The sequence below is a fragment of the Methylibium petroleiphilum PM1 genome, assembly GCF_000015725.1.
Classification (GTDB): Bacteria; Pseudomonadota; Gammaproteobacteria; order Burkholderiales; family Burkholderiaceae_C; genus Methylibium; species Methylibium petroleiphilum.
The window spans coordinates 3912818-3969912 of record NC_008825.1; the positions used below are offsets into that span (position 1 = coordinate 3912818).

At 71.0% G+C, this 57095-nt stretch carries 45 protein-coding genes and 2 pseudogenes (2 of these 47 running past the window's edge); 30 read left to right on the forward strand and 17 right to left on the reverse strand.

From position 1 onward, the window contains the following. Positions 1–376 carry the start of a metallophosphoesterase gene (locus tag MPE_RS18700; protein ID WP_011831274.1) on the reverse strand. Its footprint begins 404 nt before the window's first position, so only the first 376 of its 780 coding nucleotides appear in the window; the start codon lies at positions 374–376; its stop codon lies off the left edge, out of view. Between the two features lie 50 nt (positions 377–426). Then, positions 427–1191 carry a YecA/YgfB family protein gene (locus tag MPE_RS18705; RefSeq protein WP_011831275.1) on the reverse strand — a complete coding sequence of 255 codons (765 nt, stop codon included), beginning with the start codon at positions 1189–1191 and terminating at the stop codon, positions 427–429. A gap of 142 nt (positions 1192–1333) precedes the next feature. Here MPE_RS18705 and MPE_RS18710 point away from each other — a divergent pair, with 142 nt between their 5' ends. Both MPE_RS18710 and MPE_RS18715 read left to right on the forward strand, forming a co-directional pair. Next, on the forward strand, positions 1334–1588 hold the full coding sequence (locus tag MPE_RS18710; RefSeq protein ID WP_036230955.1) for a hypothetical protein: 255 nt from the start codon (positions 1334–1336) through the stop codon (positions 1586–1588). Positions 1589–1706: 118 nt separating this feature from the next. Continuing rightward, positions 1707–1919 (forward strand): hypothetical protein, encoded by a 213-nt coding sequence (locus MPE_RS18715; protein ID WP_011831277.1) that lies wholly within the window; start codon positions 1707–1709, stop codon positions 1917–1919. Between the two features lie 77 nt (positions 1920–1996). Here MPE_RS18715 and MPE_RS18720 read toward each other — a convergent pair whose 3' ends face one another. Next, positions 1997–3874: a phosphoenolpyruvate carboxykinase (GTP) gene (locus tag MPE_RS18720; protein ID WP_011831278.1), complete on the reverse strand. Its 1878-nt coding sequence runs from the start codon at positions 3872–3874 to the stop codon at positions 1997–1999. Between the two features lie 339 nt (positions 3875–4213). On the opposite strand from MPE_RS18720, the gene MPE_RS22910 reads away from it, so the two are divergent. After that, positions 4214–5047, forward strand: coding sequence for a substrate-binding domain-containing protein (locus MPE_RS22910; protein WP_011831279.1), 834 nt, complete (start codon positions 4214–4216; stop codon positions 5045–5047). Here MPE_RS22910 and MPE_RS18730 read toward each other — a convergent pair whose 3' ends face one another. After that, positions 5048–6133: a substrate-binding domain-containing protein gene (locus MPE_RS18730; RefSeq protein WP_011831280.1), complete on the reverse strand. Its 1086-nt coding sequence runs from the start codon at positions 6131–6133 to the stop codon at positions 5048–5050. It abuts the gene before it with no gap. 175 nt (positions 6134–6308) lie between these two features. Between MPE_RS18730 and MPE_RS18735 the strand changes: the two genes are divergently transcribed. The 18 genes and pseudogenes from MPE_RS18735 (at position 6309) to MPE_RS18820 (ending at position 27275) form a co-directional block, all read left to right on the forward strand. Then, complete coding sequence (locus tag MPE_RS18735; RefSeq protein ID WP_011831281.1) at positions 6309–6794, forward strand: formate dehydrogenase subunit gamma; 486 nt, start codon at positions 6309–6311, stop codon at positions 6792–6794. After that, on the forward strand, positions 6791–8353 hold the full coding sequence (locus MPE_RS18740) for a formate dehydrogenase beta subunit (protein WP_011831282.1): 1563 nt from the start codon (positions 6791–6793) through the stop codon (positions 8351–8353). Before MPE_RS18735 ends, MPE_RS18740 begins: the two co-directional genes overlap by 4 nt. Positions 8354–8363: 10 nt before the next feature. Continuing rightward, positions 8364–11297 carry a formate dehydrogenase subunit alpha gene (gene fdhF / locus MPE_RS18745; protein ID WP_011831283.1) on the forward strand — a complete coding sequence of 978 codons (2934 nt, stop codon included), beginning with the start codon at positions 8364–8366 and terminating at the stop codon, positions 11295–11297. A gap of 146 nt (positions 11298–11443) precedes the next feature. Next, positions 11444–12051: pseudogene (locus MPE_RS18750) on the forward strand (formate dehydrogenase accessory sulfurtransferase FdhD). Next, positions 12041–12265, forward strand: coding sequence for a formate dehydrogenase subunit delta (locus MPE_RS18755; protein ID WP_011831285.1), 225 nt, complete (start codon positions 12041–12043; stop codon positions 12263–12265). The pseudogene MPE_RS18750 and the gene MPE_RS18755 overlap by 11 nt, the downstream one beginning before the upstream one ends. A 54-nt stretch (positions 12266–12319) precedes the next feature. Beyond that, positions 12320–13114: a molybdate ABC transporter substrate-binding protein gene (gene modA, locus MPE_RS18760; RefSeq protein WP_011831286.1), complete on the forward strand. Its 795-nt coding sequence runs from the start codon at positions 12320–12322 to the stop codon at positions 13112–13114. A gap of 80 nt (positions 13115–13194) precedes the next feature. Further along, positions 13195–13881, forward strand: coding sequence for a molybdate ABC transporter permease subunit (gene modB / locus MPE_RS18765; RefSeq protein ID WP_011831287.1), 687 nt, complete (start codon positions 13195–13197; stop codon positions 13879–13881). Beyond that, on the forward strand, positions 13878–15008 hold the full coding sequence (gene modC, locus MPE_RS18770; protein WP_011831288.1) for a molybdenum ABC transporter ATP-binding protein: 1131 nt from the start codon (positions 13878–13880) through the stop codon (positions 15006–15008). The genes modB and modC overlap by 4 nt, the downstream gene beginning before the upstream one ends. Next, the gene (locus MPE_RS18775) at positions 15005–15598 is read left to right on the forward strand and encodes an MOSC domain-containing protein (RefSeq protein WP_011831289.1); all 594 of its coding nucleotides are present in this window, start codon (positions 15005–15007) and stop codon (positions 15596–15598) included. Before modC ends, MPE_RS18775 begins: the two co-directional genes overlap by 4 nt. A gap of 40 nt (positions 15599–15638) precedes the next feature. Further along, the gene (locus tag MPE_RS18780; protein ID WP_011831290.1) at positions 15639–16481 is read left to right on the forward strand and encodes a 23S rRNA (adenine(2030)-N(6))-methyltransferase RlmJ; all 843 of its coding nucleotides are present in this window, start codon (positions 15639–15641) and stop codon (positions 16479–16481) included. A gap of 197 nt (positions 16482–16678) precedes the next feature. Further along, the gene (locus MPE_RS18785) at positions 16679–17395 is read left to right on the forward strand and encodes an energy transducer TonB (RefSeq protein WP_011831291.1); all 717 of its coding nucleotides are present in this window, start codon (positions 16679–16681) and stop codon (positions 17393–17395) included. Further along, positions 17392–18162 (forward strand): MotA/TolQ/ExbB proton channel family protein, encoded by a 771-nt coding sequence (locus MPE_RS18790; protein ID WP_148210983.1) that lies wholly within the window; start codon positions 17392–17394, stop codon positions 18160–18162. Before MPE_RS18785 ends, MPE_RS18790 begins: the two co-directional genes overlap by 4 nt. A 38-nt stretch (positions 18163–18200) precedes the next feature. Then, positions 18201–18620, forward strand: coding sequence for an ExbD/TolR family protein (locus MPE_RS18795; protein WP_011831293.1), 420 nt, complete (start codon positions 18201–18203; stop codon positions 18618–18620). 213 nt (positions 18621–18833) lie between these two features. Beyond that, on the forward strand, positions 18834–20543 hold the full coding sequence (locus MPE_RS18800; RefSeq protein WP_011831294.1) for an efflux RND transporter periplasmic adaptor subunit: 1710 nt from the start codon (positions 18834–18836) through the stop codon (positions 20541–20543). Then, entirely contained in the window at positions 20543–22528 is a 1986-nt protein-coding gene (locus MPE_RS18805) for a MacB family efflux pump subunit (protein ID WP_011831295.1), read from the forward strand. Before MPE_RS18800 ends, MPE_RS18805 begins: the two co-directional genes overlap by 1 nt. A gap of 26 nt (positions 22529–22554) precedes the next feature. Further along, on the forward strand, positions 22555–23967 hold the full coding sequence (locus tag MPE_RS18810; protein WP_041930313.1) for an efflux transporter outer membrane subunit: 1413 nt from the start codon (positions 22555–22557) through the stop codon (positions 23965–23967). 239 nt (positions 23968–24206) lie between these two features. Next, a complete protein-coding gene (locus MPE_RS18815; protein WP_011831297.1) occupies positions 24207–26504 on the forward strand; it encodes a catecholate siderophore receptor Fiu in 2298 nt (765 codons plus the stop codon). A gap of 90 nt (positions 26505–26594) precedes the next feature. Then, complete coding sequence (locus MPE_RS18820) at positions 26595–27275, forward strand: Fe2+-dependent dioxygenase (RefSeq protein ID WP_041929763.1); 681 nt, start codon at positions 26595–26597, stop codon at positions 27273–27275. Positions 27276–27314: 39 nt separating this feature from the next. On the opposite strand, the gene MPE_RS18825 is transcribed toward MPE_RS18820, so the two are convergent. From MPE_RS18825 to MPE_RS18845, 5 genes are read right to left on the reverse strand one after another with little or no spacing between them, the layout of a single operon-like run. Then, on the reverse strand, positions 27315–28715 hold the full coding sequence (locus tag MPE_RS18825; protein WP_011831299.1) for a sulfite reductase subunit alpha: 1401 nt from the start codon (positions 28713–28715) through the stop codon (positions 27315–27317). Next, positions 28712–29749 (reverse strand): FAD:protein FMN transferase, encoded by a 1038-nt coding sequence (locus MPE_RS18830; RefSeq protein ID WP_011831300.1) that lies wholly within the window; start codon positions 29747–29749, stop codon positions 28712–28714. Before MPE_RS18830 ends, MPE_RS18825 begins: the two co-directional genes overlap by 4 nt. Before the next feature lie 31 nt (positions 29750–29780). Then, positions 29781–30596: a DUF4198 domain-containing protein gene (locus MPE_RS18835; protein WP_011831301.1), complete on the reverse strand. Its 816-nt coding sequence runs from the start codon at positions 30594–30596 to the stop codon at positions 29781–29783. A 38-nt stretch (positions 30597–30634) separates the two neighbouring features. Further along, positions 30635–31150, reverse strand: a complete 516-nt coding sequence (locus MPE_RS18840) for a DUF2271 domain-containing protein (protein ID WP_011831302.1) — start codon at positions 31148–31150, stop codon at positions 30635–30637. A gap of 16 nt (positions 31151–31166) precedes the next feature. Then, positions 31167–31796: a PepSY-associated TM helix domain-containing protein gene (locus tag MPE_RS18845; protein ID WP_011831303.1), complete on the reverse strand. Its 630-nt coding sequence runs from the start codon at positions 31794–31796 to the stop codon at positions 31167–31169. A 235-nt stretch (positions 31797–32031) separates the two neighbouring features. Here MPE_RS18845 and MPE_RS18850 point away from each other — a divergent pair, with 235 nt between their 5' ends. Both MPE_RS18850 and MPE_RS18855 read left to right on the forward strand, forming a co-directional pair. Then, complete coding sequence (locus tag MPE_RS18850; protein ID WP_011831304.1) at positions 32032–34218, forward strand: TonB-dependent siderophore receptor; 2187 nt, start codon at positions 32032–32034, stop codon at positions 34216–34218. Positions 34219–34294: 76 nt separating this feature from the next. Next, positions 34295–36193 carry an MFS transporter gene (locus MPE_RS18855; RefSeq protein WP_011831305.1) on the forward strand — a complete coding sequence of 633 codons (1899 nt, stop codon included), beginning with the start codon at positions 34295–34297 and terminating at the stop codon, positions 36191–36193. A 10-nt stretch (positions 36194–36203) separates the two neighbouring features. Here MPE_RS18855 and tgt read toward each other — a convergent pair whose 3' ends face one another. Beyond that, positions 36204–37331 (reverse strand): tRNA guanosine(34) transglycosylase Tgt, encoded by a 1128-nt coding sequence (gene tgt / locus MPE_RS18860; protein ID WP_011831306.1) that lies wholly within the window; start codon positions 37329–37331, stop codon positions 36204–36206. A 44-nt stretch (positions 37332–37375) separates the two neighbouring features. Between tgt and MPE_RS22915 the strand changes: the two genes are divergently transcribed. After that, the gene (locus MPE_RS22915) at positions 37376–38083 is read left to right on the forward strand and encodes a potassium channel family protein (RefSeq protein ID WP_011831307.1); all 708 of its coding nucleotides are present in this window, start codon (positions 37376–37378) and stop codon (positions 38081–38083) included. A 16-nt stretch (positions 38084–38099) separates the two neighbouring features. Here the strand turns inward: MPE_RS22915 and MPE_RS18870 are convergent, their stop codons facing one another. Together MPE_RS18870 and queA are read right to left on the reverse strand one after the other, a co-directional pair. Beyond that, the gene (locus MPE_RS18870) at positions 38100–38429 is read right to left on the reverse strand and encodes a c-type cytochrome (RefSeq protein WP_049820844.1); all 330 of its coding nucleotides are present in this window, start codon (positions 38427–38429) and stop codon (positions 38100–38102) included. Positions 38430–38650: 221 nt separating this feature from the next. Further along, positions 38651–39718 (reverse strand): tRNA preQ1(34) S-adenosylmethionine ribosyltransferase-isomerase QueA, encoded by a 1068-nt coding sequence (queA, locus tag MPE_RS18875; RefSeq protein ID WP_011831309.1) that lies wholly within the window; start codon positions 39716–39718, stop codon positions 38651–38653. Positions 39719–39767: 49 nt separating this feature from the next. On the opposite strand from queA, the gene recG reads away from it, so the two are divergent. After that, positions 39768–41831, forward strand: a complete 2064-nt coding sequence (gene recG, locus MPE_RS18880; protein WP_041929765.1) for an ATP-dependent DNA helicase RecG — start codon at positions 39768–39770, stop codon at positions 41829–41831. A gap of 3 nt (positions 41832–41834) precedes the next feature. Here the strand turns inward: recG and MPE_RS18885 are convergent, their stop codons facing one another. After that, complete coding sequence (locus tag MPE_RS18885; protein WP_011831311.1) at positions 41835–44588, reverse strand: transporter substrate-binding domain-containing protein; 2754 nt, start codon at positions 44586–44588, stop codon at positions 41835–41837. 134 nt (positions 44589–44722) lie between these two features. Between MPE_RS18885 and MPE_RS18890 the strand changes: the two genes are divergently transcribed. The 3 genes from MPE_RS18890 (at position 44723) to MPE_RS18900 (ending at position 48443) form a co-directional block, all read left to right on the forward strand. Further along, the gene (locus MPE_RS18890; protein WP_011831312.1) at positions 44723–45646 is read left to right on the forward strand and encodes a hydrogen peroxide-inducible genes activator; all 924 of its coding nucleotides are present in this window, start codon (positions 44723–44725) and stop codon (positions 45644–45646) included. A gap of 102 nt (positions 45647–45748) precedes the next feature. Next, positions 45749–47896, forward strand: a complete 2148-nt coding sequence (katG, locus tag MPE_RS18895; protein WP_011831313.1) for a catalase/peroxidase HPI — start codon at positions 45749–45751, stop codon at positions 47894–47896. A 49-nt stretch (positions 47897–47945) separates the two neighbouring features. Beyond that, positions 47946–48443 carry a Dps family protein gene (locus MPE_RS18900; protein ID WP_011831314.1) on the forward strand — a complete coding sequence of 166 codons (498 nt, stop codon included), beginning with the start codon at positions 47946–47948 and terminating at the stop codon, positions 48441–48443. 15 nt (positions 48444–48458) lie between these two features. On the opposite strand, the gene MPE_RS18905 is transcribed toward MPE_RS18900, so the two are convergent. Then, the gene (locus MPE_RS18905) at positions 48459–50066 is read right to left on the reverse strand and encodes a phospholipase D family protein (RefSeq protein WP_083768019.1); all 1608 of its coding nucleotides are present in this window, start codon (positions 50064–50066) and stop codon (positions 48459–48461) included. Between the two features lie 59 nt (positions 50067–50125). On the opposite strand from MPE_RS18905, the gene ubiA reads away from it, so the two are divergent. Together ubiA and MPE_RS24065 are read left to right on the forward strand one after the other, a co-directional pair. Continuing rightward, positions 50126–51049, forward strand: a complete 924-nt coding sequence (gene ubiA / locus MPE_RS18910) for a 4-hydroxybenzoate octaprenyltransferase (RefSeq protein ID WP_011831316.1) — start codon at positions 50126–50128, stop codon at positions 51047–51049. A 136-nt stretch (positions 51050–51185) separates the two neighbouring features. Further along, positions 51186–51890: a hypothetical protein gene (locus MPE_RS24065; RefSeq protein WP_011831317.1), complete on the forward strand. Its 705-nt coding sequence runs from the start codon at positions 51186–51188 to the stop codon at positions 51888–51890. Positions 51891–51958: 68 nt separating this feature from the next. Here the strand turns inward: MPE_RS24065 and MPE_RS18915 are convergent, their stop codons facing one another. The 3 genes and pseudogenes from MPE_RS18915 to MPE_RS24880 form a co-directional block, all read right to left on the reverse strand. Continuing rightward, the gene (locus MPE_RS18915) at positions 51959–53260 is read right to left on the reverse strand and encodes a Glu/Leu/Phe/Val family dehydrogenase (RefSeq protein ID WP_011831318.1); all 1302 of its coding nucleotides are present in this window, start codon (positions 53258–53260) and stop codon (positions 51959–51961) included. 190 nt (positions 53261–53450) lie between these two features. Beyond that, positions 53451–54272: a pyrroline-5-carboxylate reductase gene (gene proC / locus MPE_RS18920; RefSeq protein WP_011831319.1), complete on the reverse strand. Its 822-nt coding sequence runs from the start codon at positions 54270–54272 to the stop codon at positions 53451–53453. Positions 54273–54344: 72 nt separating this feature from the next. Next, positions 54345–57095, reverse strand: a pseudogene (locus tag MPE_RS24880) (L-glutamate gamma-semialdehyde dehydrogenase); it runs 305 nt beyond the window's last position.

A 57095-nucleotide genomic window follows, 5' to 3' on the forward strand; every position in this document is an offset into this window, starting at 1 on the left:
AGCCGGCTGCCCGCATCGCCCGCTCGCGACCCGCGGCACCGAACAGGTCGAAGTCGCACCAGCGGGTCGTCGCCACGAATCGGATGCGACGACCTGCCTTGTCGGTGCGGAGGTGCTGCTCGCGCTCCAGCAGCGTGATGCCGAGCGAAGCGCAGCGCTCGCGCAGCGCCGGCCAGGCACTGCGCAGCTCGCGCCGGTCGAACTCGTGGTTCCCGGCGACAAACAGCACCGGTACCGGCCAGCGCGCGAAGCGCTCCAGCCCGTCCCAGCGGCTGTCGATATCGCCCGCCAGCACCAGCAGTTCGGCATCCCCGGACGGTTCGGGCGTGTAGGCCTCGGTCTCGAGATGCAGATCCGACAGCAGTTGCAGTCGCACGGGCCGGGCCCTTCAACGCGCCCGGCCGCGGCCAGGATGCCGCCGCCGGCTCAGGCGTCGCGGCCGTGGCACTGCTTGAACTTCCTGCCGCTGCCGCAGGGGCAAGGGTCGTTGCGGCCGACCTTGGGGCCGGCTCGCCGCACGGTCTCGACCTTGAGTCGCTCGCCACGGGCCAGATCGGCCAGCGCCACCACGTTGGACACCAGATCCTCGATCGCCTCGTCCATGCCGCGCAGCGGGTGCTCGTCGTCGAGCGCCTTCTTGAATGCCGCGTCGTCGCCGGTCTGCTCGGGCAAGTGGCGGCGCACGCAGGCGAGCAGGTCCGGCAGGTCGGCGTGCTTGAGCGATTCGAGCGCGTCGAACTGGTTCAGCGCGTGCTCGAAGCCGATCGCCCACGGCGCAAAGGCGGGCCCGATGGCCGCGGCGCCCTCGAGCGGGTGGCCCTGCTCATCGTCGGGCTGCATCACCAGCGGGTCGAACCACGCGTCTTCGCGCAACTGTCGCTCCAGCACCGCGTAATGGCGCATCACCAGCGCGAGCAGGCGTTCGTGCTTCGCGGCATGCCAGCCGGCGGTGTCCGGCGTGAGCTCGACGCCGGCGTCGGGCTGGTCGGGATCACCGAAGTTCCAGTCGAACACCGGCGGCAGCCAGCGCGCCGGGTCGATCAGTTCGGGCTGGGCGATCACGCCGCACAGGTAGCCGTCGAGCATCACGGCGTCCAGCGGTTCGAGCGGTTCGGGGATCGCGGCCAGCAGATCGTCGAGCTCGGTGATCTCCGGGTCGGTCAGGGGCGCGGAATGGGCGGAGGCAGACATGGCGTCCATTGTCCTATGCCGGCCGGATGCCACGCTTTTTCGCGGTGCGTCGGCGGAGACGACCTTGTCGAGCACACGGACTAAGGGTTTTCCCTAGAATTGTGTCATTGGCTTCGGCCGAACGAACAGAAAGGTTCATCTCATGAGCACCATCAGCATTCAGGCCGTGGCCCCTCGCAAGGCCCCCCGTGGCGCCGAACCCCTGGCCCGCGCGGTCGCAGCCGCTTGGCAATGGGCCGCCGGTCGCTTGGCGAAGCGCCGGCAAGCTCACGATCCCCGGCAAGACCTGCCGCAACTGTGGGCGCTCGCTGACAAATACCAGAGCATCGATCCCGGCCTGGCCGCCGACCTGCGCGGCGCCGCGCGGCGCTGGGAACGCGAGACGCAGCGCTCCTGAGCGCCGCCATGCGGGCGACCGCTCGCCCGCATGCCGCAATGGCATTCGTAAATCGAGGGTTAACCCTTAATATCTACAGCATCGGCGGCGCAGTCCGTCATTCACCTCGAGGATTCTCGTGAACATCTATCAAGTGCTCGGCACCGCGATCGCCGAGTCGGTCGGGTCGGTCGGCACCGCCTTTCAGATCTTCGGCGGCGACACGCCGCGGCCCACGGCGGGCAGCGCCCCGGCGGCGTGGCTCGACCAGTTCAGCGAGGTCTCGCTGGACCAGCGCGCGGCCCGTCGCACGGTCGACGCGCTGTACCGCGGCGCCACCGTGCGGCTCTGAGCCGCGGTCGCGCCCCACGAACAAGGCCGCCCTCGGGCGGCCTTTCACTGAGCGCCGGCGACCCGGCCCCGGACCGTTCAGCCGGCCAGCCGCTGCTCGATGCGGGCCTTGGTGGCCGGAAGCTCGGGCGGCAGGTGGTGGGCAAGCTGGGCGAACAGCTCCGCATGCAGCTCCAGCTCCTGCTGCCACGCGGCCCGGTCGACGCCGATCACGCTGCCGAACTGCGCCGGCGTGAAGTCCAGACCCTGCCACGCCAGATCCTCATAGCGCGGGCTGACCCCGAAGACGTTCTCGCTGCCCTGCGCACTGCCCTGCACTCGCTCGAGCATCCACTTCAGCACACGCATGTTCTCGCCGTAGCCCGGCCAGACGAACTTGCCGTCGGCGCCCTTGCGGAACCAGTTGACGCAGTAGATCTTCGGCAGCTTGGCGCCGGCGTCCTGTAGCTTGCGGCCGAGCGTCAGCCAATGCTGGAAGTAGTCGCTCATGTTGTAGCCCATGAAGGGCAGCATGGCGAACGGATCGCGGCGCACAACGCCCTGCTGGCCGGCGGCTGCGGCGGTGGTCTCGGAACCCATGGTCGCGGCCATGTAGACGCCCTCGACCCAGTCGCGCGCCTCGGTCACCAGCGGCACGGTGGTCGAGCGGCGGCCGCCGAAGATGAAGGCGTCGATCCCCACGCCGGCCGGGTTGTCCCAGTTCTCGTCGAGCACCGGGTTGTTGATGGCGGCCACGGTGAAGCGTGCATTGGGGTGCGCTGCCTTCGCGCCGGTTTCCTTGGCCAGCGCCGGCGTCCAGTCCTTGCCCTGCCAGTCCACCAGGTGGGCGGGCGCGGAGGCGGTCATGCCCTCCCACCAGACGTCGCCGTCGTCGGTCAGCGCCACGTTCGTGAAGATCACGTCGCGCTGCAGTGAGGCCATGCAGTTGGGGTTGGTCTGGTCGTTGGTGCCTGGCGCCACGCCGAAGTAGCCCGCCTCGGGGTTGATCGCGTAGAGGCGGCCGTCGGCGCCCGGCTTGATCCAGGCGATGTCGTCGCCGATGGTCGTCACCTCCCAGCCCTCGAAGCCGGCGGGCGGGATCAGCATCGCGAAATTGGTCTTGCCGCAGGCGCTGGGGAAGGCGGCGGCCACGTGGAATTTCTGCCCCTGCGGGTTCTTCACGCCCAGCACCAGCATGTGCTCGGCGAGCCAGCCCTGGTCACGGCCCATCGTCGAGGCGATGCGCAGCGCGAAGCACTTCTTGCCCAGCAGTGCATTGCCGCCGTAGCCCGAGCCGTAGCTCCAGATCTCGCGCGTCTCGGGGTAGTGGACGATGTACTTGGTCTTGTTGCATGGCCAGGCCACGTCCTTCTGGCCGGGGACCAGCGGCGCGCCGACGGTGTGCATGCACGGCACGAAGTCGCCGTCGCTGCCCAGCACCTCCAGCACCGGCTTGCCCATGCGCGTCATCATCTTCATGTTGACGGCGACGTAGGGCGAGTCGGACAGCTCGACGCCGATGTGCGCGATCGGTGAGCCCAGCGGTCCCATCGAGAACGGCACGACATACATCGTGCGGCCACGCATGCAGCCGGCAAACAGAGCGGGCGTGCCGTCGGCCCGGCCGGTCTGCAACAGAGCGCGCATCTCTTCGGGCGCGGTCCAGTTGTTGGTGGGGCCGGCGTCTTCCTTCTTCTCGGAGCAGATGAACGTGCGGTCCTCGACGCGCGCCACGTCGCTCGGATCGCTCCAGGCCAGGTAGCTGTTCGGCCGCTTGGCCTCGTTGAGCTTGCGGAAGGTACCCGCCTCGACGAGCTGGCCGCACAGGCGGTCGTACTCGGCCTGCGAGCCGTCGCACCAGTGGATCGCCGCGGGCTGGGCCAGCGCAACCATCTCGGCCACCCAGGAGATCAGGCGGGCGTTCTTTACATGGGCAGGCGCTTCGACGCGAAGCCCTTGCATGGCGGGGTGATTCATCGTTTCTCCGGGAAGGAATGGATCTCGTCAGTGCCTGCAAAACGGCAGGAGGGGCGGGCACTGGCGGCATCGATCCCACCCTGGTCGGGACTGCTCTGGAGATGCCTGAAAGAAAGTGTAGGGGTGTGACTTCGGCGTGACAGGATGGTGATATGCACTTTGTGCATGACCACATGCGTGGCCTTTCTCTGCGCCTCGACCCGGCCCTCGAAGTGCGCGCCGAACGCGTCTGCCCCGCGGTGTCAGCCAAAGGCTGAACCGATCTTGCCGGCGGCGGCGCCCGCCGGCACCCCCTGTCCACGGCGGCTCCCCCCTTAACATGGGGTGATGCAAGCCCCCGTGTTCGATCGACGACGACGCCGCGCTCTGGGCGCCCTGGCCGTGGCGCTGGTCGGGCCCGCCTGGGCCCAGCGCGGCCTGGATCGCCGGATCACCGTGGGGGTCGAGGCCGACCTGCAGGCCTCCGGCCTCGCCGCGCGCTTGCGCACCGCCATCGCCCGCGACACGGGGCTGGCGATCGACTGGCGACCCGGCCCCAGCGGCCTGCTGCTGCCGCAGCTCGAACGAGGAGAACTGGACGCCGCGTTGACGCAGGCGCCCGAACTCGAACGGGCGTTGGAGCGGCAGAACCTGGTGCACGACCGCCGTCCGATCGCCTTGGGCGACTTCGTGCTGGTCGGACCTGCGCCGCTGAAGGCCACGAAGAAGAGTGCCGCCCGTGGCGACCCGGCCGGCATCGCCGGCGAACGCGACGCCGCCACCGCTCTCGGCCGCATCGTCGCGGCCGGCGAGCGAGGCGAGGCCGTCTTCGTGACCCCGGGCGAGCCGAGCGGCGCCCGTGCGCTGGAGCAGACCCTGTGGAAGGCGGCCGGCCCGCAGCCGGTCGGCCCCTGGTTGCGCGCCGCCGGACCCGGACCCACCGCCGTGCTGACCCTGGCGCGCGACACCGGCGGCTACGCCTTCGTCGAGCGCGGCCTGTGGTCGGCGCTGGGCGCCGGCAGCGGGCTGGCGGTACTGGTCGAAGGCGACCCGCGCCTGCAGGTGAGCTACCACGTGATGCGCTCGTTCCGCGTCAACCACCCCGGCGGCAAGCTGCTGGTGAACTGGCTCGCCGGCCCGAACGGCCGACGTGTCGTGGCCGGCTTCGGGCGCGGTTACCGCCGGCCGGCCTGATCACGGTCGCCGACGTTTCGGCCCCTTGAGCAGCGCGTCGACCTCGACGACCGCGCCGATGCCCTGCCCGTCGTAGCCCGGCAGCTGGTCGACCGCTGCACGGAACGCCTCGCTGCGGAGCAACAGCAGCATCTGCCCGAGCCGCGGCCCCTGCAGCGCCTGCGCGTCGCACAGCAGCAGGTAGCGCTCCGTCTCGAGCGGAATGAACTCCAGTCCGAAGCGCCGGGCCGGCGGCTCCACGCCGAAGCCGACGTCGGCCATGCCACTGGCCACGTAGGCCGCGACGGCGGCGTGCGTGTACTCGACGCGCTCGTAACCGTCGATGCGCCGGGCGTCGACCCCGTCGCGCTGCAGCATCAGGTCGAGCAGGAAGCGCGTCCCGGAGGCCGGCTGCCGGTTGATGAAGCGCACGCCGGGCCGCACCAGATCGGCCGGCGTGTAGAGCTTCCTGGGGTTGCCCGGCGCGACCATCAGCCCCTGCTTGCGCGTGGCCACGTGCACCACCGCCTGCTCGCGCGGCTTGAACCAGCGCGCGTAATGGGCCAGTGCCACCGGCGCGAAGGCGCCGAGCGGCATGTGGAAGCCCGCCACGTCGCAACTGCCGGCAGCCAGCGACGCCACGGCCTCCTGGCTCCCGCAGTACTTCAGTTCGACCGGCACCTGGTCGGCGCGCAGGAACTCGTCGAGCTTCTCGATCGCGAAGCCGTGGCTGGCGTGGATGCGCAGCATCGCCCCCTCCGGGCTGACCACCCGGCCCAGTTCGACTTCCAGTTCGGAGGCCAGCGTGTGCAGCATCGGCGACAGCCTCGCGGCGATGCGGCGGTCCGCCCACAGCAGCTTCTCGGCCAGCAGGGTGAGCTTCGAGCCCTGGCCACGCTCAGTGCGGATCAACGCCTGCCCGAGCGCGGCTTCGGCCTCGCGCAGCTGCTGCCAGGCATGGCGGTAGGAGCCACCGTTGACCTCGCAGGCACGCAGCAGGCTGCCGTGCTCATGCACCTGGCCGAGCAACTGGATGAGCCGTGGCGGCAGCTCGGGCTGGCCTGTGCGGCGGATGCTCCATTGCGGCTGGATCGAGACTTCGAGCATGGCGATCTTTCGGCGCTTCAGCGCATATGTGCTCGGCCTGACGGCTCATATTGAACCGCAGGAACTCCCACCATACAGTGAAGCACGCTCTCGAATCCATATGCCGGAGACAACATATGACAGCCTCCCCCAAAGCTTCCTGCAACGCTCGCCCGGCCGTTCGGGCGGCCGCGCGATGAGCACGTCGCTGGCGGCTGTGCGCGCCGTCCTCGCGCGCCGGGCCGACGAGCCGGGCGCGCTGCTGCCGATCCTGCACGAGGTGCAGGACCAGCTGGGCTGCATCCCGGCCGACGCGGTGCCCGAGATCGCCGGCGCGTTGAACCTGTCGCGCGCCGAGGTGCATGGCGTCATCACCTACTACCACCACTTCCGCGGCGAGCCGGCCGGCCGCCATGTGATCCAGGTGTGCCGCGCCGAGGCCTGCCAGGCCCTGGGCGCCGAGGCGCTGCTGACGCACGCCGAGCGCCGTCTCGTTTGCCGCAGCCACGCGAGCAGCAGCGATGGCCGCTACACGCTCGAGCCGGTGTTCTGCCTGGGGCTCTGCGCGTCATCGCCGGCGATCGTGATCGACGAGCGCCTGCACGCGCGCATCAGCCCGGCCGCGTTCGATCGCCTGATCGGCGCGCTGGAAAACGAAGACGCCGAGGAGGCCGCGCGATGAGCACCGCCATCACCGTGCGCGTCCCGCGCGATTCGGCCGCGCTCGCGGTCGGCGCCGATGCGGTGGCCGCCACGCTGCAGGCCGAGTGCGCGCGGCGTGGCCTGGCGTTGAACCTGGTGCGCAACGGCTCGCGCGGGCTGTTCTGGCTGGAGCCGCTGGTCGAGGTGAGCACGTCCGCCGGCCGCGTGGCCTACGGCCCGGTGACGCCCGAGGACGTGCCGGGGCTCCTGGACGCCGGCCTGCTGCAGGGCGCACCGCACGCACTGGGCCACGGGCCGACCGAGCAGATCCCCTACCTCGCGAAGCAGGAGCGCCTGTGCTTCGCCCGCATGGGCCTCACCGATCCGCTGTCGCTCGCCGACTACGAGGCGCACGAAGGCTGGGCCGGCCTGCGCCGCGCGCTGGCAATGCCCGACGCGGCGGTGGTCGACGAGGTGCTGCAGTCCGGCCTGCGCGGACGCGGCGGCGCCGCTTTCCCGACCGGCATCAAGTGGAAGACGGTGATGAACACGCCGTCGGCGCAGAAGTACATCGTCTGCAATGCCGACGAGGGCGACTCGGGCACCTATTCCGACCGCATGACGATGGAGGGCGATCCGTACATGCTGATCGAGGGCATGACGATCGCCGCGCTGGCCGTCGGCGCGACCCGGGGCTACGTCTACGTGCGCTCCGAGTACCCGCACGCGATCGCCACGCTGAACGACGCGATCGCCCGCGCCGAGGCGGCCGGCTTCCTGGGCAGCGACGTGCTGGGTTCGGGCCGCGCCTTCCACCTGCAGGTGCGCAAGGCCGCCGGCGCCTACGTGTGCGGCGAGGAGACGGCGCTGCTCGAAAGCCTGGAGGGCAAGCGCGGCATCGTGCGCGCGAAGCCGCCGCTGCCGGCCATCGAAGGCCTGTTCGGCCAGCCCACCGTCATCAACAACGTGATCAGCTTCGCGTCGGTGCCTCTGATCCTGGCGCGCGGCGCGGCGCACTACCGCGATTACGGCGTCGGCCGCTCGATGGGCACGCTGCCGATCCAGCTGGCCGGCAACGTGAAGCGCGGCGGCCTGGTCGAGAAGGCCTTCGGCGTGACGCTGCGCGAGCTGCTGTACGACTTCGGCGGCGGCACCGCCTCGGGCCGGCCGATCAAGGCAGTGCAGGTCGGCGGGCCGCTCGGCACCTATGTGCCCGAGTCGAAGTGGGACGTGCCGCTCGACTACGAGGCCTATGCCGCCTTCGGTGGCGTGGTCGGCCACGGCGGCATCGTGGTGCACGACGACACGGCCGACATGGCGAAGCTGGCGCGCTACGCGATGGAGTTCTGCGCGATCGAGTCCTGCGGCAAGTGCACGCCCTGCCGCATCGGCTCGACACGCGGCGTGGAGGTCATCGATCGCATCACCGCCAACGTGAACCGGCCGGCGCAGGTGAAATTGTTGCGCGACCTGTGCGACACGATGCTCGCCGGCAGCCTGTGCGCGATGGGCGGCATGACGCCCTACCCGGTGCTGTCGGCGCTCGACCACTACCCCGAAGACTTCGGCCTCGCGACACCCGACCGCGCGGCCGCTTGAGGAGCTCACCATGCTCGACCCCCACGCCGAGATCGACTACGGCACCCCGGCCAGCGCGTCGACGCAGGCCGTCACGCTCGAGATCGACGGCCAGGCCGTCACCGTGCCGGCCGGCACCTCGCTGATGCGCGCGGCGATCGACGCCGGCGTGCAGGTGCCCAAGCTGTGCGCGACCGACAGCCTGGAGCCCTTCGGCTCGTGCCGCCTGTGCCTGGTCGAGATCGAGGGCCGCCGCGGCTACCCGGCCTCGTGCACCACGCCGGCCGAGGCCGGCATGAAGGTGCGCACGCAGAGCCCGAAGCTGCAGGAGCTGCGCAAGGGGGTGATGGAGCTCTACATCTCCGACCACCCGCTCGACTGCCTGACCTGCGCCGCCAACGGCGACTGCGAGCTGCAGGACATGGCCGGCGTGACCGGCCTGCGCGAGGTCCGCTACGGCGTCGGTGACCAGTACGGCGGCGCCCACCACCTGAAGAGCGCGAAGGACGAGTCGAACCCGTACTTCACCTACGACCCGAGCAAGTGCATCGTCTGCAACCGCTGCGTGCGCGCCTGCGAGGAGACCCAGGGCACCTTCGCGCTGACGATCAGTGGCCGCGGCTTCGAGTCGCGCGTGTCGGCGGGCCAGGACCAGCCCTTCATGGAAAGCGAGTGCGTCAGCTGCGGCGCCTGCGTGCAGGCCTGCCCGACCGCCACGCTGCAGGAGAAGTCGGTCATCTGGCTGGGCCAGGCCGAGCACAGCGTCACCACCACCTGTGCCTACTGCGGCGTCGGCTGCGGCTTCAAGGCCGAGATGAAGGGCAACGAGGTCGTGCGCATGGTGCCGTGGAAGAACGGCCAGGCCAACGAAGGCCACTCCTGCGTCAAGGGCCGCTTCGCCTGGGGCTACGCGACCCACAAGGACCGCATTACCACGCCGATGATCCGCAAGCGCATCACCGACCCGTGGCAGGAGGTGAGCTGGGACGAGGCGATCGGCTATGCCGCCAGCGAGTTCAAGCGCATCCAGGCGAAGTACGGGCGCGACGCGATCGGCGGCATCGTCTCCTCGCGCTGCACCAACGAGGAAGGCTATCTGGTGCAGAAGCTGGTACGCGCGGCCTTCGGCAACAACAACGTCGACACCTGCGCGCGCGTGTGCCACTCACCGACCGGCTATGGCCTGAAGCAGACGCTGGGCGAATCGGCCGGCACGCAGACCTTCAAGTCGGTGGAGAAGTCGGACGTGATCATGGTCATCGGTGCCAACCCGACCGACGGCCACCCGGTGTTCGCCTCGCGCATGAAGAAGCGACTGCGCGAAGGCGCGAAGCTGATCGTCGTCGACCCGCGCAGGATCGACCTGGTGAAGTCGCCGCACGTGAAGGCCGACCACCATCTTCAGCTGCGTCCGGGCACCAACGTCGCGGTGATCACCGCGCTGGCGCACGTGATCGTCACCGAGGGCTTGCTCGACGAGGCTTACATCGCCGAACGCTGCGAGGACAAGGCCTTCCGCGAGTGGCGCGAGTTCGTGTCGCGCGATGCCAACTCCCCTGAGGCGACCGCCGTCGTCACCGGCGTGCCGGCCACCGAGCTGCGCGCCGCCGCCCGACTGTTCACCACCGGCAGATCCGACGGCACGGCTGCCACGCTGCAGGCCCGCGGGGCGCGGCCCAACGCCGCCATCTACTACGGCCTGGGCGTGACCGAGCACAGCCAGGGTTCGACGATGGTGATGGGCATCGCCAACCTCGCGATGGCCACCGGCAACGTCGGCCGCGAGGGGGTGGGCGTGAACCCGCTGCGCGGCCAGAACAACGTGCAGGGTTCGTGCGACATCGGCTCCTTCCCGCACGAGTTGCCGGGCTACCGCCACGTGTCGGACAGCAGCACGCGGGCGCTGTTCGAGAACGCCTGGAACGTCGAGCTGCAGCCCGAACCCGGCCTGCGCATCCCCAACATGTTCGACGCCGCGCTGTCGGGCAGCTTCATGGGCCTGTACTGCGAGGGCGAGGACATCGTGCAGTCCGACCCGGACACGCAGCACGTCGCGCATGCGTTGTCCTCCATGGAATGCATCGTCGTGCAGGACCTGTTCCTGAACGAGACCGCGAAGTACGCGCACGTCTTCCTGCCGGGCTCGTCCTTCCTGGAGAAGGACGGCACCTTCACCAACGCCGAGCGCCGCATCTCGCGCGTGCGCAAGGTGATGCCGCCCAAGGCAGGCCTCGCCGACTGGGAGGTGACGGTGAAGCTGTCGAACGCGCTCGGCTACCCGATGGACTACACCCACCCCGAGCAGATCATGGCCGAGATCGCCGCGCTGACGCCCACCTTCTCCGGCGTCAGCTACGAGAAGCTCGACCGTCTGGGCAGCATCCAGTGGCCGTGCAACGATGAGGCCCCCGAGGGCACGCCGACGATGCACATCGACCGCTTCGTGCGCGGCAAGGGCAAGTTCTTCATCACGCAGTACGTCGCCTCCGACGAGAAGGTCACGCGCCGGTTCCCGCTGCTGCTGACGACAGGGCGCATCCTGTCGCAGTACAACGTCGGCGCGCAGACGCGCCGCACCGAGAACAACCAGTGGCACAGCGAGGACCGGCTGGAGCTGCACCCGCACGACGCCGAGGAGCGCGGCATCCGGGACGGCGACTGGGTCGGCATCGAGAGCCGCTCGGGCCAGACCGTGCTGCGCGCGCAGGTCAGCGACCGCATGCAGGCCGGCGTGGTCTACACGACCTTCCACTTCCCCGAGTCGGGCGCCAACGTCATCACCACCGACAGCTCCGACTGGGCCACCAACTGCCCCGAGTACAAGGTGACCGCGGTGCAGGTGCTGCCGGTGATGCAGCCTTCGGGCTGGCAGAAGGCCTACAGCCGCTTCACCGAGGTGCAGGAGCGCCTGCTCGCCGAACGGCACAAGGCCGAGCCGGCCCTCGCCGGCGCGAAGAAGCCATGAGGATGGCCGACGGCCCGCTGCACGCCGGCGGCGCCCAGCGGCGGACGGTCGCGGGCGTGCGCGGCGGCGCCGCCTTCGACGGACCCGACTGGGTGGCCGAAGAGCGGCCGGTGGCACTCGAGTTCAACGGCGTCGCGCAGGCGGTGATGCTGGCGACGCCGCTGGACCTGGAGGACTTCGCCCTCGGCTTCGCCTTGAGCGAGGGCCTGCTCGACGCGCCCGGCGAGCTGCACGGCCTGGAGGCGGTCGAGTCGCCCGAGGGCATCACCTTGAAGCTGCAGATCGCCGCGCGCTGCATGGCACGCCTGAAGGCAAGGCGCCGCGCGCTGGCCGGTCGCACCGGCTGCGGCCTGTGCGGCATCGAGAGCCTGGCCCAGCTGGAACGGCCGCTGGCGCCGCTGCCGCCTGGTGCGGCGACGACGGCGCGGTGCGCCTGCTGCGCGAGGACGTCGGCCGCCACAACGCGCTCGACAAGCTGATCGGCGCGATGGCGCGGACCGGCACGCTGGCCGCCGGCGACGCCGGCACCGAGGGCTTCTTCGCGGTCACCAGCCGCGCCAGCTACGAGATGCTGCACAAGACCGCCGCGGCGCGCGTGCGGCTGCTGGTCGCCGTGTCGGCGGCCACCACGATGGCCGTCGACCTGGCCGGGCGACTGGGCGTGGGCCTGGCCGGCTTCGCGCGCGGCCGCGACCTGGTGGTCTATGCCGGGGCCGAACGGATCGACATGACGGAGCGCGACGATGGACGCTGACAACCTGGTGCGCATGGCCAACCGCATCGGCCAGTTCTTCGAGGCGATGCCCGACGCGGCCGAGGCCGCGCAGCAGGTGGCCGAGCACCTGAAGAAGTTCTGGGACCCGCGCATGCGGCGCGCGCTGCTGGCGCACGTCGACCGCAACGGCAGCGCCGGGCTCAACGCGATGGTCGAGGCGGCCCTCACCCGGCACCGCGCAGTGCTCGACTGAGGCGCCCTCCGCGACCAGACTCGCGTCCTCCACCACTCGCCCGAAACCCTGCCCATGATGTCCCCGCTGCGCCGCCGCCTGAGCACCACCCTCGCCACCGCCCTGGCCGCCTGGCTGCTCGCAGGCCCCCCCGCCGCCCGCGCGGCCGACGACGAGGTGGTGGTGTTCGCCGCCGCCAGCCTGACCGACGTGCTGCAGGCGATCGCACGGCAGGGCGGCTTCACCGGCGTCCGGTTCTCGTTCGCGTCGAGTTCCACGCTGGCCCGGCAGATCGAGCAGGGCGCCACCGCGCAGATCTTCGTCAGTGCCGACGAACCCTGGATGGACGCCGTCGGCAAGGCCGGCCGACTTCTGCCCGGCACGCGGCGCGACTGGGTCGGCAACCGGCTCGCGCTGGTGGCGCCGGGCAGCGCCGAGCCGACGGCCCCGCCGGAGACGGCCGAGGCCGTGAGCCGGCTGCTGCGCGCCGCCCTGGCCACCCCCGACAGCCGCATCGCCACCGGCGATCCGGCGCACGTGCCGGTCGGCAAGTATGCGCAGGCCGCGCTCGGCACGCTCGGCCTGTGGGCCGAGGCCGGGCCACGGCTCGCGCGCGCCGACAACGTGCGCTCCGCGCTCGCCTTCGTGGAGCGCGGCGAGGCGCCGCTCGGCATCACCTACCGGACCGACGCGCTGGCCTCGCGCAAGGTGCAGGTCGTGGCGCTGTTCCCGGCCGACAGCCATCCGCCGATCCGCTACCCCGCCGCGCTGCTGACCGGTGCCGGGCCGGCCGCTCACCGCTTCTACGAACACCTGTTCGGCGCCGAGGCGGGTGCCTTGCTGAAGGCCGCCGGCTTCTCGGCGCCCTGATCGCGCCGCGGCGCCCACCGGTCTGGCACAGTCGGGACCCGTTCCGACCGCCACCGCCCGCCCGCGCGGGCGAGACCCCCTTGACCCCGCTCGAACTCCAGGCCCTGTGGCTCAGCCTGCAGGTCGCAGCCACCGCGACCGCGCTGACGCTGCCCGTCGCGCTGCTGCTCGCGCTCGCGCTGGCGCGCGGCCGCTGGCCCGGCAAGGCGCTGCTGGAGGCCGCGGTGAACCTGCCGCTGGTGCTGCCGCCTGTGGTGATCGGCTATGCGCTGCTGCTGGGCTTCGGCCGCCAGGGCCCGCTGGGCCGCTGGCTGCACGAATGGCTCGGCGTCAGCTTCGTGTTCAGCTTCCGCGGCGCGGTGCTGGCCGCCGCGGTGATGGCGCTGCCGCTGATGGTGCGCGCGGTGCGGCAGGCGCTGGAGGCCGTCGACCGCGGTCTGGAGGACGCCGCGCGCACGCTCGGCGCCTCGCGGCTCGATGCCTTCGCGAGCGTGACGCTGCCGCTGGCCGCGCCCGGCCTGCTGTCGGGCGCGGTGCTGGGTTTCGCGGCCTCGCTCGGCGAGTTCGGCGCGACCATCACCTTCGTCTCCAACGTGCCGGGGCAGACCCAGACACTGCCGCTGGCGATCTACAGCGCGCTGCAGAGCGCCGACGGCGAGGCTGCCGCGCTGCGGCTGGTCGCGTGCTCGGTGCTGCTGGCGCTCGCCGCGCTGGCGCTGGCGCAGTGGAGCCACCGGCGCGTGGCCGGCTGGCTGGGGCAGCGATGAGCCTGCTGATCGACGTGAGCGTCGCTCGCGGCGACACCGGCGTGACGGCGCGCATCGACGTGCCGCCGCAGGGCATCACGGCGCTGATCGGCCGCAGCGGTGCCGGTAAGAGCACGCTGCTGCAGGCGGCCGCAGGTCTGCTGCGGCCGGTGACCGGCCGCGTCGCGATCGACGGCAGCACGCTGTTCGATGCCGCGTCCGGCACCGACCTGGCGCCCGGGGCGCGGCGACTGGGCGTCGTGTTCCAGGACGGTCGACTGTTTCCGCACCGCGACGTGCGCGCCAACCTGCTCTACGGCGCCAAGCGCGCGCCGGCCTCCGCCGCAGGGCCCGCGCTCGACGAGGTGGTGGCGCTGCTGGGCCTCGCGCCGCTGCTGGCGCGCCGGCCGCACCAGCTTTCGGGCGGGGAACGGCAGCGCGTCGCGCTCGGTCGCGCGCTGCTGGGCAAGCCACGCGCGCTGCTGATGGACGAGCCGCTGGCCTCGCTCGACCCGCCGCGCCGCCAGGAGCTGCTGGGCTACCTGGCCGCGCTGCCGGCACGGCTGAACCTGCCCATCCTCTACGTCACCCACCAGATGGACGAGGTGATGCGCCTGGCCGACCGCGTGGTGCTGCTGGCCGACGGCCGGGTGGCGGCCGAGGGCCCGGCGCTGGAGCTGTTGTCCGACCTGACACTGGGCCCGCTGGTCGGTCGCTTCGAGGCCGGCAGCGTGCTGGCCGGCAGCGTGGCCGAGCAGCTGGGCGACTGGCAGCTCACCACGGTGATGGTCGCCGGCCAGCGGGTGACGGTGCCGCAGGTGGCCGCCGCACCCGGCGCCGCGGTGCGGCTGCGCATCCGCGCGCGCGATGTGGCGCTGCAGCGCGAGGTGCTGGCGTCGAGCGCGAGCAACCAGCTCGCCGGCACGGTACTGCGCGTGATCGAGCGCGAGGCGCCGTATGCCGCGGTGGAGCTGGCGCTCGGCCCGGGCGGCGCGCCGGGCGAGCGCCTGTGGGCGCTCGTGACGCAACGCTCGGTGCAGGCCCTGGCGGTGGCGCCGGGTCAGCCGATGGTGGCCAGCTTCAAGGCGGTGGCGGTCGAAGGGCGCGCCGCCGCCGTCCATACCGAAACGGAGTCCTCGTCCTCATGAGCAACGCGCTGCGGGTCCTGAGCGTCAACGTCGCCGAGGCGCGCCCGCTGGACGTCGGCGAGAACCGCCGCGTCCAGAGCGCGATCGGCAAGCGCGGCGTGAGCGGCGCGGTGGCGGTGGGCCGGCTCGGGCTCGCCGGCGACGAACAGGCCGACCCCACGGTGCACGGCGGCCTCGACAAGGCCATCTACGCCTACCCCAGCGAGCACTACGCGTTCTGGCAGACGGTGCGCGCGCAGGCCCGCGTGGCGCCATGGGACGAGGCGCTGCCGCACGGCTTCATGGGCGAGAACCTCACGCTCGCCGGCCTGCGGGAAGGCCAGCTGTGGATCGGCGACGTGCTGCGCTTCCCGCACTGCGTGCTGGCGGTCGCCGCGCCACGCCAGCCCTGCTACAAGTTCAACGCGGTGATGGGCTTCAACCAGGCCTCCAAGCTGATGCTGCAGTCGGGCTACTGCGGCGTCTACCTCGCAGTGCGCGAGCCGGGCACGATCGCCGCCGGCGAGACGGGCGAGCTGCAGCCGGGCCCGCGAGAGGTCGGCATTCCCGAGCTGTTCCGCGCGGTGATGGGCAGGCACCGCCGCGACTGACGCGCGAGGGCCGCGTTGCCCGGCGCGCGACAATCACCGCATGCTCGCCTACCGACACGCCTTCCATGCGGGCAACCATGCCGACGTCCTCAAGCACACCGTGCTGTGCGCAGTGCTGCGCCACATGGCGCAGAAGGACAAGCCCTACCGGCTGATCGACACCCACGCCGGCGCTGGCGGCTACTCGCTGGGCACGCCCGAGGCGCTGAAGAAGGGCGAGTTCGAGCACGGCATCGCGCGCCTGATGGACCGCAGCGACCTGCCGCCCATGGTGGCCGACTACGTGCAAGTGGTGCGCGACTTCAATCCCGATGGGGGCCTGGGCCGCTACCCCGGCTCGCCCGAGTTCGAACGACGGCTGCTGCGCCCGCAGGACGAGCTGCGCCTGTTCGAACTGCACCCGGCCGACCTGCGCACGCTCGCCGCCCACCATGCCGACCGGCCGCACACCGAGGTCCACCACGAGGACGGCTTCACCGGGCTGCGGGCCCAGCTGCCGCCGCCCTCGCGCCGCGCGGTGGTGCTGATCGACCCGTCCTACGAGCTGAAGGCCGACTACGCCCGGCTCGTCGCGACCGTGCGCGAGGCGCTGCAGCGCTTTGCGGAAGCCGTGATCCTGGTCTGGTACCCGCAGGTCAGCCGGATCGAGGCCGCGCAACTGCCCAAGCGGCTGCAGAACCTGGCGCCCAAGGGCTGGCTGCATGCCCGGCTCACCGTGCAGCCGCTCGACGTGCAGGGCTTCGGCCTGGCCGGCAGCGGCATGGTGGTGATCAACCCGCCCTGGACGCTGCACGCCCAGTTGCGCGACACGCTGCCCTATCTGGCCCAGGCACTGGCGCAGGTCGACACGCCGAGCCACCTGCTCGAACAGCGCGCGGCCTGAGCGCGCCGTCGCGCACTCGGTGCGCTCCTCGCTGCCGGACAGGACCGGCGCAGCCGATGCCGTTGAAGTCGCTTGAATAATGCGAATGATTCGCATTAAAATGGCTCGTTCCGGCTTCGGCCGTCCCGCCGAGCCCTCGGCGCACCGGCTCTGACCGAGGCGCCCTCTCGCCGGTCCTGCGGACCCCAAGACTTCTCATGAGCTCTGGTTTGCCTCCCCTGCCGAACGGCGTCGCGCCCCCACCGCTGCCCACCGCCTCGTCGGAAGGCCTGATGCCGGGCGCGCGGCGCGGGCTGGTGCTGGGCGTGCTGGCGGCGCACGTTGCCGGCGGCTGGGGCCTGCTGCAGATCGACTCGGTGCGCGAAGCGGTGCAGGCCGCCGCGCCGATCATGGTCGACCTGATCGCGCCGCCGGCCCCGCCGGTGCCGATCCCGCCGCCTCCGCCCCCGCCGCCACGGCCGCTCCTGAAGAAGCCGCCGCCGCCCGCGCCGATCCTCGTCAGCGAACCGGCGCCGACACCGGAACCGCCGGTGTTCGTCGCGCCCCCGCCGCCCCCCGAGCCCCCCGTCATCGTGGCGGTCGAGCCGCCGCCGGCGCCTCCCGCACCACCGGCCCCGCCGCCGCAGCCGCGCACCGTGGCGATCACACAGGTCGAGTACCTGACGCCGCCGAACCTGGTCTACCCGACCGCTTCCAAGCGGCTCAACGAATCGGGCCGCGTGCACGTGCGCGTGCTGGTCGACGACCAAGGCCTGCCGCGCCAGATGCTCCTGCAGCGCTCGTCCGGCTTCTCCCGCCTCGACGACGCCGCACTCGCCACCGTGAAGGCAACGCGCTTCAAGCCCTACACCGAGAACGGCGTGGCCCAGCCCTTCTGGGTCGTGATGCCCCTGGTCTTTGAAATGGAGAGATGACCGTGACCGATGTGAACACTTCGATGGGCTTCGCCCACTTCATCGCGCAGAGCGATTTCGTCGGCAAGTCGCTGCTGGCCGTGCTGGTGGTGATGTCGGCCATCTCGTGGACCCTGATCGTCGTCAAGGGCCTCGGCCAGCTGCTGCGCACGCGGCGCAGCGAGAAGTTCCTGCTCTTCTTCTGGAACGCACGCTCGCTCGACGAGGTGGGCGCCGAGATCGGCACCCATGGCGTGCAGGAGCCGTTCGCGCACCTGACCGCCCACGCGATCAACGCGCAGGCCCACCATGCCCGCTACGGCGCGGCCAAGCTGGAGGAGGCGGGCACCGCGCAGGACTTCGTCACCCGCACCATCAAGAAGGTGCTCGACGAGGAGACCACGCGGCTCGAGAACGGCCTGACCTGGCTCGCGACGATCGGCGCCACCGCGCCCTTCGTCGGCCTGTTCGGCACGGTCTGGGGCGTGTACCACGCGCTGGTGGCGATCGGCATGAGCGGCTCGGGCACGCTCGACAAGGTGGCCGGCCCGGTGGGCGAGGCGCTGATCATGACCGGCATCGGCCTCGCGGTCGCGATCCCCGCGGTGATGGCCTACAACGCCATCACGCGCAGCAACCGCGTGCTCAACGCCAAGCTCGACGCCTTCGCCTTCGAGCTGATGACCTTCCTGTCGATGGGTTCGCCGCTGGCCGACGCCGCGAAGAGCGGCAGCGACAACGTGCGCACGATGCCGGGCAAGCTGACCCCGGCCGCGCGCGGCGCCTGAGCCCTTCCCTTCACCCTTCACGCAGGAGCCAGCCCACCATGGCCTTCGCCAGCTTCGACCGCAAATCCTCGTCCGCTCCGGTGTCCGAGATCAACATGGTGCCGCTGATCGACGTGATGCTGGTGCTGCTGGTGATCTTCATCGTCACCGCCCCGCTGCTCACCCATGCGGTCAAGCTCGACCTGCCGAAGGCGAGCAGCCAGGTCAACGAGCTCAAGCCCGACAAGATCGAGTTCGCGATCGACGGCGCCGGCGTCCGCTTCTGGAACGGCGAGACGGTGACACGCGAAGAGGCCGCGCAGCGCTTCGCCGACGCCGGACAGAAGCAGCCGCAACCCGAGGTGCATCTGCGCGCCGACCAGGCGGTGGCCTACCGCTACGTCGCCGAGACCCTGGCCGACGCCTCGAAGGCGGGCCTGAGCAAGGTCGGCTTCGTCAGCGAGCCCGACGCGCGCTGACCGCGGCCACGCCGCCTGCCGGACGACGAAGGCCGCCGCGTGCGGCCTTCGTCACATCGGGCCCGTGACACCGGCGCGGCCCGCCCGGGCTTTACAAAGCCGCCACAATCGCGCCCCATTGCTTAACCGTGCGGCCCGCAGACTGGCGACTCCTTCGCCGCCAGCCCACACCGACCGCCGCACCCGCACCCCAGGACCCCGGCTCCGTTTCCCATGACCGCACCTCCCGACACCGCATCGCGCCCGCGTTGGCGCCGCCTTCTCGCCCATCGTGCCCTGTGGGCCGTGATCGCGCTGCTGCTGATCGTCGGCGGCGGCTACGCGGCCTGGCGCCTGTTCTATGGCCAGCCCAACCTGCGCGAGCAGTACCAGTTCGCGACGGTGCAGCGCGCCGACATCCAGGACCTGGTGACCGCGACCGGCACCGTGCAGCCGCGCGACTACGTCGACGTCGGCGCACAGGTGTCCGGGCAGTTGAAGCGGCTGCACGTCGAGGTCGGCTCGATCGTCAAGGCCGGCGACCTGCTGGCCGAGATCGACCCGACGGTGCTGACCGCCACCGTCGATGCGCGCCGCGCCGGCCTGCGCAACCAGCGCGCGACGCTGGCCGAGCGTGAATCGCAGTACGCGCTGGCGCAGCTGCTGCTCACCCGCCAGCGCAACCTGATGAAGGACGACGCGACGACCACCGAGTCACTGCAGCAGGCCGAGGCCACCGCCAAGGCCGCCAAGGCGCAGATCGACGCCATCAAGGCGTCGATCGAGCAGACCGAGTCGACGCTCCGGGCCGACGAGGCCAACCTCAACTACGCCAAGATCTACGCCCCGCTGGCCGGCACCGTGGTCAGCGTCACCGCGCGCCAGGGCCAGACCCTGAACGCCAACCAGTCGGCGCCGACCATCCTGCGCATCGCCGACCTGTCGACGATGACGGTGCAGACCCAGGTGTCGGAAGCCGACGTCAGCAAGCTGCGCCAGGACATGACGGTCTACTTCACGACCCTGGGCAGCCAGGGCCGGCGCTGGTACGGCACGCTGCGCAAGGTGGAGCCGACGCCGACCGTGACCAACAACGTGGTGCTCTACAACGCGCTGTTCGACGTGCCCAACAACAACCAGGCACTGATGACGAACATGACCGCGCAGGTCTTCTTCATCGCGGCCGAGGCCAAGGATGCGCTGGTCGTGCCGGTCGCGGCGATCGGCAGCACCGGCAGCGGACGCACCGGCGGGGGCCGCCGCGAGCGCGGCGAGCCCGAGCGCGCCGCATCGGCACCGGCCGAGGGCGCCAGCGCTCCCGCGGCCTCCGCCTCCCCCCCGACCACGAGTGCGGGGGCCGCGTCCGTACCAGCACGGCGCAGCAGCAGCAGCGCGGCCCCTGCCGCAGCCCCGGCGGGAACGGGCGCTGCGGCGCCGCGCAGTGGCGCACCACTGCCGGAGCGCTTCGCGGGCATGAGCCGGGAAGAGCGCCGCGCCGCGTTCGAGGCGATGTCCCCCGAGGAGCGCCAGGCCTTGCGCGAACAGCGCCTGGCGGCCGGCGATGACCGCCTCCACCGCGGCGAGAACGCACGTGCACCGGCGACGGCACGCGCCGCATCGGCAACCGCCGCCGCCAGCGGCCCGACCATTCCTGCCACCGGCGGCTTCGCGACCGTCGAACGGCCGCGCGGCACGCGCCGCTCGACCGTGAAGGTCCTGACGCCGGCCGGCACGCTGGAGGAACGCAGCGTCGAACTCGGCGTGAGCAACCGTGTGCAGGTGCAGGTGCTGTCCGGGTTGAGCGAGGGCGACCAGGTCGTCGCCGGCATCAAGCAGCCGCAGCAGGCGCAGGCCCCCCGCAGCGCCGGCGCGCAGGGCGGTGGCCTGCAGCAGGGGCCGGCCGGCATGCCGCCGGGCATGGGACAGGCGCCGCGAGGCCGCTGATGCAGCGCGACCCCGAACCGGCCGTCGCCACCACCGGGCTGCGCCCCGGCGAGACGCCGCTGATCGAGCTGCGCGGCGTGACCAAGACCTACCGCAACGGCGACCTCGCGGTGCAGGTGCTGCACGGCATCGACCTGACGATCTACGAGGGCGAGTTCGTCGCCATCATGGGCGCGTCGGGTTCGGGCAAGTCGACGCTGATGAACATCCTGGGCTGCCTCGACAAGCCCACCACCGGCAGCTACCGCTTCCTCGGCCGCGACGTGTCCTCGCTCGACCGCGACGAACTCGCGCTGCTGCGGCGTGACGACTTCGGTTTCGTGTTCCAGAGCTACCACCTGATCGCGACCGCAACCGCGGCAGAGAACGTGGAAGTGCCGGCCATGTACTCCGGCCTGCCGCCAGCGCAGCGGCACGAGCGCGCGAAGGCGCTGCTCGGCGAGCTGGGCCTGGCCGACCGGCTGGAGCACCGGCCCAACCAGTTGTCGGGCGGGCAGCAGCAGCGCGTGTCGATCTCGCGCGCACTGATGAACGGCGGCCGCATCATCCTCGCCGACGAACCGACCGGCGCGCTCGACAGCAAGAGCGGCGCCGACGTGATGAAGCTGCTGGCCGACCTGTCGGCACGCGGCCACACGGTGCTGCTGATCACCCACGCGAAGGAAGTGGCCGACCACGCCGACCGGCTGATCGAGATCAAGGACGGCCGCATCGTCGCCGACCCCGGCTCGGCGTCGCCGTCGCCCGAGCAGGCCGACTACGTGCCGCCGGCCATCACCCACGAAGGCTCGCACCTGGCCGACGTGGTGGAGGCCGCGAAGATGGCGCTGCGTTCGCTGCGCGCCAACCTGTTCCGCTCGGTGCTCACGCTGCTGGGGATCGTGATCGGCGTCGGCTCGGTGATCGCGATGCTGGCGATCGGCGACGGCGCAAAGCAGGAGGTCATCAACCGCATCAGCGCGATGGGCTCGAACCTGATGCTGGTGCGCCCCGGCGCGCCCAACCAGCGCGGCTTCAACAGCACCGCGACGCTGGTGGTCGCCGACGTGGCTGCGATCGATCAGGTGCCCAACGTGCTGGCCGCCGTGCCCGAACAGAACAGCAGCGCGACGCTGCGCTACAGCGGCGCCGACTACAGCACCAGCATCAACGGCACCTCGTCGAAATTCCCGCTGGCGCGGCAGTGGCCGGTGGCCCAGGGCAGTTTCTTCAGCGCCGAGGACGAGGCGAGCTACGCCACGGTGGCGGTGCTGGGCCAGACCGTCGCGAAGGCGCTGTTCCCCGACGGCGCGAACCCGGTGGGCGAGTACGTGCTGGTCAACAACCTGCTGTTCCAGGTGGTCGGCGTGATGACGGCGCGCGGTGCATCGCCGATGGGCTCGGACCAGGACGACATCGTGTTCGTGCCGTATGCGACCAGCAGCCTGCGGCTGTCGGGCCAGCGCTTCATGCGCAACGTGACGGTCGCGGTCGACGACGTGTCGCGCATCGACGAGACCCAGGAGGCCGTGGAGTCGCTGCTGCTCGACCGCCATGGCGTGGTGGACTTCCAGATCCGCAACATGGCCTCGATCATCGAGGCCACCGAGCAGACGCAGAACACGCTGACCATCCTGCTCGGCTCGATCGCGGCGATCTCGCTGCTGGTGGGCGGCATCGGCGTGATGAACATCATGCTGGTGTCGGTGACCGAGCGCACCCGCGAGATCGGCATCCGCATGGCCACCGGCGCGCGCGAGCGCAACATCATGCAGCAGTTCCTGATCGAGGCGATGGTGGTGTCGGCGATCGGCGGTGCGGTGGGCGTGGTGGGCGGACTGGCCACCGCCGCCGCGATCGGCGCGTTCGGCACGCCCGTCCAGTACTCGCTCGCGCCGGTGCTGCTGGCCTTCGGCTGCGCCTTCGGCACCGGCCTGGTGTTCGGCTGGCTGCCGGCGCGCAAGGCCGCGCAGCTCGACCCGGTGGTCGCGCTGGCCGCCGAATGAACACCCTCTCCCGCCCCATGTCCACGATGCTTCCCCGACCCGCGCCGCGCTGGCGCGCCTCCGCCCTGCTGATCGCGCTGGCCCTCGCCGGCTGCGCGACGGCGATCGACACCACGCGGCCTACGCTGGACCTGCCGCCGCAATGGAACGAGGCCGCGACCGCCGCCAGCGGGCCGTTGCAGCGCGACTGGTGGCGCGGCTTCCAGTCCGACGAGCTGGCGCGGCTGATCGACGCCGCCCAGGCCGGCAGCCCGACGCTGGCGATCGCCGCCGAGCGCGTGCAGCAGGCCGAGATCGCGGTGCGCAGCGCTGGCGCGACGCTGTTCCCGTCGGTCAGCGTCAGCGGCAATTCCGGCGCCCGGCGCGCCGACCCGGGGCCGGGGTTCGACGCCAGCACCAGCAAGTCGTCGAGCGTGTCGCTCGGCGTCAGCTACGAGATCGATCTGTGGGGCCGGCTCGCCGCCGGCGTGAAGGGCGCCGAGGCCTCGCTGGCCGCCAGCCGCTACGACCTCGAGACCGCACGGCTGTCGCTCAGCACCGGCGTGGCCAACGCCTATTTCCAGGTGCTCGCGCTGCGCATGCGGATCGAGATCGCGCGCGACAACCTGGCCATCGCCGAGCGCGTGTTCGGCATCGTCGAATCCCGCTACCGCAACGGCGCGGCCTCGGCGCTGGACGTGAGCCGCCAACGCATCACAGTGCTGTCACAGCGGGCCACGCTGGAGCCACTGGAGGTGCAGGAGCGCCAGACCGTCACCGCGCTGGCCATCCTGCTCGGCCGCCCGCCGCAGGCGCTGCAGGTGGAGACGCGCAGCTTCGAGCGCTTCGCGGTGCCCGAGGCGGGCGCCGGTCTCCCGTCGGAGCTGCTGGTGCGCCGCCCCGACCTGGCCAGCGCCGAGGCCCAGCTCGCCGCGGCCGATGCCGACGTGGCCGCGGCCCGTGCCGCGCTGCTGCCCAGCGTGTCGCTGTCGGGCTCGGCCGGGCTGGCCAGCACGGCGCTGCTGTCGCTGGCCAATCCATCCTCCAGCCTCGGGCTGAGCGCTTCGATCGTCCAGACGCTGTTCGACGGCGGGCGGCTGCGCAACCAGGTGGCGCTGGGCGAATCGGCGCGCCGCCAGCTGGTGGAGAGCTACCGGCTGGCCATCTACACCGCGCTGAAGGAGGTGGAGGACGCGCTCGGCAACGCGGTGCGCAACCGCGGCCAGGAGCAGGCGCAGCTGGCGATCCGCGACGAGGCGCAGCGCTCGCTGCGCCTGGCCGAGCTGCGCTACCGCGAGGGCGCCGACGACCTGACCAGCGTGCTGGACGCGCAGCGGACGCTGTTCTCGTCGATCGACCAGCTGGCGCAGCTGCGGCTGGCCCGGCTGACGGCGGCACTGGATCTGTTCAAGGCGCTGGGGGGCGGCTGGTCAATGAGTGGTCGCCAACTTTCTTCATGAGCCACAAATCTCAGCGCTGCAATCCTCAGGCCGGCATCGGCGCACCGCGGTCACACGATTCGACAATAATTTGACAAATCTTAATACGAATAATTATCATCATTGACTGAGCGCTGTCGATCCCTGACAGCCCCCCGGTCAGCCATCTGCTTTTCCTCGCGTCGAAACGCGGTCGGGATTGCCGCAGAGAGCCAGCCTCTGTGCCCGTTTCGCCGTTTCGACCACACCGAGGAGAACCCATGGCCTACATCCAGGCTCGCAAGCACGCCCATCCCCCACGACGGACCGCTTCGGCCGCCGCCGCCTTCGCCGTGCTCGCCATTCCAGCCGCCGTGCACGCCCAGCAGGCTGCAGTGCCCGCCGACGCCGCTTCGGCGCCGGCCAGCACGCAGGTGCTGCCGGAGATCAAGGCGAAGGCGGCAGCCGACAACGGCATCAAGGCCGATGTGTCGGCCTCGCCCAAGTTCACCCAGCCGCTGGTGGACACGCCGCAGACCATCACGGTCATCAAGAAGGAAGTGCTGCAGCAGCAAGGTGCCACCTCGTTGACCGAAGCGCTGCGCAACACGCCCGGCATCACGCTGCAGATGGGCGAGAACGGCAACACGCAGACCGGCGACGCGATCTTCATGCGCGGCTTCGACACCTCGGCGAGCATCTTCGTCGACGGCATCCGCGACCTGGGCAGCATCTCGCGCGACACCTTCAATCTCGAGCAGGTTGAGGTGATCAAGGGTCCGTCGGGCTCGGACAACGGGCGTGGCGCGTCGTCGGGCTACGTCAACATGATCTCGAAGTCGCCGCAGCTGCAGAACTTCGGCAATGCCAGCGTCACCCTCGGCACCGACGACCGCAAGCGCGCCACGCTCGACCTGAACCGCGCACTGGATCTGGCGATCCCCGGCTCGGCCTTCCGCCTCAACCTGATGGCGCAGGACTATGGGGTCCCGGGGCGTGACGAGGTGAAGACCAAACGCTGGGGCTTTGCGCCGTCGCTGGCCTTCGGCCTGGGCACGCCGACCCGCACCGTCCTGAGCTACCTGCACGTCAAGCACGACAACACGCCGGATGGCGGCGTCTCGACCTTTGGTTTGCCCGGCTACATCTTCAGCTCGCCCACGGCCACCGGCCCCGCGGTGAACTCGAAGAACTTCTACGGCTCCCGCAATGACCACGATGACGTGACGGTGGACATGCTCACCGCGCGCATCGAGCACACCCTCGCGCCCGGCTACACGCTGCGCAACACGACGCGCCTCGGCCGCGCCGAGCAGGATCTTCTGGTGACGGGTGTGAACGCGGTCAACACCAGCAGCGGCGATCCGGCAACCTACACGGTGGCCCGATCGCGTCAGGGCAAACGCCAGAGCAACGACATCCTGACGAACCAGACCAACCTGAACGCCGAGTTCAAGACCGGCGCCGTGGAGCACTCGCTGTCGACCGGCTTCGAGTTGATCTACGAACGCCAACGCACTATCACGCCGCAGACGCTCACCAACACGACCCTGCCCGCCTCGCTGCAGCAGGTGCCCGCGAACCTGTACGACCCGAACCGGAGCGACGTGTTCCTGACGCCGCCGTACAAGGGCGCCTACACACGCGGAAACACGCTGAGCGCGGCGGTCTATGCCTTCGACACGCTCAAGCTGTCGGAGCAATGGCTGCTCAATGGCGGCGTGCGTTGGGAGAAGTTCCACGCCGAGACCAACGGTTCGACCTTCACCGCGGCCACCGCCACGACGCCGGAGTCGCTGGTCCAGAACGCACCGTTGTCGCTGACCGACAGCCTGCTGAGTTGGAAGGTTGGAGCCGTGTTCAAGCCGGCGCCCAACGGCAGCATCTACGCGACCGTGTCCAATTCCTTCCAGCCGCCGGGCGGCAGCAACTTCGCGCTCAGCAGCCAGGAGAACAGTGCGAACCGGCCGGACCTCGATCCGCAGGAGGGTAGCAACATCGAGATCGGCAGCAAATGGGATCTGCTCGACGGCAAACTCTCGGCCGTCGGCGCGATCTTCCGCAGCGAGAACAAGAACGAGCTCCTCTCCGACGGTGCAACGCCGCCGACCTATTCCCAGGTAGGCAAGCGTCGCGTCGACGGCGCCGAACTCGGCCTGATCGGCCAGATCACTCCGGCGCTGAGCCTCAGTGCGGGCCTGGCCTATATGGATTCGGAGATCCTCAAGGGCACGGCGGCCAACCAGGGCGGCGTGATCGTCTTCACGCCGAAGATCACCTTCACCTCCTGGGCCACCTACAAGCTGCCCTTCGGGTTGACCGTCGGCGGCGGCGCACGGTACGTGGACACGGTGGCCCGGAGCAGCAATCTCGTGACCACGAGCAACCTGCTCGAGACGCCCGACTACTGGGTGGCCGATGCGATGCTGGCCTACGACGTGACGAAGAATCTGTCGCTGCAGCTCAATATCTACAACGTGTTCGACAAAGAGTACATCGCGGCGATCAACAACGGTGGCTCGCGCTACGTGCCGGGCGCCGAGCGCAACGCGCTGCTCACCGCGAACTTCAGCTTCTGACCTGCTGAATCGCCGATGCACCCGGCCGGGTGCGAAACTCGCGAGCCTCTCCCCGGAGAGGCTCGCTGCATTGAAAGGCCGAAGACCATCATGATGCTGCACGTGCCCGAGGTCCTGACGCGCGATCAGGTCGCCGACATCCGCACGCGGCTCGACGCCACCGACTGGGTCGATGGCCGCGCCACCGTCGGCCCGCAGGGCGCCCAAGTCAAGCAGAACCGCCAGTTGCCCGAGCTGTCGCCGGTGGGCCGCGAACTCGGCGAGACCATCCTGAAGGCGCTGCTGGTTCATCCGCTGTTCGTCTCGGCCGCACTGCCGCTGCGCACCGTGCCGCCGCTGTTCAACCGCTACGAGGGCGGCGAGCACTACGGCCTGCACATCGACGGCGCAGTGCGCTCGGTGCCGGGCACCCACCTGCGCCTGCGCACCGATCTGTCGAGCACGCTGTTCCTCAGCGACCCGGACGACTACGACGGCGGCGAGCTGGTCGTGGTCGACACCTACGGCACGCACGAGGTCAAGCTGCCGGCCGGCGACCTGATCCTCTACCCGTCGACCAGCCTGCATCGCGTCGAGCCGGTGACGCGTGGCACGCGCGTGTGCTCGTTCTTCTGGACGCAGAGCATGGTGCGCGACGACGGGCAGCGCCACCTGCTGTTCGAGCTCGACCAGGACATCCAGAAACTGCGCGAGAAGCTCGGCGATTGCCCCGAGGTGCTGAGCCTCACCGGCCACTATCACAACCTGCTGCGCCAGTGGGCCGAGGTGTGACGCGGCGGGCCGCCGCTCACGGGCCCTGTCGGGACACGCTCAGTACACGTCGCGCCGCAGCCGGCCGGTCTCGATGAGCCGATCGACCGCGTCGCGGCCCAGCACGTCGACCAGCGCGGCCTCCACGCCCGCGGCCATGCCGACCCGGCTGCCGCAGACGTAGAGCGCGGCACCGCGGGTAACCCAGTCGCGCAGCACGTCGGCCTGCTCGCGCAGGCGGTCCTGCACATAGCGCTTGCCCGGCTGGTCGCGCGAGAACACGAGGTCGGTGCGTTCGAGCACGCCGCTGGCCTGCCAGGCAGCGATCTCGTCGCGGTAGTAGGCGTCGTGCGCGGCATGGCGCTCGCCGAACACCAGCCAGTTCGCGCCGTGTCCGGCCGCGGCGCGGGCCTTGAGGTGGGCGCGCAGGCCGGCCAGGCCGGTGCCGTTGCCGACCAGGATCAGCGGACGGCCGGCGTTGTCGCCGAGGCGGAAGTTGCCGTGGGCGCGCAGCCGCAGCGCGATCTCGTCGCCGATCGCGGCCCGCTCGGTGAGCCAGCCGGACGCCAGGCCCGGCGTGCCGTCGGCGTGCCGTTCCTGGCGCACCAGCAGGTGCACGCGGCCATCGGCGGGCAGCGAGGCGATCGAGTACTCGCGCGGGCGTTCGCCGTCGCCGGGCGGCAGCACCTGCACCAGGTCGCCGGCCTGCCAGTCCGGGCTCGGCGCCGCGCCGGCCGGGGCCTCGAGCTCCAGGTGAAAGCAGGGGCCGCCGGCGCTGCCGGGGTTGAGCAACCGGCGATGCGCCAGCCGCCACGGCTCGAATGCCGCCGCGAGCTGCCAGTCCGGCAGATCGCTGGTGCCCGCCAGGCGCGCCACCTGGTGCTGCCACTGCTGCAGCGCCAGGGCATCGCCCCCGTCGACGTCGATGCGCTCGAACATCGCCTGCGCTCCCTGCCGGCGCAACCAGGTGTCGAGCGCGCGGCCGAAACCGCAGTAGTGCTGATACTCGCGATCGCCGAGCGCCAGCACGGCGCAGTGCAGGCTCTCGAGCGCGAGGGGCGTCTCGGCGGCCTGGGCCATCAAGCGGCGCACGAACGGCGCCGCCGCATCGGGTGGATCGCCTTCGCCGTAGGTGCTGACGATGAACAGGGCCCGTTCCGCCGCCGCCAGATCACCGGCCTGCAACTCCGCCAGACTCGCGATGCGCGCCGGCACGCCGGCCGTGTGCAGCGCCTGCGCGGTCTGCCAGGCGATCTGTTCGGCGTTGCCGGTCTGGCTGGCGTGCGCCACCAGCACCGGTTGCGCGCCCTCCGCGGCCGGCGCCAGGGCGGCGGCCGCACGCGCCACCCGGGCTTCGCGCGCCCGGTGCGCGCGCCAGGTGCCGGCGCACAGCGCCACATAGGACAGCACGGTCCCGCCCGCGGCGAGCGCCCGCAGCGCGTCGTCGGACAGCGGCGTCATGCCAGCAGTGCTTCGAACCCGGCCGTCGGGCGGGCCTCGTGGCCGCCATCCGCAGCACGGCGGATGAACAGCACGGCCAGCCGCTCCCGCTCGGCGTAGGTCCAGCCCTCATCGGGCCCGAGCACCGTCAGCGCCGTGGCCAGCGCGTCGGCCTGCATGCATTGCGCGTGCACGACCGTCACCGACGCCAGCGCGTGCCGCACCGGCCGGCCGGTGCGCGGGTCGATGGTGTGGGAATGGCGCTCGCCGTCGTCGGTCTCGAAGCAGCGGAAGTCGTCGCCGGAGGTCGCGACCGCCAGCCCCTTGAGTGCGAGCACCGGACCGGCATCGCCCTGTTCCAGTCCGGGCAGCCGGACCGCCACCCGCCACGGCTGCCCATCGGGCCGGCGGCCCATGCCGAGCAGCTCGCCGCCGACCTCGACGAGCGCGTTGCCGCAACCCAGCCGCTGCAGCGCACGCGCGACGGCGTCGACCGCATAGCCCTTGGCGATCGACGACAGGTCGACGTAGGTGCCGCCATCCTGGCGTGCACGGCGCTGCTCGACGTCGAGCTGCACGCGCTGCCAGCCGATGCGGCGGCGCGCCATCTCCAGATCGCCTTCCGTCGGCGCATCGCGGCGCGCCGGGTCGGGGCCGAAGCCCCAGAGGTTGACCGCGGGGCCGACGGTCGGGTCGTAGGCCCCACCGGTGGCGCGCGCCAGTTCGAGCGCGTGCTGCAGCACGCTGAAGAGGGGCTCGGGCAGTTTCTGCCAGCGGCCCGGCGCGGCGCGGTTGTAGCGGCTCAGGTCGGAGTCGTCCTCCCAGGTGCTCATCTGGCGCACCACCAGGTCCAGCGCGATCTCGATCGCCTCGCGGACCTCGCGGCGGGCCGGGCCGGGCGTGGCCGGCGCATGCCAGTACTTCACGCTCCAGCGGGTGCCCATCGTCGGCCCGCCCAGCTCCTGCACGGCGGCGGCCAGCAGGCGCGGCGCGACCCCACCGTCGTGGCGGTAGCCCGGCAGGGGCAGGTCGGCGAAGGACAGGCGTGTCGTCATGCGGCCGCGGCGCTCGGGGGCGGTCGGCCCGTCATTGCGGCAGCACTTCCAGCACCGCGGCGTAGACCAGCCGGCGCTCCTTGGCCTGCTTCAGCGTGGTCTTGCCGTCCCTGGTGCTGACCTCCAGGCGGTAGAGCCCGGGCTGCGGCCAGTTGACCTTGACCTGGCCCTTCGCGTCGGTCTTCAGCGTCATCTCGCCGATCTTGTCGCGGTAGCGGGTGCCGCCGAAGACGATCTCGACCTCGAGGTCTGCGGCCGGCTGGCCGTCGAGCAGGAAACCGAACGTCGCCGCCTCGCCGGTGAACAGGTCGTTGGGGTGCGTGACGGGCACGAACTCCAGGCCCTTGCCGGTCGGCTGGATCGCGCTGGGTTTGCCAACGGTGATGAAGGTCTCGAGGCGGCTGATGCCTTCGTTGACCGTCAGTTCGGGCGCATCGGCCGGGACCTCCTTGGCGAAGTTCTCGGCCGTGCCGCGGAAGCCCTTGTTCTGGCCGGTGGCCGCGTCCTTGTAGCGCGCCGTCACGCCGCTGAAGCCGTTGGCCACGCGGTAGGTGCCGGCCTGCGTGAGGTTCAGGTCGAACACGCTGCGCAGCTTGCCGACCACCACGTTCTCGGGCGCCACGGCGCTGCCGTCCGGCGCGGTGACCGCCAGCCCGTCGAGCCGCAGCGGCGCGTGGTTGAAGTAGAAGATGTCGTTGCCGGAGGCCCCGTCGATCGTGACCCATTGAGGCTTGGACAGCACGGTCGACGAGGGCACCAGGAAGCTGCTGTGGGCGCGCGCCAGCGGCACCGACAGACCGAAGGCGAGCGCCGTCGTGACGACGAGCGCGAAACGGGAACGGGACATGGGGATCTCCTGGACGGGGTGAGGGGTCCGATGGCGGTTCAGGGCTTGAGCTCGAGCGTGACTTCGCCGAGCTCGCTGCTGCCCTGGGCACTCAGCTGCTGCGCCTTGGCGGGCGGCCACTGGAAGGGGATGCTCAGCAGCTCGCGACCGCCGGACTCGCGGGCCGCCTCGACCACCAGCTTGTAGTCGCCGGGCGCCAGCTTGCCGAGCGGCTTGGCGCTGTCGTTGAAGCTGAGCCTGTGCTTGCCCACCGGGCGTGTGGCGCTGGTCAGGCCGTCGGCCGGCACCTGCAGTTCGCGGCCGCTGCGGCGCCACCACTGGCGCATGTCCTTCAGCCACTTCGCGCCCTCGCCGTCCTTCTTGGCGGTGGCGTACCAGACCGCGAGGTTGGCGGCGACGCCCTGGTCGGCGCGCTCGACCCACATCGCGACATAGGGGCGGTGGTATTCGGCGACGGTCAACCGGGGCACCTCGACACCGACCGCCAGGTCGGCCGCCAGAGCCGGGACACCGAGCGCCGCGGCGCTCAGCGCGATGGAGTAACGCACGTGCATGGCAGGGCTTTCTTCTTCAGTGGATGAACAGCAGGGTGAGCAGCAGCGGGATCACCAGTCCCAGGCCCACGATCGGCCAGGTGGTCGGCCGGTTGGCCGCGTGCAGCTTCAGGATGAACAGGCCGGTCAGACAGAACACCAGACAGGCGACCGCGAACAGGTCGATGAACCACGACCACGCCACCCCGGTGTGGCGCCCCTTGTGCAGGTCGTTGAGGTAGGAGATCCAGCCGCGGTCGGTGCGCTCGTACTCCGCCGCGCCGCTCTCGCGGTCGATGCGCAGCCAGGCGTCGCCGCCGGGGCGCGGCAGCGAGATGTAGAGCTCCTCGTCGGACCACTCGGCGTCGCGGCCTCGCACGTCGACCGCGATCTGCGTCTGGATCCAGTCGGCCAGGCGCGCGGGCAAGGGCGCGCGCGGCGACGACGGCAACACATCCGGCGTCACCAGAGCCTTCAGTTCCGGCGGCAGCTGCAGTTCGCGGGCGGTCACGGCCGGCCGGCTCTCGATCTGCGCGGCGTGGTTGAGCGTGATGCCGGTGACGCTGAACAGCAGCATGCCCAGCAGGCAGACCGCCGAGCTGATCCAGTGCCATTGGTGCAGCGTCTTCAGCCAGTAGGCCCGTTGCGGGTGGTCGGTCTTGCGCATGCCTTCGCGTCTCTTCGCGCCCGGGCACGCAGCCTCGCGGACTGCAACGCGCCCTCCTCAAAAGTTGCGGCTTAGTGTAAGCTACTAAATGCGAATCACTATCAATCACGCAACGTAAAGATTCTCCTCCGCCGGGCAGCCGGCGGGGATCGCGCGTCGCGGAGATGACCGAGGAGCCACCGCAAGCCCGTCGCCAGCGGTTCTGTGTGTTCGACACGACCAAAGGAACGATCCGATGCTTGCCACTCCCCGCGTGGGCGCCCTCGCCTGCGCCTTGCTGACCTGTGCACCGTGGGCTCTCGCCCAGCAGACCCCGCCCCCCGTTGCGCCGCCGGCGGCCACGCCGTCCGACGAGGCCGCCAGCACGCTGCCCGAAGTGAAGGCCACCTCCCAGGCCGAGACGGCGACCGGCCCGGTGCCGGGCTACACCGCCCGGCGCAGCGCCACGGCGACCAAGACCGACACGCCGCTCAACGAAGTGCCGCAGTCGATCTCGGTGATCGGCGCCGAGCAGGTGCGAGATCAGAACTCGCTGACGATCCAGGAGGTGCTGCGCTACACGCCCGGCGTGCGCGCCGAGATGTACGGCCTCGACAACCGCGGCGACTACTACGCGATGCGCGGCGGCAGCGAGGGCTCCACGCTGCTCGATGGGCTGCGCCTGCCGATCACCGGCTACTGGGGCAGCGTGCGCAACGAGCCCTATGCCTTCGAGCGCATCGATGTGCTGCGCGGGCCGGCCTCGGTGATGGCCGGCCAGAACGGGCCGGGCGGCGTGGTGAACCTGGTGTCCAAGCGGCCGTCCGCCGAGGCACAGCGGGAAGTGCAGGTGCAACTCGGCAACGACGACCACAAGCAGGTCGCGGCCGACCTGGGCGGCGCGCTCGTCGACGACGGCCGCCTCGCCTACCGCGTGATCGCCTTGCGCAAGGACAGCGGCAGCCAGGTCAAGTACGCCGACCAGGAGCGCACGCTGTTCGCGCCCTCGCTCCGCTGGCAACCGCTGGCCGGCACCTCGCTGACGGTCTACGGCGAATACCAGAAGGACAGAAGCCTCAACCAGAACGGCTTCTTTCCGATCGCAGGTACGCTCAACAAGGCGCCGAACGGCCGCCGCATCGACCCCGAGGTGTTCGTCGGCGAACCCGACTGGGACACCTACGGCGGCACGCGCAAGCGCTTCGGCTGGGAGCTCGAGCAGCAGCTGAACGCGCAGTGGACGCTGCGCCATCACCTGCGGCGCGACAACGTGACCGGCCATCTCGCCACCGCCTACGCCGACTGGAGCCAGTACGTCGGCGCGGACGGCCAGGTGGACACCGTCGACCCCACCAACAACACCTACCTGAACCGCTACGGCTACGTGGCCGACGACCGCTCGCGCATCAACAACGCCGACCTGCTGCTGCAGGGCAAGCTCGCGTTCGGGCGCACCACGCACACGCTGCTGACCGGCGTCGACTACATGTCGCACCGCATGCTGCACATCGACCGTGGCAGCTTCCTGATGACGCCGCTGGATCCCTTCGATCCGGTCTACGGCACCTCCCCCTTGCCGGCGCTCGACCCTGCGCAAAGCTTCGTCAGCGACTCGCGCGTGCGCAACGTCGGCCTGCTGATCCAGGACCAGGTCAAGTTCGACGAACGCTGGGTGCTCACCGCCGGCCTGCGCCACGACAAGGCGAAGACCGATGCCGCCAAGGACTCGGCGAACTCGAAGAACCTGGGCATCGTCTACCTGGCCGACGGCGGCTGGTCGCCCTACGCCGGCTACTCGGAGTCCTTCCAGCCGGTGGCCGGCACGACCAGCCCGGCGCGCGGCGGCCGGCCGTTCGAGCCCTCGCGCGGCCGGCAGCTGGAAACCGGCGTCAAGTGGATGCCGGCCGATGCGCCGGTGAGCGCGTCGGCGGCGGTGTTCCGGCTGAAGGAGAGCAACCGGCTCGCCAACGACCCGGCCGACGTGAACTACTCGATCCAGGTCGGCGAGTCCACCGTCGACGGCCTCGAACTCGACGCGACCGCGACCTTCGCCGCGTGGCAGCTGCTGGCCAACTATTCCTACACCCGCGCCCGGCTCACCGGCGCGATCGACGTGAACCGCGGCGAGCAGCTCAGCAGCATCCCGAAGCACGCCGCCTCGCTGTGGGCGGTGCATCGCTTCGGCGCCGCGGGCATGCCCGGGCTGCGGGCCGGCGGCGGCATGCGCTATGCCGGTCCGTCCTGGGATGGGTCGGGCAACAACCGCGTTCCGTCCGTCACGTTGCTGGACCTGCTGGTCAGCTACGACACGGGGCCGTGGACGCTGTCACTGAACGTCAACAACCTGACCGACAAGACCTACATCGCCACCTGCCTGGAGCGCGGCGACTGCTGGTTCGGCACGCAGCGGCGCGCCGTCGTGTCGCTGGCCTACCGCTGGTGACGCCGAGCCGAGGATCGGGCGGTGGCGCGCGGCAGCCGTTAAGCTGCGCCTCGCCACCGCCCGACCCGGAGCCCGCTTGAGCGACGCCGCCCCCCCGCACCCGCCCAACCAGTTCGCGCTGCTGACGCAACGGCGTTTCGCGCCCTTCTTCTGGACCCAGTTCCTCGGCGCCGGCAACGACAACCTGTTCAAGTTCGCCTTCACCGTGCTGGTCACCTACCAGCTGCAGGTGGCGTGGCTGCCCCCCGCGCTGGCCGGGCTGGCGATCGGCGCGCTGTTCATCCTGCCCTTCCTGCTGTTCTCGGCCACCTCGGGCCAGCTGGCCGACAAGTTCGACAAGACACGCGTGATCCGCTTCGTGAAGACGCTGGAGATCGCGATCATGCTGCTCGCCGGCTTCGGCTTCTGGACTGCCCACGTGCCAACGCTGCTGGCCTGCGTGTTCCTGATGGGGCTGCATTCCACGCTGTTCGGCCCGGTCAAGTTCTCCTACCTGCCGCAGCACCTGGGCGAGCGCGAACTGACCGGCGGCAACGGCATGGTCGAGATGGGCACCTTCGTCGCCATCCTGCTCGGCCAGGTGGCCGGAGGCCTGCTGGTGGCGGTGCCCGACGTGGGCCGGCACTACGTGGCCTTCGCCTGCCTGGGCGTGGCGCTGCTCGGCCGCGCCACCGCGCAGCTCGTGCCGGCCTCGCCGCCCACCGACCCGGCGCTGGTGATCAACTGGAACCCGGTCAGCGAGACCTGGCGCAACCTGAAGCTCGCGCACGGCAACCTGGTGGTGTTCCGTTCGCTGCTCGGCATCTCGTGGATGTGGTTCTTCGGCGCGGTGTTCCTGTCGATGTTCCCGGCCTTCGCGAAGGAGGTGCTGGGCGGCGACGAGCAGGTGGCCTCGCTGCTGCTGGTGGTGTTCTCGGTGGGCATCGGCATCGGCTCGCTGCTGTGCGAGATGCTGAGCCGGCGCCACGTGGAGATCGGGCTGGTGCCGTTCGGCGCGATCGGCATGAGCGTGTTCGCGATCGATCTCTACTTCGCGACGCGCGGCCATGCGCCGGGCAGCGGCATCGCCGGGCTGGGCGAGTTCGTGCGCCAACCCGGGCACTGGCGCGTGATGGCCGACCTGGCGCTGCTCGCGCTGTTCGCCGGCCTGTACAGCGTGCCGATGTACGCGCTGATCCAGCTGCGCTCGCCGGCCTCGCACCGCGCCCGCATCATCGCGGCCAACAACATCCTCAACGCGCTGTTCATGATCGTCAGCGCCGTGATGGCCGGCGCGCTGCTGAAGGCGGGCCTGACGATCCCGCAGATCTTCCTGGTGACGGGGCTGCTGAACGCGGTGGTGGCTGCCTACATCTTCCTGCTGGTGCCGGAATACCTGCTGCGCTTCATCGCCCTGATCGCGACGCGCCTGGTCTACCGCTTCCGCGTGCACGGCGACGAGCACATCCCCACCACCGGCGCTGCGGTGCTGGTGTGCAACCACGTGAGCTTCGTCGACCCGATCCTGCTGATGGCCGCGAGCCCGCGGCCGATCCGCTTCATCATGGACCACCGCATCTTCGCGACGCCGGTGCTGGGCTGGCTGTTCCGGCTCGCCAAGGCGATCCCGATCGCCCCGCAGAAGGACGATCCAGCCACCTACGAGCGCGCCTTCGCCGAGGCCCGCAAGGTGCTGGACGACGGTGAGCTGCTGTGCATCTTTCCGGAAGGCGCGATCACCCGCGACGGCGCCCTGCAGCCCTTCAAGGGCGGCGTGATGAAGATCCTGGAAACCCACCCGGTGCCGGTGGTCCCGCTGGCGCTGCACGACCTGTGGGGGTCGTTCTTCTCGCGTGCGAGCGGTGCCGCGATGACGCAACCGTTCCGGCGCGGACTGTGGAGCCGCGTGGGCCTGAGCGCCGCGGCGCCGCTGGCCGCCGTCGAGGTCACGCCGGAGCGCCTGCGCGAACGCGTGGCGGCGATGCTGGCGGCCTGAAGCGCCGCCCTCAGACGCCCCGTGCCCGGTCCGCCCGGAACTGCGCGCGGAACGCCTCGAAGCGCCCGGCGTCGAGTGCCTCGCGCACCTCGCGCATCAGGTTCAGGAAGTAATGCAGGTTGTGGATGCTGGTGAGCATCGGCCCGAGCATCTCGCCGCAGCGGTCGAGATGGTGCAGGTAGGCGCGGCTGAAGCCGTTGCAGGCGGTGCAGGTGCAGCTCTCGTCGATGGGCCGCTCGTCGGTCTTGTAGCGCGCGTTGCGCAGCCGCAGGTCGCCGTGGCGGGTGAACAGGTGGCCGTTGCGGGCGTTGCGCGTGGGCATCACGCAGTCGAACAGGTCGACGCCCTGGGTCACGCCCTCGACCAGGTCTTCCGGCGTGCCCACGCCCATCAGGTAGCGCGGCTTGTGGGCCGGCAGGCGGTGCGGCGTGTGCGCCATGATGCGCAGCATCTCGTCCTTCGGTTCGCCGACGCTGACGCCGCCGATCGCGTAGCCGGGAAAGTCCATCGCCACCAGCGCGTCGAGCGAGGCCTGGCGCAGCGGCTCGAACATGCCGCCCTGCACGATGCCGAACAGCGCGTTGGGGTTCTCGAGCCGCGCGAACTCGGTCTTGCAGCGCGCCGCCCAGCGCAGGCTCAGCTCCATCGACGCACGTGCTTCCTGCTCGGTCGTCAGGTGGCCCGAGGTCTCGTAGGGCGTGCACTCGTCGAACTGCATCACGATGTCGGAGTTCAGCACCGTCTGGATCTGCATGCTGGTCTCGGGCGTGAGGAACAGCTTGTCACCGTTGACCGGTGACGCGAACTTCACGCCCTCCTCGCTGATCTTGCGCATCGCACCGAGCGACCAGACCTGGAAGCCGCCGCTGTCGGTGAGGATGGGGCGTTGCCAGTTCTCGAAGCGGTGCAGGCCGCCGAACTGGCGCAGCACGTCGAGCCCGGGACGCAGCCACAGGTGGAAGGTGTTGCCGAGGATGATCTGCGCGCCCATCGCCTCCAGCGAGGCCGGCATCACGCCCTTGACGGTGCCGTAGGTGCCGACCGGCATGAAGATCGGTGTCTCGACCACGCCGTGGTTGAGCGTGAGGCGGCCACGGCGCGCATGGCCTTCGGTGTGCAGCAGATCGAAGCGGAGCATGCCGGATTGTCGCAGCGGCCCGCGCGCCGGCTAAGCTCGCGCGCATGCTGCCGATCGTTCAACGCGTGTTCCGCCGCCTGACCCGCCAGGCCGTCACCGACCGCAGCCTCAGCGTGCTGACGCTGCTGCTGCTCGCCGAGGTGGTGCTGCTGCCACCGCTGGTCGAGGTGGGCTGGCTCAACCGGCACCTGGCCGACGCCGGCTTCCTGGCAATGCTGGCGCTCGGCGTGTGGATGCTGTCCGACCACACGCTCGCGGGCCGCTGGTTCGTCGCCACCGCCTTCGGCAGCCTGGTGATCCGTGTCGCCAACCTGTGGCTGCCCGACAGCGAGCTGCGCGGCGCCGACGCACTGTTCGCGATGGTCAACCTGGTGGTGCTGGGTTGGCTGACGCTGGCCTACACGCTGGCCGCCGGCCGCATCAACGTGCACCGCGTGCTGGGCGCGATCGCCGCCTTCCTGCTGATCGGCCTGGCGTTCGCGCAGGCGCACCGGCTGGTGGCCATCTACGCCGGCGACGGCGCCTACTTCATGTTCGGCCAGCCGGTGGACTATGCCGCGCTGGTGGCGCGGCTCAACTACTTCTCCTTCGTCACGCTCACCTCGCTGGGCTATGGCGACATCACGCCGGTGCACGCCGCGGCGCGCTCGCTGGCCATCCTGCAGGTGCTGATCGGCGTGCTCTATCCGGTGGCGCTGCTGGGCTGGCTGGTGTCGCTGTTCGCGCACCAGAACCAGCAGCCTCCGCACTGAGCCCGAGCGGCGATGCCTAGGGCCTGTTCGCGTCGCGGCTCAGGATCCACTGCACCAGCCGGCGCGCGTCGGGCTCGCTGATCGCGACGCGATTGGGAGGCATCGCCAGGCCGCTGACCTTGCCCTTCCAGTGGCTGTCGTAGGGGTTGGAGCCCGCCAGTACCGTGGCGGTGAGCTGCTTCTCGGCCCCGGACTGGCCCTTGTACTTGACCGCGACATCGCGCCACGCCGGACCGATCGGCGGCAGGCCGTCGGGGCCCTTCGCACCGGGTTCGACATGGTGGCAGGTCATGCAGCCGCTGCCGGTGGCCAGCTTCAGCATCGCGGCGTCATCGGGAGCGGCCATCGCCTGCGCGGCAGCGAGCCACAGGGCGCAAAGGGCCGGAGAGAAAGAACGAACGGCAACGGGCTTCACGGCAAGGGTCCTTCGTGGTGGGAATCGACGGGTCGTCGACGCCACCTTAGGGACTGGCAAGCGCTGCGCCTTGCGCCACGTCAAGCCATCGCGGAGTCACTCCACGATGGAGCGCCGTGGAGCAAACGATGCGGCGCGCACGCGACGCTTTGCTAGCGCCGCTGCAACAGCATCGCGTCGCCGTAGCTGAAGAAGCGGTAGCGCTCGCGGATCGCATGCGTGTAGAGCGTGCGGATGCGCTCGTGGCCGGCGAAAGCGCTGACCAGCATCATCAGCGTGCTGCGCGGCAGGTGGAAGTTGGTCAGCAGCCGGTCGACCACGCGGAACGTGAAGCCCGGGGTGATGAAGATGTCGGTCTCGCGCGCGCCGGCCTGCAGTTCGCCGCCGAGCGCGGCCGACTCCAGCGCCCGCAGCGTGGTGGTGCCGACCGCGACCACCCGCCCACCGGCCGCGCGGGTGCGCGCGATCGCGTCGACGGTGGCCCCCGGCAGCTCGAACCACTCGCTGTGCATGCGGTGCTCGGCCAGCTGCTCCACGCGCACCGGCTGGAAGGTGCCGGCGCCGACGTGCAGCGTCACGCTCGCACGTGCGACCCCCTGCGCCTCCAGCGCCGCCAGCACCTCGGCATCGAAATGCAGGGCCGCTGTCGGCGCGGCCACGGCGCCGGGCGCACGCGCGAACACGGTCTGGTAGCGGCGCTCGTCGTCGGCATCGTCGCCGTGCTCGATGTAGGGCGGCAGCGGCACGTGGCCGTGGCGTTCGAGCAGCGCGAACGGGTCGCCGGGCAGGCGCAGGTGGAACAGCGAGCCGTCGGGCCCGCAGCGCCCCAGCACCTCGGCATCGAAGGCGGTGCTGCCGCCGTCGCGGCCGGCGAAGTGCACGCGGCTGCCGGGCCGCGGCGACTTGCTGGCGCGCAGGTGCGCCCACACCTCGTGCGTGCCGGGCAGCACGCGCTCGACCAGCGCCTCGACGCCGCCGCCGCTGGCCTTGCGGCCGTACAGCCGCGCCTTGATGACGCGCGTGTCGTTGAACACCAGCAGGTCGCCGGGCGACAGCAGCGACGGCAGTTCACGGAAGCGGCGGTCGAGCGGCGCGTCGCCGCGGCCGTCGAGCAGGCGCGAGCCGCTGCGCTCGGGCGCCGGATGCTGGGCGATCAGCTCCGGCGGCAACGCGAAGTCGAAATCGGCAACGGTGAGGGGATGAGCGGGGGCGTCGGACATGGCGTGCAGGCTGGACCGGCCTGACGAGGGCAGAAGGCAGAATTGTTCCATGCCCCAGGCCTCGCGCTCCGCACCGCCCGCCGCCGCTCCGGCGAAGTCGGGCCCGGCACGGGCGATGGAGAAGCTCGGCCTGGTGCGCGACATCGACCTCGCGCTGCACCTGCCGCTGCGCTACGAGGACGAGACGCGCGTCACGCCGATCGCCGCGGCGCACGAGGGCGAGACGGTGCAGGTCGAGGGCCGCGTGCGCGACAGCCGCGTCGAGCTGCGACCGCGCCGCCAGCTCATCGTGCGGCTGGCCGATGACAGCGACGAGCTGGTGCTGCGCTTCCTGCACTTCTACCCCTCGCACCAGAAGACGCTGGCGGTCGGCGCGCGCCTGCGCGTGCGCGGCGAGTTGCGCGGCGGTTTCCTCGGCCGCGAGATGGTGCACCCCAGCTTCAAGGCGGTGAACGACGACACGCCGCTGGCCACCGCGCTGACGCCGGTCTACCCGGCCAGCGCGCAGCTGCCTCAGGCCTACCTGCGCAAGGCGGTGAGCTCGGCGCTGACACGCGCGCCGCTCGATGAGCTGCTGCCGCCCGGCAGCGTTCCGGCCGGCTTGCCGAGCCTGAAGCAGGCCCTGCTGTTCCTGCACCACCCGGCGCCCGAGGTGATGCTGGCGACGCTGGAGGACCACAGCCACCCGGCCTGGCAGCGGCTGAAGTTCGACGAGCTGCTGGCCCAGCAGCTGTCGCAGCTGCAGGCACAGCGCGAGCGCGCCGCGTTGCGCGCGCCGCCGCTGCGGGCGGGCGCCGGCGGCCTGCACGAGCAGTTGCTCGCGGCGCTGCCGTTCCGCCTGACCGGGGCCCAGCACCGCGTGACCGAGGAGATCGCGCGCGACCTGGCCCGCCCGCACCCCACGCACCGGCTGCTGCAGGGCGACGTGGGTTCCGGCAAGACGGTGGTCGCGGCGCTGGCGGCCACCGTGGCGATCGACGCCGGCTGGCAGTGCGCGCTGATGGCGCCGACCGAGATCCTGGCCGAGCAGCACTTCCGCAAGCTGGTCGGCTGGCTCGAGCCGCTGGGCGTGCCGATCGCCTGGCTCACCGGCAGCCAGAAGGGCAAGGCGCGCACGCGCATGCTGGAGCGCGTGGCCAGCGGCGAGGCGCGGCTGGTGGTCGGCACGCACGCGGTGATCCAGGACCGCGTGGTGTTCGAGCGCCTCGGCCTGGCCGTCATCGACGAGCAGCACCGCTTCGGCGTCGCGCAGCGGCTGCAGCTCAAGCGCAAGCTCGAGGGCACGCCGCTGGAGCCGCACCTGCTGATGATGTCGGCCACGCCGATCCCGCGCACGCTGGCGATGACCTACTACGCCGACCTCGACGTGAGCACCCTCGACGAGCTGCCGCCGGGCCGCACGCCCATCGTCACCAAGGTCTTCGCCGACGGCCGCCGCGACAGCGTGATCGCGCGCATCCGCGACGAGGTGGCGAAGGGCCGTCAGGTCTACTGGGTGTGCCCGCTGATCGAGGAGAGCGAGACGCTGGACCTGCAGAACGCCACCGAGACCCACGCGCGGCTCGGCGAGGCGCTGCCCGGCGTGCAGGTCGGCCTGCTGCACGGCCGCATGCCGGCGGCCGAGAAGGCCGCGGTGATGGCGCGCTTCACCGGCGGCGAACTGGCGGTGCTGGTATCGACCACGGTGATCGAAGTCGGCGTCGACGTGCCCAACGCGAGCCTGATGGTGATCGAGCACGCCGAGCGCTTCGGGCTGTCGCAGCTGCACCAGCTGCGCGGTCGCGTCGGCCGCGGCAGCGTGGCCAGCGTGTGCGTGCTGCTGTACACGCCGCCGCTGTCGGACACCGGCAAGGCGCGCCTGCGAGCGATGGCCGAGACGAACGACGGCTTCGAGATCGCGCGCCGCGACCTCGACATCCGCGGTCCCGGTGAATTCATGGGCGCCCGCCAGAGCGGAGCGGCGCTGCTGCGCTTCGCCGACCTGGCCGAGGACAGCGCGCTGCTGGCCCAGGCGCGACAGCTGGCGCCGCAGCTGCTGGAACACCACCCGCGAGCGGCCGACGCCCACGTGAACCGCTGGCTCGGCAGCAAAGCCGAGTACCTGAAGGCCTGACGGTCAGGGCCCCGTGTTCACGTGCGTCAGCAACTGGCGCACCAGCAGCGCCACGTCGCCGGTCTTCTGCAGCAGCGCCTCGGCCCCGGCCTCGCGCAGCGGGGCCACCCGCTCAGGGTCGACATCGGCCGACATCACGACGATCGCCGGCAGCCCTGCGCCCGCGCGGGCGCGCACGGCGGCGATCACGCCGTGCGCGTCGCCGTCGCCGAGGTTCAGGTCGGTCAGCACCACCTCGAAGGGCGGGCCCGGCGCCGCCAGCGCGGCCTGCGCTTCCGCCAGAGAACCGGCGACCCGCACCGCGTAGCCCTGGGCCGCGAGCGCACGCTCGAGCAGCATCGCGTAGACATCGGCATCCTCGACCAGCAGCAGCCGGCGCGGCGCGTCCTCGGCCAGGGGCGCGGGGCCGGTGGCCTCGGTCTCGACGTCGGCCGTCCAGCGCAGCAGCGCGGTGGTGCCGTGCCCGGGGCTGCTCTCGATGTGCAGCGCACCGCCCATCAGCGCGGCGAGGTCGCGGCACAGCGACAACCCGAGCCCGGTGCCGCTGCGCGCCGCCGTCCGGCCGCCGGCGGTGTAGTAGCGCTCGAACAGCCGCGCCTGGTCGGCCTCGGCGATGCCCGGGCCCTGGTCGCGCACGCGCACTTCGATCACGCAGCGCGACGCTTCTTCGCCCGCCTGCGGCGTGCAGCGGGCTTCGATCAGGATCTCTCCGCGCTCGCTGTACTTGATCGCGTTGGCCACCAGGTTGCGCACGATCTGCTCGACGCGCAGCGCGTCGACGCGCAGCAACGGGTCGGGCATCGGCGCGGTGCAGGTCAGCGTGAGTTGTCTCGCCCGTGCGGCCGGCAGCATCTCCGCGCGCACGCCGCGCAGCAGCGGCCCGAGCTGCACAGGCTCCAGGTGCAGGCTCAGCCGGCCGGCGTCGAGCCGGTTGCGGTCGAGCAGGTTGTTCAGCAGGTTCAGCGTCGAGCGCGCCGAGTCACCCAGCGAACCGGCCACCGACGCCGAGACCTCGCGCCCGCTGCGCAGCAGCTCGGCCCCGGCGATCACCGAATGCAGCGAGTTGCGCACCTCGTGGGCCAGGAAGGTCACGAAACGCTCGCTCGCGCCGCGGGCCCGCTCGGCCTGGCGCTGTGCGCCGAGCGTGCGCTGCATCTCGCGCCGCAGTCCGCGGTGGTGCCACCACCACGCCGCGAGCAGCAGGGCGAGCGCCGTCGCGACCCAGGGCAGGTAGCGCAGCAGCAGCTCGCGCACGACGCGCGCCGGCGTCGGACGCGTCAGCCAGCGGCGCTTGAGCTCGAGCAGGTCGTCGGCCACGGTCGCATCCAGCGCCCGCTGCAGCAGCGGCAGCAGCGCCGCGTGACGAGACGACACCGCGATGCCGTGCTCCTGGCGCAAGCCGGCCGCCGTGCCGGTGATCTGCACGTCGCTGCGCGGCGATTCGGCCAGCAGCACCGCCGCGGTGATGACGTCGGCCAGTGCCGCGTCGGCGCCGCCGCTCGCGACGCGCTCGACGCAGTTCGGCAGCGGATCGCAAGCCACCAGCTCGATGCCGGGGTAGCGCGCGGCGATCAACGGTCGCGCGAAATGCGCGGGTGGCAGCGCCAGGCGCCGGCCGACGAGCTGCTCCAGACCCCAGGCGCTGCCGCCGGGGCGGCCCAGCAGCACCATCGGGTGCTCGATGTAGGGACCGATGAAGCGCACCGTGTCGGCCGGCGTGGCCACCGCCGACAGGCCGAGCGCGAGGTCGACCTCTCCGCGCTGCAGCGCCGCCAGCGCCTCGGTGGCGCCGCTCGCGCGCCAGGTGCCGGACACGAGCCCGAGGCGTCCGAGCACCGCGCGCAGCACGTCGACCGACAGGCCCTGCGGCCGGCCATCGGCGTCGAGCACCGCGAACGGCAGCCGCCCGTCCACCACGGCGACATTCAGCGGCCGCTGCGCGGTGAGCAGCGCGCGCTCGGGGTCGTCCAGGCGCAGCGGCTCGGCGCGTCGCGCGAAATGCGGCTCCGCACGCCATCGGCCGATGATGAACTCGCGCGTCTCGGCGCCCATGCCCGCCAACGCCGCCGAGAGCGAGTCGAGCCGGGCGGCGCCGGCCTTCGGTGCCGCGAAATGCAGCGCGCCGCTCGGCAACGCCAGCGTGCGCACCAGCCGCAAGCCGGCGAGGCGCTCACGCTCGATGGTGCCGACGAGTACCGGCTGCGCCTCGATCATCACGTCGGCACGGCCCTGCTGCACGGCCCGCAGGCCGTCGGCGATGCTGGCCACCGGCACCCGCTGCGCCAGCGGGAACAGCTCGCGCGCATTGGCCTCGGCGGCGTAGCCGGCCACGGTGGCCAGACGCCGGCCGTTCAGGTCGGCCGCGAGCGAGCCCGACGGATCGCTCGCGCGGGTGACGACCGCCTGCTCGATCAGCGCATACGGCACCGAGAACGCCAGCGTCGGCTCGCGTTCGGCGTTGCGGGCCATCGACGAGGCGAGGTCGAGCCGCCCGGCGCGCAGATCGCGCTCGAGCGCCACGAAGTCGGTGTAGCGCACCGGCTCCACCTGCACCCCGAGCGCGGGCGCCAGCCGGCGCAGCATTTCCAGATCGGCGCCCCCGGCCTCGCTGCCCTCGGGCCAGATTTGGAACGGCGGGAAATCCGCCAGCATCCCGTAGCGCAGCGGCGATGGCGACGCGGCGCTGCAGGCGAGCGCACACAGGCCGAGCACGGACCCGGCCAGCCATCGCAGCGCCCGCGGCAAGCCGCTACGCATCTTCGTCCCGCAGCGTCAAAGGCCACCCTCCCTGGGTCGCTCCCCGATCGACGTTAGCACGGCCTGCGCGGCAGCGCGCGCGCCGTCGGGGCCGAAAAGCCCGCAGAATCCGCTCCAAGGCTGGGGACCCGGAAATGACACTGACCGAACTGCGCTACATCGTGGCCGTCGCCCGCGAGCGCCATTTCGGCCGCGCGGCGGAGGCCTGCTTCGTCTCGCAGCCGACGCTCAGCGTCGCGATCAAGAAGCTCGAGGACGAGCTCGACGTCAAGATCTTCGAGCGCGGCAGCAACGAGATCTCCACCACGCCGCTGGGCGAGGAGATCGTGCGCCAGGCGCAGTCGGTCATCGAGCAGGCACAGGCCATCAAGGAGATCGCCAAGCGCGGCCAGGACCCGCTGGCCGGCGCGCTGCGGCTGGGCATCATCTACACGATCGGTCCCTACCTGCTGCCTGATCTGGTGAGGCACGCGATCGACATGTTCCCGCAGATGCCGCTGATGCTGCAGGAGAACTTCACCGTCAAGCTGCTCGACATGCTGCGCACCGGCGAACTCGACGCGGCCATCATGGCCGAGCCCTTCCCCGACACCGGCCTCGCCATCGCGCCGCTCTACGACGAACCCTTCGTCGTCGCCTGCCCGGCCATCCATCCGCTGGCCAAGCGCGAGAGCGTCTCGTCGGAGGAGCTGAAGAAGGAGACGATGCTGCTGCTCGGCACCGGCCACTGCTTCCGCGACCACGTGCTCGAGGTGTGCCCGGAGTTCGCGCGCTTCTCGAGCGACGCCGAGGGCATCCGCAAGAGCTTCGAGGGCTCGTCGCTCGAGACCATCAAGCACATGGTCGCCTCCGGCATGGGCGTGACCGTGGTACCGCAGCTCAGCGTGCCGAAGGAGCCGCAGCCGCACCTGCGCTATGTGCCCTTCAGCGCGCCGCTGCCAACGCGCCGCGTGGTGCTCGCGTGGCGGCGCACCTTCACGCGCTACGAGGCCATCGCCGCGCTGCGCAACGCCATCTACGCCTGCGAACTGTCGGGCGTCACCCGCCTGACCCCCTGAGCGCCCGCGGCTATCGCCGCCATTGCCGCACCGTCATTGATCGGGCGGGATGCGCCTCCTAAACTGGCCGCGAAACATCGTGGACAACCTCTGGAGACTTGCATGGCGACCGAATCGAAGTGCCCGTTCAACCACGCCGCCGGCGGCGGCACGACCAACCAGGACTGGTGGCCCTCCCAGTTGCGGCTGGAGCTGCTGAACCAGCACTCGAGCAAGTCCGATCCGCTGGGTGCCGGCTTCGATTACGCCGAAGAGTTCAAGAAGCTCGACTACTTCGCGCTCAAGAAGGACCTGCTGGCGCTGATGACCGATTCGCAGGACTGGTGGCCGGCCGACTTCGGCCACTACGGCCCGCAGTTCGTGCGCATGGCCTGGCACGCCGCCGGCACCTACCGCACGGCCGACGGCCGCGGCGGCGGCGGCCGCGGGCAGCAGCGCTTCGCGCCGCTCAACAGCTGGCCCGACAACGTGAACATCGACAAGTCGCGCCGCCTGCTGTGGCCGATCAAGCAGAAGTACGGCCAGCGCATCAGCTGGGCTGACCTGCTGATCCTGACCGGCAACGTGGCGCTGGAGTCGATGGGCTTCCGCACGTTCGGCTTCGCCGGCGGCCGAGAGGACGTGTGGGAACCCGACAACGACGTGAACTGGGGCAACGAGACCACCTGGCTGGCCACCGACAAGCGCTTCACCGGCGACCGTGATCTCGACCAGCCACTGGCCGCCACCCACATGGGCCTGATCTACGTGAACCCCGAGGGTCCCAACGCCAGCGGCGATCCGCTTGCCGCCGCCAAGGACATCCGCGCGACCTTCGGCCGCATGGCGATGGACGACGAGGAGATCGTGGCGCTGATCGCCGGCGGCCACACCTTCGGCAAGGCGCACGGCGCCGCGCCCGAATCGCACAAGGGTCCCGAGCCCGAAGGCGCGCCGCTCGAGGCGCAGGGCCTGGGCTGGACCAGCAGCTTCGGCAGCGGCCACGGCAAGGACACCGTCTCCAGCGGCCTGGAGGTCACCTGGACCACCACGCCGGCGCGCTGGAGCAACGACTTCTTCGAGCACCTGTTCAAGTTCGAATGGGAGCTGACGCAATCGCCCGCCGGCGCGAAGCAGTGGACGGCCAAGGATGCGCCGGAGATCATTCCCGACGCGCACGTCCCCGGCAAGAAGCTCAAGCCGACGATGCTCACCACCGACCTGACGCTGCGCGTCGACCCCGAGTTCGAGAAGATCTCGCGCCGTTTCCTCGACAACCCGCAGGGCTTCGCCGACGCCTTCGCGCGCGCGTGGTTCAAGCTCACCCACCGCGACATGGGCCCGAAGGTGCGCTACCTCGGCCCCGAGGTGCCGAAGGAAGAGCTGCTCTGGCAGGACCCGCTGCCCCCGGCCACGCTGCCGGCGCCGAATGCCGCCGACGTCGCCGAGCTGAAGGCGAAGATCGCCGCATCGGGCCTGACGGTCGCACAGCTCGTGGCCACCGCCTGGGCCTCGGCCTCCACCTTCCGCGGCGGCGACAAGCGCGGCGGGGCCAACGGCGCGCGCCTTCGCCTGGCACCGCAGAAGGACTGGGAAGCCAACACCCCGGGCGAGCTGGCCAAGGTGCTGGCGACGCTGGAGACCCTCCAGAAGGCCTCGGGCAAGTTCTCGCTGGCCGACGTCATCGTGCTGGCTGGCGGCGTGGGCGTGGAGCAGGCCGCCAAGGCGGCGGGTGTCGGCATCGAGGTGCCGTTCGCCCCCGGTCGCGTCGACGCCACGCAGGAGCAGACCGATGTGGAGTCCTTCGCCTTCCTGGAACCGGTGGCCGACGGCTTCCGCAACTACTTCAAGGGCCCGGGCAGCGTGCCGGTGGAGCACCTGCTGGTCGACAAGGCGCAGCTGCTCACGCTCACCGCTCCCGAGATGACGGTGCTGGTCGGCGGGCTGCGCGTGCTGGGCGCCAACGCCGGCGGCAGCCGGCATGGCGTGTTCACCGACCGGCCGGGCGTGCTGACCCCCGACTTCTTCGTCAACCTGCTCGACATGCGCACAACGTGGCAGCCGGCCAACGGTGTGTACGAGGGCAAGGACCGCCAGACCGGCCAGCAGAAGTGGACCGCGACGCGGGTGGACCTGGCGTTCGGTTCCAACGCCGTGCTGCGCGCGCTGGCCGAGGTGTACGCCAGCGCCGACGGTCAGACCAAGTTCGTGCACGACTTCGTGGCCGCGTGGACCAAGGTCATGAACCTGGACCGCTACGACCTGGCCTGACCCGGCGGCTACAGTTCCAGCCATTCCCATTGACCCAGGAGCAAGCACGATGGCCAAGACCCGTACCGCCACGCCGCCGGTGAACATCGGCATCTCGGAGAAGGACCGCGCGGCGATCGCCAAGGGGCTCAACGCCCTGCTGGCGGACACCTACACGCTCTACCTCACGACCCACAACTTCCACTGGAACGTGACGGGGCCGATGTTCAACACGCTGCACACCATGTTCATGACGCAGTACACCGAGCTGTGGAACGCGGTCGACCCGGTCGCCGAGCGCATCCGTGCGCTGGGCTTCCCGGCCGCCGGCAGCTACGGCCAGTTCGGCAAGCTGAGTTCGCTGAAGGACGCGCCGGCCGAGCCGCCGAAGGCGATGGACATGGTGCGCATCCTCGTCGAGGGCCACGAGGCGGTGGCGCGCACCGCGCGCGGCATCTTCCCGCTGGCCGACAAGGCCTCCGACGAGCCCACCGCCGACCTGCTGACGCAGCGCCTCACGGTGCACGAGCAGGCGGCGTGGATGCTGCGCTCGCTGCTCGAGGAGTGAGCCGACGGCGGGCCGCTACAGCAGCCCGTCGATCGGCAGCCACGACAGCAGCCACACCCACAGCCGCGTGAGCCAGCCGGCCTCGGGCTCCTCGGTCAGCTCGATCGGCTGGCCTTCGGGCGTCTGGCCGCGCCAGCGCAGCGCGTCGGGGCCGCGGTCAGGGTCGCGCGTCACCTGCCAGGCCTGGCGCGGCACCTCGGTGTCGAACGCTTGTCCGATGCGCTGCGCGAGGCCTGGGTGCTCGAGCAATACGCCGATCTCGGTGTTGAGCCAGGCCGAGCGCGGATCGAAGTTGAACGAGCCGATGAACACGCGCTCGCCGTCGACGGCGAAGGTCTTGGCGTGCAGGCTCGCGCGCGACGAACCCAGGCCCAGCAGCCGCCCGCGCGCGCGACCTTCGGGTGCCGGGACCGGCCGCAGTTCGTAGAGCTCCACACCGCCGTCGAGCAGCGCCGGGCGATATGGTGCATAGCCGGCGTGCACCGCCGAGACATCCGTCGCGGCCAGCGAGTTGGTCAGCACGCGCAGCCGCACGCCGCGGTCGTGCAGCGCGGTGAACGCGGCCACGCCGTCGTCGGTGGGCACGAAGTAGGGCGACACGATGTCGATGCTGCGGTCGGCATTGCCCAGCGTGCGGGCCAGCCGCGGCAACATCAGCTCGCTCTCGCCGGCCTGCTTGAGCACCTTGTCGGGCGGGTCGACGAACAGCGTGGAGCGGCCCCAGACGAAGTCGGACGCCTGCGGCCCGCGCTCGCGCCAGCGCTCGACGCGCGGACGCTCGCGCAGGTCCTTCGCGTAGGCGCTGGCCTCGTCGAGCGCCGCCTGCTGCTCGGGCGTGAGCGGCCGGTCGTTGCCGGGCAACAGCAGCGACCGCCGCGGGTAGGCCGAGGCGCTGTTCCAGTAGGCGTCGAAGGACGCCGACACCTCACCGACGATCGGCCCGACCGCGAGCACATCGAGGTCGGCGAACTCCATGTCGGCCGCCGCGCCGAAGTACTCGTCGCCGACATTGCGTCCGCCGAGGATGGTGACCACGCCGTCGGCATTGAACGTCTTGTTGTGCATGCGCCGGTGCAGGCGCGAGAAGTCGGTGGCCAGGTCCCACGCGCGGCCCAGGCCGCGGTGCGGATAGGGGTTGAAGAAGCGCACCTCGGCGCCCGGGTGGGCATCGAGCTGCGACAGCAGCCCGTCGAGCGTGGGGCTGCCGTTGCCGTCGTCGAGCAGCAGGCGCACCCGCACGCCGCGCTCGGCCGCGGCCTGCAGGCGCGTCAGCAGCCAACGGCCGGTGCGGTCGCTGCGCCAGATGTAGGTCTGGATGTCCAGGCTGCTGCCGGCGCGGTCGACCAGCCAGACGCGTGCGGCGAAGGCGTCGAGCCCGCTGTCGAGCGGCACGAAGCCGGAGCGGCCGGGGTGCGCCTGCACCAGCGGCGCGACCTGCGCGGCCAGCGCGCCGGCGGTCGCCGCGGGCAGCGCGGCCTCGTCGGGCAACGGTGGCCGCGAGGGCAGCGAGGAGCAGCCCGCCAGCCCGAGCCAGGCCAGCAGCATCGCCACCCGCCACAGCGTCAGCGGGACAACGCGGTGGCGAGGGCGCGGGGTCGGCAGGTCGGACGCGAACGAGGGCATGGCGGCGGCTTCGCGCCGATGGTGCCATGCCGCACCCATGCGCCCTACACTCGCGGCCGATGTCCGCTGCGCCCGCTCAAGCACACCCGCCTTCGCGCCTGACGCTCTACCGCCAGCTGATCCGCTGGGACCGGCCGGCCGGTTGGCTGCTGCTGTTGTGGCCGACGCTCGGCGCGCTGTGGCTCGCCGCGGGCGGCTTCCCGGGCTGGCACCTGCTGGCGGTGTTCACGCTCGGGACCGTGCTGATGCGCAGCGCCGGCTGCTGCATCAACGACGTCGCCGACCGCGAGTTCGACCGCCACGTGAAGCGCACCGCCGAGCGGCCGGTGACGCGCGGCGCGGTGTCGGTGAAGGAGGCGCTGGCGGTCGGCGCCGTGCTGGCATTGGCCGCGTTCGCGCTGGTGCTCACCACCAACGCGCTGACCATCGCACTGTCGTTCCCGGCGCTGGCCGTCGCGGTGGCCTACCCCTACGCGAAGCGCTGCGTGGCGATGCCGCAGGCGGTGCTGGGCGTGGCCTTCAGCTTCGGCATCCCGATGGCCTTCAGCGCGGTGCGCGGCGGCAACGGCGCCTGGGGCCTGGCTGCGCTGAACGCGGCCGTGCCCTGGTGGGCCTGGGGCCTGCTGATCGGCAACCTGTTCTGGGTGCTGGCCTACGACACCGAGTACGCGATGGTCGACCGCGACGACGACCTGAAGATCGGCATCAAGACCTCCGCCATCACGCTGGGCCGCCACGACGTGACGGCGGTGATGAGCTTCTACCAGCTCTACCTGCTGGCTTGGGGCGCCATCGGCTTCTGGCAGGGACTCGGCGTGGCCTTCGCCGCCGGCCTGGCCGCGGCGGCGGTGCAGGTGGCTTGGCACCACACGCTGATCCGGGACCGCAGCCGCGACGGTTGTTTCAAGGCCTTTCGGCTGAACCACTGGGTGGGGTTTGCGGTGTTTGCGGGGATCGTAGTAGATCTGGGATGGCGTGCGTGATGGGTTGAGTTGGTGATCTGATGGGGCCTCAGTGCCCGCGGGGGGCTCGTGGCATGGGATTTGTGTGTCCCGGCAGTTGATCTCGACTGCAAGTGCCCGATAGGGTCGCGACGTCCAAACCTAGTTAGGCCTACAAGTGCTCGCCGAAATTACCGACTGGATCGAAGCTCACGAAGTAACGGTCGATCTACTAAAGGCCGCTGCTGTCGTGCTACTTGCATGGGCCTCGGGAGCGTTCTCCTATCTTCGTCGCTTCCGGAGAAAGCCACGCCTCGAAGTCGCATCAACAGCGAGCTTCATTTATGTCGAGCGTCCAAGTGAATCAACCCATCCTCCGAACGCGATGCGCGCGTCGTTCGTTGTCAACGCCTCACTCGTCAACGCTTCGAACGAAAAGATTGTTCTTGACCACTTTGAACTCTCCTATCGATCAAAGGGCTTCTGGCGATCACATCGTCAGCGCCTACTGAGGCTTGGATTCCCAGCGCGCCCACGTAAGAGAGTGGGAGAAATCACGAAATACATGAGCGTGTGGATCACAGAGTATCCACTCGACGAGATCAAGACCGCAGTCATCGACGGCTCTCTCGAACCGAAAGAATCCTGCGGCGGATACTTGCTTTTCACCAGCTTCACGTATGGCGCCTGGAATCCGAAAATCAAAGATGAGCAAGTGCATGTAAGACTTCGAGCCAAGCTAACGTCGCAGCAGTGGCTCAGCAAGTCTGCAAGGCTGCGAGTGGTAACCGACCCCGCAATAGTCGAAGAGTTTTCACCGGGCTTTGTAGAGCATGTCGCCCATGAGTCCACTTGGAACCACGACCTCTCTGTTCGGCGGTAGGCCTTGTATCTTCGCAAATACCGTGGTTGAGGTTTGACCTTCGGAGGATTCGCGACCGGTGCGCGCCCTTAGGGATAGAGCCCCCGCTCCTCACGCGCCGTGAGAATCCGCTCACACGCCACCGCGAAGGTCGCCGTGCGCAGCGTGATCTTGTGCAGGTCGGCGGTGTCCCAGATGCGCCGCAGTGCGTCGACCATGATCTTGTCGAGCCGCACGTTGATCTCGTCCTCGGTCCAGAAGAAGGACGAGAAGTCCTGCACCCACTCGAAGTAGCTGACGGTCACGCCGCCGGCGTTGCAGATGACGTCGGGCACCACCAGCACGCCGCGGTCGCGCAGGATGTCGTCGGCCGCGGGCACCGTGGGGCCGTTGGCGCCTTCGAGCACCAGCCTGGCCTTGATGCGCGCGGCGCGCTCGGCGCTGATCACGCCCTCCAGCGCCGCGGGGATCAGGATGTCGGCGTTCACGTCCCAGAACGATTCGCCGTCCATCGCCTCCGCGCCCTTGAAGCCGCCCACGCCGCCCACCTGCTTCACGTAGGGCACCAGCTCGGCGAGGTCGAGCCCCTTGTCGTTGTAGATGGTCCCGGTGTGGTCCTGCGCCGCAACGATCTTCGCGCCGGCCTGGGCGAACAGCTCTGCAGCGGAGCCGCCCACGTTGCCGAAGCCCTGCACCGCCACACGGGCGCCGTCGAGCGCCAGGCCGAGGCGGCGCGCCGCCTCGCGGCCGGTGACGAACACGCCGCGGCCGGTGGCCTTCACGCGGCCCAGCGAGCCGCCCAGGTGGATGGGCTTGCCGGTGACGACGCCGGTCGCGGTGGCGCCGGTGTTCTGCGAGTAGGTGTCCATCATCCAGGCCATGATCTGGCCGTTGGTGTTGACGTCGGGCGCGGGGATGTCGCGCTGCGGGCCGATGATGATGCCGATCTCGCTGGTGTAGCGGCGCGTCATCTTCTCCAGCTCCTTCTGGGAAAGCTGCTTCGGGTCAACGCGGATGCCACCCTTGGCGCCGCCGTAGGGCAGGTTCACCGCGGCGCACTTCACCGTCATCCAGGCCGACAGCGCCATCACCTCTTCCAGCGTCACGTCGGGGTGGTAGCGCACGCCGCCCTTGCCGGGGCCGCGGCTCAGGTTGTGCTGCACGCGGAAGCCCTCGAAGTGGCGCACCGAGCCGTCGTCCATTTCGATCGGCACGTCGACGATCAGCGCGCGCTTGGGCCGCTTCAGCGTCTCGGCCCATTTGCCGAGGTGCCCCAGGTAGGGGATCACGCGATCGACCTGCGACAGGTAGGTCCCCCAGGGGCTGGTGGGTGACGGCGTGACGTAGGAGAGGAAGCTGCTCAGCTGCGTGGGGTCGGTCTTGGCGCTCATGCGGTGTCCTTGTGGGGTCTGGATGACGCCGCGTTCGTGGCGCGGCCACGAGACTTTAGGCGCCGTCGCACCGCTGCGCCTATCGGGTTGATGCCGGGTTTGCATGCCTGCCGCGGGCGGCGTTCATCGACGCGTGCCCCCTCACCCCGGCCCTCTCCCCCGGTGGCCGGGGGAGAGGAGGCACATCGGCTCAGCCGCCGAACTCGTCGCCCAGCTCGACCGCGCGGCGCTGCGCCGCACGAACAGCGCGCACGATCGCCGCCGGCACGCCGTCGGCCTGCATCGCGACGAGCGCCGCATGCGTGGTGCCGCCGCGCGAGGTGACGCGCTCGCGCAGCACCGACGGCGGCTCGGCGCTCTGCGCCGCCAGCGCGGTGGCGCCGGAGAAGGTGCCGAGCGCCAGCGCCCGGCCCTGCTCGGGCGTCAGGCCCATGTCGCGCGCGGCGTCCATCAGCGCCTCGATGAACAGGAACACGTAGGCCGGGCCGGAGCCCGACAGGGCGGTCACGGCGTCGAGGTCGGCCTCGCGATCGACCCACAGCGTGGCGCCGGTGGGCGCCAGCAGCGCCTCGACGCTGCTGCGCTGGCCGGCGTCGACCTCGGGCCGCGCGTACAGCCCGGCAATGCCCTGGCCGATCAGCGCGGGCGTGTTGGGCATCGCCCGCACCACGCAGCGGTTGCCGGTGGCGGCGACGATGGCGTCGGTGCGGATGCCCGCCATGACGCTGAGCTGGGCGGCCTCGCCCACATGCGGCGCGCAGGGCGCGGCCGCCTCCCGGAAGATCTGGGGCTTCACGGCCCACACCACCAGGCCGGCATCGGCCAGCGCCGGCGTCGCCTGCTCGGTGGCGACGATGCCGAAGGCCTGCTTCAGGCGCTCGCGCTGCTCGGCCCAGGGTTCGACGACCAGGACTTCGTGCGCGTGCACGCCGCTGCGCAACAGGCCGCCGATCAGCGCGCTGGCCATGTTGCCGCCGCCGATGAAGGCGATGGGAGAGGAAAGGTGGTTCATCGGCAACTCCAGGGGCGGGATTTCGATCGGAGTTCGAGTCTAGCCAGCCGGGCGCGTTCCGCGCCGCGCGGCTCAGTGTGCGCCGGCCAGCAGCGCGGCATTGCCGCCGGCCGCCGCGGTGTTGACGGTCACCACCTGCTCGGCACAGAAGCGGTACAGGTAGAGCGGCCCGCCGGCCTTCGGGCCGGTGCCGCTGAGGCCTTCGCCGCCGAAGGGCTGCACGCCGACCACCGCGCCGATCATGTTGCGGTTGACGTAGACGTTGCCGACGCGCGCCGCGTGCGCGATGCGCTGTGCGCGCGAGTCGATGCGCGTCTGGACACCGAGCGTGAGGCGGTAGCCCAGCGCATTGATCTGCGCCACCAGCGCCTCCACGTCGGCCGCACCGCCGTGTGCGGCGGTGCCCGGGCCCCAGCGCACGACGTGCAGCACCGGGCCGAACACCTCCTGGCGCAGGTCGGCCACGCGCGCCAGTTCGTAGGCGCAGGGGGCGATGTGCTGCGCGCCGGCCGGGCCGTCGGGCAGCGCGCGGCGCGCCAGCAGCGTGGCCTCGCGGTCGAGCCGCTCGAGCTGGCGCGTGATGCCGGCGTGCGCCTCGGCATCGATCACCGGGCCGACGTCGGTGGCGTACTCCGCCGGGTCGCCGACGGCCAGCTCCTGCAGCGCGCCGCCGATCATCGCGATCACGCCGTCGGCCACGCCCTCGTGCACGCACAGCAGGCGCAGCGCCGAGCAGCGCTGGCCGGCTGAGCGGAAGGCGCTCTGCACCACGGCATCGGCCACCTGCTCGGGCAGCGCGCTGCTGTCGACCACCATCGCATTGAGGCCGCCGGTCTCGGCGATCAGCGGGACGATGGCGCCGTCCTTCGCAGCGAGCGCGCGCTGGATGTGCTTGGCCACCGGCGTCGAGCCGGTGAAGCACACGCCCGCGGTCAGCGGGTGCGCCACCAGCGCGGCGCCCACCGTCTCGCCGGGGCCGTGCAGCAGGGTCAGCGCGTCCTGCGGCACGCCGGCTGCATGCAGCAGCCCGACGAAGCGCTGCGCAACCGCCGGTGTCTGCTCGGCCGGCTTGGCGGCCACGCTGTTGCCGGCCACCAGCGCGGCGACCACCTGGCCGGCGAAGATGGCGAGCGGGAAGTTCCACGGGCTGATGCAGACGAACACGCCGCGGCCGTGCAGGTGCAGCGTGTTCGATTCGCCGGTCGGGCCCGGCAGCTCGCGCGGGCCGAGCGTGTCGCGCGCCTGCAGCGCGTAGTAGCGGCAGAAGTCGACCGCCTCGCGCAGCTCGGCCACGCAGTCGCCCAGCGTCTTGTGCGCTTCCTTCACCAGCAGGCCGCACCAGGCCGGCAGCTCGGCCTCCAGCCGGTCGGCGGCGCGCAACAGCACGGCGGCGCGCTCGGTCAGCGGCGTGTCGTCCCACGCCACCTGGCCTGCGTGCAGGCGGCGCATCGTCGCGTCGATCTCCGACGCCGGCGTCTCGGCCACCTCGGGCACGCGGGTGGCCGCCACCGCGGCCAGCAGCGGCGCGCGCTCGGCGGCGATGCTCAGGTCGACGCCCAGCGCGTTGCGCCGCGCGCTGCCGTAGAGCTGCAGCGGCGACGGCTGGCCCGGCTCGGGCGCGGCCTGCAGCGGCGACGCGAGCAGCGCGTCGACATCGACCTGCGGGTCGGCCAGCTGGTGCACGAACGACGAGTTGGCGCCGTTCTCCAGCAGGCGGCGCACCAGGTAGGCCAGCAGGTCGCGGTGCTCGCCGACCGGCGCGTAGATGCGCACCGGCAAGCCCCCCGCTTGAGCGGGGGGAGCGGGAGGTGTGTACCGCGACACCTCGCGGACACACCCTCCCCCATGCCGTGCAGCCGTTGCAACTCGAACGGCGTGCCGCGCACCCGCGCCATCTGCACGATGGCCGCGACGGTGCCGGCGTTGTGGGTGGCGAACTGCGGGTAGATGACGTCGGCGTGGTCGAGCAGCGCCTTCGCGCACGCGAGGTAGGAGATGTCGGTGTGGTGCTTGTGCGTGAACACCGGGTAGGCGGCCAAGCCGAGCTCCTGCGCGCGCTTGATCTCGCCGTCCCAGTAGGCGCCCTTGACCAACCGCACCATGAAGCGCAGGCCGTGGTGGCGGGCGATGCGCGCGACCTCGTGCACGCATTCCTCGGCGCGCGTCTGGTAGGCCTGGATCGCGAGGCCGAAGCCGCGCCAGCGCGGGTGGCGCGCGGCGATGTGCGCGGCAGCAGCGTCGATCAGCTCGAGGGAGAGTTCGAGCCGGTCGCTCTCTTCGGCGTCCACGGTGAGGTTGAGGTCGGCCGCCGCTGCGTCGTCGATCAGGCCCAGCACGCGCGGCAGCAGCTCGGCGAAGACGCGCACCCGCTGCGCATCCTCGTAGCGCGGGAACAGCGCCGACAGCTTGATCGAGATGCCGTCGTTGGCTTCCGGGCCGGCACCGGCCACGGCGGTGACGGCAATGGCCGCGATGGCGTCGCGGTAGGAGCGCAGGTAGCGCTGCGCATCGTGCTCGGTGCGGGCGCCCTCGCCCAGCATGTCGAAGCTGAAGCGCAGTTGCGGCTGGGCCTGGCGCTGGCTGCGGGCCTCGCCCAGCGCCTCGGCGATCGACTGGCCGAGCACGAACTGCCGGCCCAGCAACTGGATGGCGCGCACCGTCGCCGCCACCACGGTCTGCGCGCCCAGGCGCTGCAGCAGGCCGGGCGGGTGCTCGCCGTCGGGCAGGAACTTCTTGGACAGCGCGATCGCGCTGGCCGACAGGCTGGCCAGCCTCTTGTGCGGTCCGTCGCCGCCGGTGGCGGCGGTGTCGAAATCGGCGCGG

What these genes read in the sequence shown, in the direction of transcription:
- MPE_RS18705 (WP_011831275.1), bottom strand. Translation starts at nt 1,191, where the DNA reads ATGTCTGCCTCCGCCCATTCCGCGCCCCTGACCGACCCGGAGATCACC.
- MPE_RS18710 (WP_036230955.1), top strand. Translation starts at nt 1,334, where the DNA reads ATGAGCACCATCAGCATTCAGGCCGTGGCCCCTCGCAAGGCCCCCCGT.
- MPE_RS18720 (WP_011831278.1), bottom strand. Translation starts at nt 3,874, where the DNA reads ATGAATCACCCCGCCATGCAAGGGCTTCGCGTCGAAGCGCCTGCCCAT.
- MPE_RS18730 (WP_011831280.1), bottom strand. Translation starts at nt 6,133, where the DNA reads ATGCTCGAAGTCTCGATCCAGCCGCAATGGAGCATCCGCCGCACAGGC.
- MPE_RS18735 (WP_011831281.1), top strand. Translation starts at nt 6,309, where the DNA reads ATGAGCACGTCGCTGGCGGCTGTGCGCGCCGTCCTCGCGCGCCGGGCC.
- MPE_RS18740 (WP_011831282.1), top strand. Translation starts at nt 6,791, where the DNA reads ATGAGCACCGCCATCACCGTGCGCGTCCCGCGCGATTCGGCCGCGCTC.
- fdhF (WP_011831283.1), top strand. Translation starts at nt 8,364, where the DNA reads ATGCTCGACCCCCACGCCGAGATCGACTACGGCACCCCGGCCAGCGCG.
- MPE_RS18755 (WP_011831285.1), top strand. Translation starts at nt 12,041, where the DNA reads ATGGACGCTGACAACCTGGTGCGCATGGCCAACCGCATCGGCCAGTTC.
- modA (WP_011831286.1), top strand. Translation starts at nt 12,320, where the DNA reads ATGATGTCCCCGCTGCGCCGCCGCCTGAGCACCACCCTCGCCACCGCC.
- modC (WP_011831288.1), top strand. Translation starts at nt 13,878, where the DNA reads ATGAGCCTGCTGATCGACGTGAGCGTCGCTCGCGGCGACACCGGCGTG.
- MPE_RS18775 (WP_011831289.1), top strand. Translation starts at nt 15,005, where the DNA reads ATGAGCAACGCGCTGCGGGTCCTGAGCGTCAACGTCGCCGAGGCGCGC.
- MPE_RS18780 (WP_011831290.1), top strand. Translation starts at nt 15,639, where the DNA reads ATGCTCGCCTACCGACACGCCTTCCATGCGGGCAACCATGCCGACGTC.
- MPE_RS18785 (WP_011831291.1), top strand. Translation starts at nt 16,679, where the DNA reads ATGAGCTCTGGTTTGCCTCCCCTGCCGAACGGCGTCGCGCCCCCACCG.
- MPE_RS18790 (WP_148210983.1), top strand. Translation starts at nt 17,392, where the DNA reads ATGACCGTGACCGATGTGAACACTTCGATGGGCTTCGCCCACTTCATC.
- MPE_RS18795 (WP_011831293.1), top strand. Translation starts at nt 18,201, where the DNA reads ATGGCCTTCGCCAGCTTCGACCGCAAATCCTCGTCCGCTCCGGTGTCC.
- MPE_RS18800 (WP_011831294.1), top strand. Translation starts at nt 18,834, where the DNA reads ATGACCGCACCTCCCGACACCGCATCGCGCCCGCGTTGGCGCCGCCTT.
- MPE_RS18805 (WP_011831295.1), top strand. Translation starts at nt 20,543, where the DNA reads ATGCAGCGCGACCCCGAACCGGCCGTCGCCACCACCGGGCTGCGCCCC.
- MPE_RS18810 (WP_041930313.1), top strand. Translation starts at nt 22,555, where the DNA reads ATGCTTCCCCGACCCGCGCCGCGCTGGCGCGCCTCCGCCCTGCTGATC.
- MPE_RS18815 (WP_011831297.1), top strand. Translation starts at nt 24,207, where the DNA reads ATGGCCTACATCCAGGCTCGCAAGCACGCCCATCCCCCACGACGGACC.
- MPE_RS18820 (WP_041929763.1), top strand. Translation starts at nt 26,595, where the DNA reads ATGATGCTGCACGTGCCCGAGGTCCTGACGCGCGATCAGGTCGCCGAC.
- MPE_RS18825 (WP_011831299.1), bottom strand. Translation starts at nt 28,715, where the DNA reads ATGACGCCGCTGTCCGACGACGCGCTGCGGGCGCTCGCCGCGGGCGGG.
- MPE_RS18830 (WP_011831300.1), bottom strand. Translation starts at nt 29,749, where the DNA reads ATGACGACACGCCTGTCCTTCGCCGACCTGCCCCTGCCGGGCTACCGC.
- MPE_RS18835 (WP_011831301.1), bottom strand. Translation starts at nt 30,596, where the DNA reads ATGTCCCGTTCCCGTTTCGCGCTCGTCGTCACGACGGCGCTCGCCTTC.
- MPE_RS18840 (WP_011831302.1), bottom strand. Translation starts at nt 31,150, where the DNA reads ATGCACGTGCGTTACTCCATCGCGCTGAGCGCCGCGGCGCTCGGTGTC.
- MPE_RS18845 (WP_011831303.1), bottom strand. Translation starts at nt 31,796, where the DNA reads ATGCGCAAGACCGACCACCCGCAACGGGCCTACTGGCTGAAGACGCTG.
- MPE_RS18850 (WP_011831304.1), top strand. Translation starts at nt 32,032, where the DNA reads ATGCTTGCCACTCCCCGCGTGGGCGCCCTCGCCTGCGCCTTGCTGACC.
- tgt (WP_011831306.1), bottom strand. Translation starts at nt 37,331, where the DNA reads ATGCTCCGCTTCGATCTGCTGCACACCGAAGGCCATGCGCGCCGTGGC.
- MPE_RS22915 (WP_011831307.1), top strand. Translation starts at nt 37,376, where the DNA reads ATGCTGCCGATCGTTCAACGCGTGTTCCGCCGCCTGACCCGCCAGGCC.
- MPE_RS18870 (WP_049820844.1), bottom strand. Translation starts at nt 38,429, where the DNA reads ATGGCCGCTCCCGATGACGCCGCGATGCTGAAGCTGGCCACCGGCAGC.
- queA (WP_011831309.1), bottom strand. Translation starts at nt 39,718, where the DNA reads ATGTCCGACGCCCCCGCTCATCCCCTCACCGTTGCCGATTTCGACTTC.
- recG (WP_041929765.1), top strand. Translation starts at nt 39,768, where the DNA reads ATGCCCCAGGCCTCGCGCTCCGCACCGCCCGCCGCCGCTCCGGCGAAG.
- MPE_RS18885 (WP_011831311.1), bottom strand. Translation starts at nt 44,588, where the DNA reads ATGCGTAGCGGCTTGCCGCGGGCGCTGCGATGGCTGGCCGGGTCCGTG.
- MPE_RS18890 (WP_011831312.1), top strand. Translation starts at nt 44,723, where the DNA reads ATGACACTGACCGAACTGCGCTACATCGTGGCCGTCGCCCGCGAGCGC.
- katG (WP_011831313.1), top strand. Translation starts at nt 45,749, where the DNA reads ATGGCGACCGAATCGAAGTGCCCGTTCAACCACGCCGCCGGCGGCGGC.
- MPE_RS18900 (WP_011831314.1), top strand. Translation starts at nt 47,946, where the DNA reads ATGGCCAAGACCCGTACCGCCACGCCGCCGGTGAACATCGGCATCTCG.
- MPE_RS18905 (WP_083768019.1), bottom strand. Translation starts at nt 50,066, where the DNA reads ATGCCCTCGTTCGCGTCCGACCTGCCGACCCCGCGCCCTCGCCACCGC.
- ubiA (WP_011831316.1), top strand. Translation starts at nt 50,126, where the DNA reads ATGTCCGCTGCGCCCGCTCAAGCACACCCGCCTTCGCGCCTGACGCTC.
- MPE_RS18915 (WP_011831318.1), bottom strand. Translation starts at nt 53,260, where the DNA reads ATGAGCGCCAAGACCGACCCCACGCAGCTGAGCAGCTTCCTCTCCTAC.
- proC (WP_011831319.1), bottom strand. Translation starts at nt 54,272, where the DNA reads ATGAACCACCTTTCCTCTCCCATCGCCTTCATCGGCGGCGGCAACATG.